55 protein-coding genes and 1 other RNA gene (2 of these 56 cut by a window edge) are annotated in these 55361 nt (G+C 62.3%); 20 read left to right on the top strand and 36 right to left on the bottom strand.

What is annotated here, in order from left to right; all coding sequences use genetic code 11:
• The 5 genes in view from NKI85_RS08555 to mraZ are tightly spaced (at most 54 nt apart) and all read right to left on the bottom strand, a layout consistent with a single transcriptional unit that may run on beyond the window.
• Window positions 1–734: the 5' portion of a UDP-N-acetylmuramoyl-L-alanyl-D-glutamate--2,6-diaminopimelate ligase gene (locus NKI85_RS08555; RefSeq protein ID WP_352524269.1), read on the bottom strand. It extends 721 nt beyond the left edge of the window; only the first 734 of its 1455 coding nucleotides appear in the window; it begins with the start codon at window positions 732–734; its stop codon lies off the left edge, out of view.
• Window positions 735–788: 54 nt separating this feature from the next.
• The gene (locus tag NKI85_RS08550; RefSeq protein ID WP_352524267.1) at window positions 789–2516 is read right to left on the bottom strand and encodes a peptidoglycan D,D-transpeptidase FtsI family protein; all 1728 of its coding nucleotides are present in this window, start codon (window positions 2514–2516) and stop codon (window positions 789–791) included.
• A gap of 14 nt (window positions 2517–2530) precedes the next feature.
• A complete protein-coding gene (gene ftsL / locus NKI85_RS08545) occupies window positions 2531–2908 on the bottom strand; it encodes a cell division protein FtsL (protein WP_352524265.1) in 378 nt (125 codons plus the stop codon).
• 4 nt (window positions 2909–2912) lie between these two features.
• The gene (gene rsmH, locus NKI85_RS08540) at window positions 2913–3944 is read right to left on the bottom strand and encodes a 16S rRNA (cytosine(1402)-N(4))-methyltransferase RsmH (RefSeq protein WP_352524264.1); all 1032 of its coding nucleotides are present in this window, start codon (window positions 3942–3944) and stop codon (window positions 2913–2915) included.
• The gene (mraZ, locus tag NKI85_RS08535; protein ID WP_254818997.1) at window positions 3941–4399 is read right to left on the bottom strand and encodes a division/cell wall cluster transcriptional repressor MraZ; all 459 of its coding nucleotides are present in this window, start codon (window positions 4397–4399) and stop codon (window positions 3941–3943) included. Before mraZ ends, rsmH begins: the two co-directional genes overlap by 4 nt.
• 406 nt (window positions 4400–4805) lie before the next feature.
• Between mraZ and NKI85_RS08530 the strand changes: the two genes are divergently transcribed.
• Window positions 4806–5921 carry a cystathionine gamma-lyase gene (locus tag NKI85_RS08530; protein ID WP_352776566.1) on the top strand — a complete coding sequence of 372 codons (1116 nt, stop codon included), beginning with the start codon at window positions 4806–4808 and terminating at the stop codon, window positions 5919–5921.
• A gap of 8 nt (window positions 5922–5929) precedes the next feature.
• Here the strand turns inward: NKI85_RS08530 and NKI85_RS08525 are convergent, their stop codons facing one another.
• The 7 genes from NKI85_RS08525 to NKI85_RS08495 all read right to left on the bottom strand — a co-directional run bounded on the left by NKI85_RS08525 (window position 5930) and on the right by NKI85_RS08495 (window position 10063).
• A complete protein-coding gene (locus NKI85_RS08525; RefSeq protein WP_352524261.1) occupies window positions 5930–6232 on the bottom strand; it encodes a type II toxin-antitoxin system RelE/ParE family toxin in 303 nt (100 codons plus the stop codon).
• The gene (locus tag NKI85_RS08520; RefSeq protein ID WP_352524260.1) at window positions 6229–6504 is read right to left on the bottom strand and encodes a type II toxin-antitoxin system ParD family antitoxin; all 276 of its coding nucleotides are present in this window, start codon (window positions 6502–6504) and stop codon (window positions 6229–6231) included. The genes NKI85_RS08525 and NKI85_RS08520 overlap by 4 nt, the downstream gene beginning before the upstream one ends.
• 153 nt (window positions 6505–6657) lie before the next feature.
• Window positions 6658–7055, bottom strand: an RNA gene (rnpB, locus tag NKI85_RS08515) — RNase P RNA component class A.
• Between the two features lie 60 nt (window positions 7056–7115).
• Window positions 7116–7865 (bottom strand): lytic transglycosylase domain-containing protein, encoded by a 750-nt coding sequence (locus tag NKI85_RS08510; protein ID WP_352524259.1) that lies wholly within the window; start codon window positions 7863–7865, stop codon window positions 7116–7118.
• A gap of 185 nt (window positions 7866–8050) precedes the next feature.
• Window positions 8051–8818, bottom strand: a complete 768-nt coding sequence (locus tag NKI85_RS08505; RefSeq protein WP_352776565.1) for an N-acetylmuramoyl-L-alanine amidase — start codon at window positions 8816–8818, stop codon at window positions 8051–8053.
• Window positions 8815–9534 (bottom strand): TerB family tellurite resistance protein, encoded by a 720-nt coding sequence (locus NKI85_RS08500; protein ID WP_352453144.1) that lies wholly within the window; start codon window positions 9532–9534, stop codon window positions 8815–8817. The genes NKI85_RS08505 and NKI85_RS08500 overlap by 4 nt, the downstream gene beginning before the upstream one ends.
• 322 nt (window positions 9535–9856) lie before the next feature.
• The gene (locus NKI85_RS08495; RefSeq protein WP_254819002.1) at window positions 9857–10063 is read right to left on the bottom strand and encodes a hypothetical protein; all 207 of its coding nucleotides are present in this window, start codon (window positions 10061–10063) and stop codon (window positions 9857–9859) included.
• Between the two features lie 177 nt (window positions 10064–10240).
• On the opposite strand from NKI85_RS08495, the gene NKI85_RS08490 reads away from it, so the two are divergent.
• From NKI85_RS08490 to NKI85_RS08480, 3 genes are read left to right on the top strand one after another with little or no spacing between them, the layout of a single operon-like run.
• Window positions 10241–14110 carry a hydantoinase B/oxoprolinase family protein gene (locus NKI85_RS08490; protein WP_352776564.1) on the top strand — a complete coding sequence of 1290 codons (3870 nt, stop codon included), beginning with the start codon at window positions 10241–10243 and terminating at the stop codon, window positions 14108–14110.
• 21 nt (window positions 14111–14131) lie between these two features.
• Entirely contained in the window at window positions 14132–15430 is a 1299-nt protein-coding gene (locus tag NKI85_RS08485; RefSeq protein WP_352524254.1) for a BtaA family protein, read from the top strand.
• Window positions 15427–16092, top strand: coding sequence for a class I SAM-dependent methyltransferase (locus NKI85_RS08480; RefSeq protein WP_352524253.1), 666 nt, complete (start codon window positions 15427–15429; stop codon window positions 16090–16092). Before NKI85_RS08485 ends, NKI85_RS08480 begins: the two co-directional genes overlap by 4 nt.
• A 43-nt stretch (window positions 16093–16135) precedes the next feature.
• On the opposite strand, the gene NKI85_RS08475 is transcribed toward NKI85_RS08480, so the two are convergent.
• Complete coding sequence (locus NKI85_RS08475; RefSeq protein WP_352776563.1) at window positions 16136–17515, bottom strand: serine hydrolase domain-containing protein; 1380 nt, start codon at window positions 17513–17515, stop codon at window positions 16136–16138.
• A 321-nt stretch (window positions 17516–17836) separates the two neighbouring features.
• On the opposite strand from NKI85_RS08475, the gene NKI85_RS08470 reads away from it, so the two are divergent.
• From NKI85_RS08470 to NKI85_RS08460, 3 genes are all read left to right on the top strand, one after another.
• Window positions 17837–18631 carry a glycoside hydrolase family 25 protein gene (locus NKI85_RS08470; protein WP_352776562.1) on the top strand — a complete coding sequence of 265 codons (795 nt, stop codon included), beginning with the start codon at window positions 17837–17839 and terminating at the stop codon, window positions 18629–18631.
• 80 nt (window positions 18632–18711) lie between these two features.
• Window positions 18712–19884, top strand: coding sequence for a lytic murein transglycosylase (locus NKI85_RS08465; protein WP_352524250.1), 1173 nt, complete (start codon window positions 18712–18714; stop codon window positions 19882–19884).
• Window positions 19885–19938: 54 nt separating this feature from the next.
• Window positions 19939–20322 (top strand): hypothetical protein, encoded by a 384-nt coding sequence (locus NKI85_RS08460; RefSeq protein WP_352776561.1) that lies wholly within the window; start codon window positions 19939–19941, stop codon window positions 20320–20322.
• 12 nt (window positions 20323–20334) lie between these two features.
• On the opposite strand, the gene NKI85_RS08455 is transcribed toward NKI85_RS08460, so the two are convergent.
• Window positions 20335–21228 carry a LysR family transcriptional regulator gene (locus NKI85_RS08455; protein ID WP_352776560.1) on the bottom strand — a complete coding sequence of 298 codons (894 nt, stop codon included), beginning with the start codon at window positions 21226–21228 and terminating at the stop codon, window positions 20335–20337.
• Window positions 21229–21351: 123 nt separating this feature from the next.
• Here NKI85_RS08455 and NKI85_RS08450 point away from each other — a divergent pair, with 123 nt between their 5' ends.
• Window positions 21352–22083 carry an SDR family oxidoreductase gene (locus NKI85_RS08450; protein WP_352776559.1) on the top strand — a complete coding sequence of 244 codons (732 nt, stop codon included), beginning with the start codon at window positions 21352–21354 and terminating at the stop codon, window positions 22081–22083.
• Between the two features lie 199 nt (window positions 22084–22282).
• Here the strand turns inward: NKI85_RS08450 and NKI85_RS08445 are convergent, their stop codons facing one another.
• Window positions 22283–23503 carry an alanine racemase gene (locus NKI85_RS08445; protein WP_352524246.1) on the bottom strand — a complete coding sequence of 407 codons (1221 nt, stop codon included), beginning with the start codon at window positions 23501–23503 and terminating at the stop codon, window positions 22283–22285.
• 224 nt (window positions 23504–23727) lie between these two features.
• Between NKI85_RS08445 and NKI85_RS08440 the strand changes: the two genes are divergently transcribed.
• Entirely contained in the window at window positions 23728–24648 is a 921-nt protein-coding gene (locus NKI85_RS08440) for a DMT family transporter (protein ID WP_352776558.1), read from the top strand.
• Between the two features lie 453 nt (window positions 24649–25101).
• Here the strand turns inward: NKI85_RS08440 and metF are convergent, their stop codons facing one another.
• Both metF and NKI85_RS08430 read right to left on the bottom strand, forming a co-directional pair.
• Window positions 25102–26019, bottom strand: a complete 918-nt coding sequence (gene metF / locus NKI85_RS08435; protein ID WP_352524242.1) for a methylenetetrahydrofolate reductase [NAD(P)H] — start codon at window positions 26017–26019, stop codon at window positions 25102–25104.
• Window positions 26019–27041, bottom strand: a complete 1023-nt coding sequence (locus NKI85_RS08430; RefSeq protein ID WP_352524240.1) for an ArsR/SmtB family transcription factor — start codon at window positions 27039–27041, stop codon at window positions 26019–26021. The genes metF and NKI85_RS08430 overlap by 1 nt, the downstream gene beginning before the upstream one ends.
• A 142-nt stretch (window positions 27042–27183) precedes the next feature.
• Here NKI85_RS08430 and tsaA point away from each other — a divergent pair, with 142 nt between their 5' ends.
• From tsaA to NKI85_RS08415, 3 genes are all read left to right on the top strand, one after another.
• Entirely contained in the window at window positions 27184–27702 is a 519-nt protein-coding gene (gene tsaA / locus NKI85_RS08425) for a tRNA (N6-threonylcarbamoyladenosine(37)-N6)-methyltransferase TrmO (protein ID WP_352776557.1), read from the top strand.
• A complete protein-coding gene (locus NKI85_RS08420; protein ID WP_352524237.1) occupies window positions 27702–28013 on the top strand; it encodes a DUF2293 domain-containing protein in 312 nt (103 codons plus the stop codon). Before tsaA ends, NKI85_RS08420 begins: the two co-directional genes overlap by 1 nt.
• A 108-nt stretch (window positions 28014–28121) precedes the next feature.
• The gene (locus NKI85_RS08415; protein ID WP_352776556.1) at window positions 28122–29081 is read left to right on the top strand and encodes an aminotransferase class IV; all 960 of its coding nucleotides are present in this window, start codon (window positions 28122–28124) and stop codon (window positions 29079–29081) included.
• Window positions 29082–29541: 460 nt separating this feature from the next.
• Here NKI85_RS08415 and NKI85_RS08410 read toward each other — a convergent pair whose 3' ends face one another.
• Window positions 29542–30159 carry an MOSC domain-containing protein gene (locus tag NKI85_RS08410; RefSeq protein ID WP_352776555.1) on the bottom strand — a complete coding sequence of 206 codons (618 nt, stop codon included), beginning with the start codon at window positions 30157–30159 and terminating at the stop codon, window positions 29542–29544.
• Window positions 30160–30371: 212 nt separating this feature from the next.
• On the opposite strand from NKI85_RS08410, the gene NKI85_RS08405 reads away from it, so the two are divergent.
• Window positions 30372–30986 (top strand): methyltransferase family protein, encoded by a 615-nt coding sequence (locus NKI85_RS08405; protein WP_352776554.1) that lies wholly within the window; start codon window positions 30372–30374, stop codon window positions 30984–30986.
• Window positions 30987–30995: 9 nt separating this feature from the next.
• On the opposite strand, the gene NKI85_RS08400 is transcribed toward NKI85_RS08405, so the two are convergent.
• The 3 genes from NKI85_RS08400 to tam form a co-directional block, all read right to left on the bottom strand.
• Window positions 30996–32066, bottom strand: coding sequence for a beta-ketoacyl-ACP synthase III (locus NKI85_RS08400; RefSeq protein ID WP_502900653.1), 1071 nt, complete (start codon window positions 32064–32066; stop codon window positions 30996–30998).
• A 172-nt stretch (window positions 32067–32238) separates the two neighbouring features.
• On the bottom strand, window positions 32239–32574 hold the full coding sequence (locus NKI85_RS08395) for a hypothetical protein (protein ID WP_352776553.1): 336 nt from the start codon (window positions 32572–32574) through the stop codon (window positions 32239–32241).
• Window positions 32575–32688: 114 nt separating this feature from the next.
• Complete coding sequence (gene tam / locus NKI85_RS08390) at window positions 32689–33465, bottom strand: trans-aconitate 2-methyltransferase (protein WP_352776552.1); 777 nt, start codon at window positions 33463–33465, stop codon at window positions 32689–32691.
• Between the two features lie 147 nt (window positions 33466–33612).
• Here tam and NKI85_RS08385 point away from each other — a divergent pair, with 147 nt between their 5' ends.
• Entirely contained in the window at window positions 33613–34257 is a 645-nt protein-coding gene (locus tag NKI85_RS08385) for an MT-A70 family methyltransferase (protein ID WP_352524229.1), read from the top strand.
• A gap of 3 nt (window positions 34258–34260) precedes the next feature.
• Here NKI85_RS08385 and NKI85_RS08380 read toward each other — a convergent pair whose 3' ends face one another.
• The gene (locus tag NKI85_RS08380) at window positions 34261–35073 is read right to left on the bottom strand and encodes a BglII/BstYI family type II restriction endonuclease (protein WP_352776551.1); all 813 of its coding nucleotides are present in this window, start codon (window positions 35071–35073) and stop codon (window positions 34261–34263) included.
• Window positions 35074–35076: 3 nt separating this feature from the next.
• Window positions 35077–36726 carry an energy-dependent translational throttle protein EttA gene (gene ettA / locus NKI85_RS08375; protein ID WP_352524226.1) on the bottom strand — a complete coding sequence of 550 codons (1650 nt, stop codon included), beginning with the start codon at window positions 36724–36726 and terminating at the stop codon, window positions 35077–35079.
• A gap of 239 nt (window positions 36727–36965) precedes the next feature.
• On the opposite strand from ettA, the gene NKI85_RS08370 reads away from it, so the two are divergent.
• Window positions 36966–38261, top strand: coding sequence for a GGDEF domain-containing protein (locus tag NKI85_RS08370; protein ID WP_352776550.1), 1296 nt, complete (start codon window positions 36966–36968; stop codon window positions 38259–38261).
• A 17-nt stretch (window positions 38262–38278) separates the two neighbouring features.
• Here NKI85_RS08370 and NKI85_RS08365 read toward each other — a convergent pair whose 3' ends face one another.
• Entirely contained in the window at window positions 38279–38893 is a 615-nt protein-coding gene (locus NKI85_RS08365; protein ID WP_352776549.1) for a hypothetical protein, read from the bottom strand.
• Window positions 38894–38966: 73 nt separating this feature from the next.
• Entirely contained in the window at window positions 38967–39980 is a 1014-nt protein-coding gene (locus NKI85_RS08360; RefSeq protein ID WP_352776548.1) for a ribonuclease T2 family protein, read from the bottom strand.
• Between the two features lie 179 nt (window positions 39981–40159).
• On the opposite strand from NKI85_RS08360, the gene NKI85_RS08355 reads away from it, so the two are divergent.
• The 3 genes from NKI85_RS08355 (at window position 40160) to NKI85_RS08345 (ending at window position 44057) form a co-directional block, all read left to right on the top strand.
• The gene (locus NKI85_RS08355) at window positions 40160–41095 is read left to right on the top strand and encodes an alpha/beta fold hydrolase (protein ID WP_352776547.1); all 936 of its coding nucleotides are present in this window, start codon (window positions 40160–40162) and stop codon (window positions 41093–41095) included.
• Window positions 41096–41235: 140 nt separating this feature from the next.
• The gene (locus NKI85_RS08350; protein WP_352776546.1) at window positions 41236–42411 is read left to right on the top strand and encodes a CaiB/BaiF CoA transferase family protein; all 1176 of its coding nucleotides are present in this window, start codon (window positions 41236–41238) and stop codon (window positions 42409–42411) included.
• Window positions 42408–44057: a thiamine pyrophosphate-binding protein gene (locus NKI85_RS08345; protein ID WP_352776545.1), complete on the top strand. Its 1650-nt coding sequence runs from the start codon at window positions 42408–42410 to the stop codon at window positions 44055–44057. The genes NKI85_RS08350 and NKI85_RS08345 overlap by 4 nt, the downstream gene beginning before the upstream one ends.
• An 81-nt stretch (window positions 44058–44138) precedes the next feature.
• Here NKI85_RS08345 and NKI85_RS08340 read toward each other — a convergent pair whose 3' ends face one another.
• The 5 genes from NKI85_RS08340 to NKI85_RS08320 form a co-directional block, all read right to left on the bottom strand.
• Complete coding sequence (locus tag NKI85_RS08340) at window positions 44139–44588, bottom strand: CHRD domain-containing protein (RefSeq protein WP_352776544.1); 450 nt, start codon at window positions 44586–44588, stop codon at window positions 44139–44141.
• A 153-nt stretch (window positions 44589–44741) separates the two neighbouring features.
• The gene (locus NKI85_RS08335) at window positions 44742–45713 is read right to left on the bottom strand and encodes an ABC transporter substrate-binding protein (RefSeq protein ID WP_352776543.1); all 972 of its coding nucleotides are present in this window, start codon (window positions 45711–45713) and stop codon (window positions 44742–44744) included.
• Between the two features lie 40 nt (window positions 45714–45753).
• The gene (locus NKI85_RS08330; protein ID WP_352776542.1) at window positions 45754–46890 is read right to left on the bottom strand and encodes an ABC transporter permease; all 1137 of its coding nucleotides are present in this window, start codon (window positions 46888–46890) and stop codon (window positions 45754–45756) included.
• Window positions 46887–47765, bottom strand: a complete 879-nt coding sequence (locus tag NKI85_RS08325; RefSeq protein ID WP_352776541.1) for an ABC transporter permease — start codon at window positions 47763–47765, stop codon at window positions 46887–46889. The genes NKI85_RS08330 and NKI85_RS08325 overlap by 4 nt, the downstream gene beginning before the upstream one ends.
• A 349-nt stretch (window positions 47766–48114) precedes the next feature.
• The gene (locus NKI85_RS08320) at window positions 48115–48906 is read right to left on the bottom strand and encodes an ABC transporter ATP-binding protein (protein WP_352529615.1); all 792 of its coding nucleotides are present in this window, start codon (window positions 48904–48906) and stop codon (window positions 48115–48117) included.
• Window positions 48907–49052: 146 nt separating this feature from the next.
• Here NKI85_RS08320 and NKI85_RS08315 point away from each other — a divergent pair, with 146 nt between their 5' ends.
• Window positions 49053–49457 carry a cupin domain-containing protein gene (locus tag NKI85_RS08315; RefSeq protein ID WP_352529613.1) on the top strand — a complete coding sequence of 135 codons (405 nt, stop codon included), beginning with the start codon at window positions 49053–49055 and terminating at the stop codon, window positions 49455–49457.
• 29 nt (window positions 49458–49486) lie between these two features.
• Here the strand turns inward: NKI85_RS08315 and NKI85_RS08310 are convergent, their stop codons facing one another.
• The 6 genes from NKI85_RS08310 to aptA form a co-directional block, all read right to left on the bottom strand.
• Window positions 49487–49879 (bottom strand): hypothetical protein, encoded by a 393-nt coding sequence (locus NKI85_RS08310; RefSeq protein WP_352529611.1) that lies wholly within the window; start codon window positions 49877–49879, stop codon window positions 49487–49489.
• Window positions 49870–50211 (bottom strand): hypothetical protein, encoded by a 342-nt coding sequence (locus tag NKI85_RS08305; RefSeq protein WP_352776540.1) that lies wholly within the window; start codon window positions 50209–50211, stop codon window positions 49870–49872. The genes NKI85_RS08310 and NKI85_RS08305 overlap by 10 nt, the downstream gene beginning before the upstream one ends.
• Before the next feature lie 29 nt (window positions 50212–50240).
• Window positions 50241–51692 (bottom strand): dihydropyrimidinase, encoded by a 1452-nt coding sequence (hydA, locus tag NKI85_RS08300; protein ID WP_352529607.1) that lies wholly within the window; start codon window positions 51690–51692, stop codon window positions 50241–50243.
• Between the two features lie 65 nt (window positions 51693–51757).
• The gene (locus NKI85_RS08295) at window positions 51758–53008 is read right to left on the bottom strand and encodes a Zn-dependent hydrolase (RefSeq protein WP_352776539.1); all 1251 of its coding nucleotides are present in this window, start codon (window positions 53006–53008) and stop codon (window positions 51758–51760) included.
• A gap of 3 nt (window positions 53009–53011) precedes the next feature.
• Window positions 53012–53458 (bottom strand): endonuclease domain-containing protein, encoded by a 447-nt coding sequence (locus tag NKI85_RS08290; protein ID WP_352776538.1) that lies wholly within the window; start codon window positions 53456–53458, stop codon window positions 53012–53014.
• Between the two features lie 109 nt (window positions 53459–53567).
• Window positions 53568–54896 carry an omega-aminotransferase AptA gene (gene aptA, locus NKI85_RS08285; RefSeq protein WP_352471500.1) on the bottom strand — a complete coding sequence of 443 codons (1329 nt, stop codon included), beginning with the start codon at window positions 54894–54896 and terminating at the stop codon, window positions 53568–53570.
• Between the two features lie 227 nt (window positions 54897–55123).
• On the opposite strand from aptA, the gene NKI85_RS08280 reads away from it, so the two are divergent.
• Window positions 55124–55361 carry the beginning of a TetR family transcriptional regulator C-terminal domain-containing protein gene (locus tag NKI85_RS08280; RefSeq protein WP_352529602.1) on the top strand. 404 nt of this gene lie beyond the right edge of the window, so 238 of the gene's 642 nt are visible here — the first part of the coding sequence; its start codon is at window positions 55124–55126; the stop codon falls past the right edge of the window.

Here is a 55361-nt window from a genome sequence, read left to right as displayed (position 1 = left end):
TGGATCGTCGGCTCCGACCACGGGTCGTCGGCAAAGATCACGGCCGGCGCGCCCTTCGGCAGCAGCGCGTCGAACAGACGCAATTTGGCGCGATGATAGTCCTCGACCGTCGGATGGTAGTCCATGTGGTCGCGGCCGAGATTGGTGAAGCCGCCGGCCGCAAGCTTGACGCCGTCGAGCCGGCGCTGGTCGAGGCCATGGCTGGACGCTTCCATCGAGGCGTGGGTGACGCCGGCCTCCGCCAATTCCTCGAGCAGCCTGTGCAGCGCCACCGGATCGGGCGTGGTCAGCGAGCCGTATTCGTTGCGGCCCGGCGCCACCACGCCGGTCGTGCCGATCGAGGCGGCGGCGAAGCCCGCCTGCTCCCATATTTGCCGGGTGAATGCGGCGACAGAGGTCTTGCCGCTGGTGCCGGTCACCGCGACCATGGTTTGCGGTTGCTTGCCGAAATAACGGGCAGCACTCAGCGCCAGCGCAAGGCGCGGATCGTCGACCGAGAGAACCGGCACTGGCAGCCCGGCGACCACACTGCCCTTGCCGACCACGATCGCTGCAGCGCCGCGGCTCGCGGCATCGGCGGCATAGGCTGCGCCATCCGCCTTGGAGCCGGTGAGCGCGAAAAAGACGACACCCGGTGTTACCTGGCGGGAATCCGACGAAATCCCTGTAACCTCCATGTCGAAGGAAGCTGTCCCCTCGACAGGCAGGATACCGGCTAGATCTTTCAGCTTCATCGAACCCCGTTCATCGCAACAAAATAGCGCGCAGTTGCCGGCGCGCCCCAAGAATCACTGATAGGAAACCAGCGTTGCACCATTTTCATGGCTGAAATCTGGCTTCACGCCAAGCATGGAAGCCGCACGTCGGATGATGTTTGCAGCCATGATGCCCGCATTCGAGGCGGCCGTCGCGCCCATACCGGGCTTTTCCGGCTTCGGTTCGTCGGCGATCGTCAGCACTATGTATTGCGGATCGTCCATCGGGAAAGCCGCAACGAAGGCGTTGAAATTCTTTTCCTTGGAGTAACGGCCGTTGACGACCTTCTCCGCCGTTCCCGTCTTGCCGCCCACCCGGTATCCTGGCACCCGTGCATTGCGGCCGGATCCCTTTTCGGCATTGAGTGCATAGAGGTAGCGCATGCCCTCGACGGTCTTGTCGCTGACCACTTTCTTGGCCACCGCCATCGCCTGCTCCTGCGTGCGCGGCAGGAAAGTCGGGTCCATCAGATAGCCGCCATTCATCAGCGCGGCGCAGCCGACCGCCGTCTGCAGCGGCGTCGTCGACACACCGTGGCCGAAGGCGATGGTGATCGAATTGACCTGCTTCCAGACCTTGGGCTCGGTCGGCCGGGCGACTTCTGGCAGTTCGGTCTGCATCTTCTCGAGGATTCCCAGGCGATGCAGGAATTCGCGGTGTCCGTCGATGCCAACCGCTTCGGCTTCCTTGGCAGAGCCGATGTTGGATGAGTAGATGAACACTTCCGGCACCGACAGTACCCGGCCCTTGCCATGGAAATCATGGATGGTCTGATGGCCGATCCTGATCGGGCGCGATGCGTCGAAACGGCTTTGCAGCGTTATCTTGCCGGAATCGAGCGCCATGGCGGTGGTGAAGCTCTTGAAGGTCGACCCCATTTCGTAGAGGCCGGCCGACATACGGTTGAGCCGGTCCTTGTCCTGCGCGTTATAGGGGTTGTTCGGATCGAAATCCGGAACCGAGGCCATCGCCAGCACCTCGCCGGTCTTGACATTGAGAACGACGGCGCCCGCCGCGATCGCGTGGTATTTCTCCATGCCCGTGGCGACCTCGTCGCGTACGATATGCTGGACGCGCAGGTCGATCGAGAGTTGCACCGGCTTCAGATCCTTGGCTACCGCCAGGCCCGACGCCTGAAGGTCGCTCAAGCCCTGTTCGTCGATGTATTTCTCCATGCCGGAGATGCCCTGATTATCGATGTTGGTGAGGCCGACAATGTAGGACGAGGTTTCGCCGGCCGGATAGAACCGGCGCTTTTCGGTGCGGAAGCCGAAGCCGGGGATGCCGAGTTGCATGATGTCGGCCTGCTGCTTCGGTGTCAGTTGGCGCTGCAGCCAGACGAAGCCGGCGCCGCTCTTCAACTTGTTGTATGTCTGCTCGTAGTCGATCTCGGGAAGCACCGTCGACAGTTTTTCGATCGCTTCGTCGGCGTCGACGATGCGGCGCGGTTCGGCAAACAGCGACGCCGTCTTGATGTCGGTCGCCAGCACTTCGCCGTTACGATCGACGATATCGGGTCGCGATGCCGTCACCCGGCTCTGCGGGCCGCCCGACAGGTCGGGATTCTGGAAACCCAGATAGACCAGCCGCCCGGCAATGGTCGAATAGATGCCGAAGAACACCGCCATCGTCATGACGATGCGGGTTCTGCCCTTGCCACCGGTCGCCTTGCGGGCACCTTCGACCACGATCGATCCGCCCGCGCCGGGCTTCGAACCGCGCTTCAGCAGCCTCCCAATCTTTGGAAATCTGGCGGCCATTGGAAATCCGGTGATCATTGGACGATGCCTCCAGTCACCACGGGATCCTTGCCGCCGATATCGGCCATGCCGCCCAGCCGCTGGGATGAAAGGTCCTCGATGTTGACGGGTTTCGCCGGCAGATCGTCCAGCCCGACGATCTGCCGCGCATTGACTGGCTCGAGTCCGAGTTGCGACTTGTAGAGCTCGGTCAGCTTCTGCAGGCGCGACGGCTGGGTAAGCAGGCTCCAGTCCGCCTTGAGCAGGTCGATCGTGTCCTCTTCATAGCGGATCTGCGCCTGGATCTTGTGCACTGCCGCTAGTTGCTCCTCGGCCTCGCGCTTGGTCTTGTAGGTCAGGGCAGCCGCCGAGACCATGACGGCGATCAGGACTATGTCGCTGGTACGAAACACGTGCTCACCTCTCTCCCGGTCGATCGACACCGGGAAGCTTTGGGCCAGGCAGTTTTGGCAGGCCGAAAATCGAAAAATCGCCAGGGCGCACCGGCGCCTCTGTACGGATCGCAGCGCGCAGCCTTGCCGAGCGCGCCCGCGGATTGGCCGATATCTCGGCATCGCCAGGCGTCACGCCGCTTCCCTTCTTCGTGAAGGTGGCGGTGCGCGCCTGCGCCTCGGGCAGATGCCGCGATCCGGTCGCTGAATCCGCACGGTCGGCGATGAAGCGCTTGACGATGCGGTCCTCCAAGGAATGGAACGTCACCACCGCAAGCCGCCCACCCGGTTTCAGCGCGCGCTCGGCGGCAAACAGCGCCTTGGCCAGTTCGCCGAGCTCGTCATTGACGAAGATGCGCAACGCCTGGAAAACGCGGGTGGCCGGATGGATCTTGTCTTTCGGCGCGCGGCCGATATGCGTCTCGATGGCATCGGCAAGGTCGAGCGTGCGCTCGAAGGGGCGTTTTTCGCGACGGCTCTCGATCATACGGGCGATGCGCCCAGCATGGCGTTCCTCGCCGAGAAAACCGAAGATGCGGGCAAGATCGCCCACCTTGAAGGTGTTGACGACGTCGGCGGCGCTCAGGCCCGCCTGCGCCATGCGCATGTCGAGCGGTCCATCGGCGCGGAATGAAAAGCCGCGCTCCGGCTGGTCGATCTGCATGGAGGAGATGCCGATGTCGAGCACGACGCCATCGGCACTTTCAACCTGCTCGTCAAGCGTCGAGAACGGTGCCTGGACAAGCCTGAGCCTGCCGCCCGACTGCTGTTCAAGGGCCCGCCCCGCTGCGATCGCATCCGGATCGCGGTCGATGGCGACGACCGAGGCTCCGCTTGCCAGAATGGCCTTCGTGTAGCCGCCGGCACCGAACGTGCCGTCGACGATCACCTCGCCTTCTGTCGGCGACAAAGCCTCCAGCACTTCGGCAAGGAGGACCGGAATATGACGGGCTGGTCCGCCAACAGCATGAACTTCATCGCCGTCGCCCGCCATCATTCCGGCCGCTCCCCAGGCTTCGTCCCCTGCCGAAGCTGCAAAAGCCGGGCGCGTGCTTCCGTCCCATAGGCACTGAGCCGTCCCGGCTCCCAGATCTGAAAGAAATTGCCGCGGCCAACGAAGGCCACTTCCGCTGAAATGCCGGTATGCTCGCGAATGAAATCGCTCATCGTGATACGGCCGTCCTGGTCGAGCTTCAGAAACGTTCCATCGCCATGGCAGAAGAACGACATGTCGTCCGCCGTCTGCAGGAACGGGTCTTCCTGCGCGATGCGCTGCTCGTAGCGATCGAGCAGGTCGAGCCCACCAACATCCATCGCCGGGCGATCCAGGCAGCGTAGCGCATAAAGTTCCGAATAGCCGCGTTTCTGCACAACGGCACGGAAATGCGCCGGCACGGACACCCGCCCCTTCGCATCGATCCTGTTCACCGCGTTCGACAGAAACCGGTCCATTACGCGTTACGGCCGCTTGCGCCGCCGCACCCCTCTGCATCTTCCCGTCCGCGCCGCCGCGGCCCGGTCGCTGCCCAAAACGCACTTCGTTATGACGGGCGAACGCAGGCAAACGCGCAGCCGCCGCGGCTGCCCGATTGGCGTACGCTTCACCCTGACACGGAACGAAGGCTTGAGTATCGGAATGGGATATCATGGGGTGTTATGGGCGTCAACGGGAACAGTCTTCAAAACGCGCCTGCCACGACTGGGGAGAGCAGCTTTGACGGCACTCAGGTCTTTATCCTCTATTAAGCCTAACGAAGAGTTTAGACCCGTGTGGTCCAACCGGAGGCGGCTTGCTGCGGCTCGCTGCCGCGCATAGCTTCGGCATCTCCATTTCCGGTCAGTAACGAGGTTTGAAATCATGTCCGAAACAGCCAAGTCACGCGCCGCGGCACTTCCCCATCTGCGTCGCGGCAGGCTTGCCAAGGGCGACCCAATCCCCTTGCCCCTGACCATGGCCGCCATTTTCCACGCGCCCGGCGATGCCACTGGCTTCGATCAATATGGCCGCTTCAGCAATCCGACCTGGGATGCGGTCGAGCACATGCTGGCGCATCTGGAGGACGCCCCATGCGTCGCCTTTCCCTCGGGAATGGCTGCAATCTCGGCGGTGTTTTTCGGCCTGCTCAAAGCCGGCGACCGTATCCTGCTGCCGTCCGACGGTTATCATACGACGAGAGCGCTGGCAGACCGCTTCCTGAAATCCTTTGGCGTCGCCTACGATGTCCGGCCGACATCGAGCTTCCTCGACGGCGGCTTTGACGGGTATCAGCTTGCCTTCGTCGAAACGCCCGCCAATCCAGGACTGGATATATGCGACATCGCAGCCGTCGCCGAAGCCGTGCACAAAGCGGGTGCGGTGCTTGTGGTCGACAACACGACGATGACGCCTTTCGGGCAACGACCGCTCGATCTCGGTGCCGATATCGTCATTGCTGCCGACACCAAGGCGCCTAACGGTCATTCCGATGTGCTGTTCGGCCATGTCGCCAGCCGCAACGCGGATATTATCTCGAGGGTGACCGACTGGCGCGAGACGTCGGGCGCCATCCCCGGGCCGTTCGAGACATGGCTGGTCCATCGCGGCCTCGAAACGCTGGACGTGCGTTTCGACCGCATGTGCGCTTCCGCCGAGATGATAGCGCGACGGCTGAAAAACCATCGCGCGGTCAACGGCTTGCGCTTTCCGGGACTGGAAAGCGACCCGTCGCACAATCTTGCCCGCGCACAGATGGAGCGTTTCGGTTTTCTCATCTCGTTCGCGCTTGCCTCGGAGGACAAAGCCGAGGATTTCATCAACAACTGCGCCTTGATGCAGGCAGCGACTTCGTTCGGCGGCGTGCACACTTCGGCCGAACGGCGCGCAAAAAGAGGAGACGCCGTTCCGCCCGGCTTCGTTCGCCTGTCGGTCGGCTGCGAACCTGTGGAAGAGCTTTGGCAGGCGATCGAGACGTCGCTAGACGCAGTCGCTAGCTGAATCGGCAATCACGAACTCAGATCGCCGGCCTCGATCTTGCGCCGGCCGTGCAGCACGCGAACGATTTCGATCGCCTCTTCACTGACGCGGTACAGGGTGAGGTATTCGCCGACGATCAGATGACGGATTCCAGTCGCGATGTCTTCGCGCGGCGCACCTGAGAAGGGATAAGTGGCCACTTGCTGCCAGCGGGCTTCGATCCGATCGAGCAATCGATCGGCTGCAGCCTCGTTGTCTTGCGCAACATGAATCCAGATCGCGATCAAATCCTCTTCCGCATTTGCGGTTCGGATGATGGGCAGCAAATTCATGCCGCGCTGTTGGGTTTCAATCGTCTCCGCGCTTCGGCCTTGATTTCGTTAATCGACGCAAACCGTCCCGGCCCGCTGTCGATCCCCTCCTGCACCAGCTTGCGCAATTCCTCGACCGTGTAGCCGAGCAGGTCGCGCCGGTCCTTCCATTGCCTCAGCGCGTCGCGGATCACCTCGCTCGCCGAGGCATATTCGCCGGCGGCGACCACGTCGTCGACCGCCGCCGCCAGTTCCGGCGACAGCGTGATGCTGCGTTTATCGACCTGGCCCATGACGCGCTCCTGAATACCGCCATCCAAATGGTACGATTTAATCGCACCATTTTCAAGGACTGTCACACTCGATTGCCGGGTCGAAAGTGAAACAACAGCTGCGCCCGAAGGGCGCAACCTGCTGATTTCAGACGACTTGCTTTTATCGGGGAAACTGCCAGCTGGCCTGTAAGCCGGGTTCTGTATGGCCCTCGCCCCTTGCGGGGCGAGAACGTGGCGGCCATTCATCTTGGGCGCATGTTGCCATGCGCCTCACGCAACCTACCCGGACGGTGAGCCGGAAACAGCCCTCGAGGGTTGCCCCTCGCACCGTCCCTATTCGGTCTTGCTCCCGGTGGGGTTTACCGTGCCGCTCCTGTTGCCAGTCGCGCGGTGGGCTCTTACCCCACCCTTTCACCCTTGCCACGAGAGATCGTGGCGGTTTGCTTTCTGTGGCACTTTCCCTGGGGTCGCCCCCGCCGGCCATTAACCGGCACCGTGTCTCCATGGAGCCCGGACTTTCCTCACCCGCAGCCTTTCGGCTTCGCGGGTGCGGCCGCCCGGCCAGCTGGCAAGGCGTATAAAGGGGTTCAGGCCGGAAAACGCAAACGAAAAAGCAAGTTTATCGCCCGTCAGGCGGGCGCTCCAAGTGCTGCCAGCTGCACCTTGACCTTGCCGCAATAGGCTGCGGACACCGGGTTCATCCGTGTGGCGCCATGGCCGGCATTGTATTTCAGGATCGTGCCGCAGGTCGTGCCGCCGCCGAGATCCCGCGCCATGGCGAGGTACTTCATGCCGTATTTGATGTTGGTGTCGGGATCGTAGAGACCCTGAACCGAACCGCTGTAGCCCATCATCCGCGCCGTCGCCGGCTTGATCTGCATCAGGCCGATCTCGCCGGCGCTGCCGACCTGGTTCGGCTGGTAATTGCTCTCGATCTTGATGACGGCATTGGCGAGCGACACCGGCACGCCATAGCTGACTGCATAACGCGCAATGATCGCCGAATACTGTCCGCTGCCGCCGACGACCGCCGCCTTGGGCGCCGCCCTGCTCTTCGGGCCGACCGATGCCGTTGCCATGTGGTCGATGCGTTTGCGGTTACGCTTCACATGCTGTTTGGAGATTGTCTTTCTTGCAGCGGCTGGCTTTTTCGCAGCGGCTGGCTTTTTCGTCTTTATCGCGGCCGCTTTTTCCACTTTTGCGGTGGCGGTCTTCTCCACTTTTGCACCACGGGTGGCTTTCGGCATGGCGGTTTTGCCGGCTGCGGCACTGAAGCCCTGATCGGCCCGCTGGCTCAGCGGCGCGCTGTTCGCCGCACTGAAGGCAAAAGTCATTACGCCGGCAGCAATGGCTGCCGTTAAAACGGTCAATTTCTGCATGTGATCCTGTTCTGTTTGATCTGCACAAAGAACTTCGCGCAGATACCCTCAATCAACATCGGAACATCTTGGGGGATAGAGGTCCGACAATCTGTACGGATCGCCTTTGACGACCGAATTGGCGTCAAAGAAGGCGAGGCAAGTCACTTTGAGTAACAGATTGTAACTTTTAAGCTTGGGAAAGACTATTTGGGAGAAGCTATCCTTACGGAAGCGAGCAGCCTTTCCAGTGTGCGGATCGTCGATCCGTCAGCCACGCCATCGACCAAGCGCTGCCGGAAATGCCGTTGAAATGCCGCAACCACGATTTCGGTCTGCCGGTCGAAGGCGCCGGTGATCTCGACGCCATAACCATAGAGTACCAGCATCGACTGCAGCGCCTCGACCTCGGCGCCGGTATCGCCTGGCTTCAGCACGGCGCCGCGCCGGATCGGTGCTGCCGGCACAACATGGCCGACACCGGCGGCAAACAAGGCTTTCCATGGAAATTTCTCGCCCGGATCGACCTTGCGCCCCGGTGCCACGTCGGAATGGGCGAGCACCCGCTTTGCTGGAATGGAATGGCGCTCGATGATGCCGGCGCACAGGCCGATCACCGCGCCGATCTGCCGTTTTGGAAAGTTGCGATAGCCGAGCGTATGCCCTGGATTGACGATCTCGATGCCGATCGAACAGGAGTTGACGTCGCTCAGCCGGAACCACGAACTCTTGCCGGCATGCCAGGCACGGTCGCTTTCCCTTACCATCTGAACGATGCGGCCGTCCTCATGGACCAGGTAATGCGACGACACCTCACTTGCCGGATCGCACAACCATGCCTCGGCACCGGCGCCGGTCGCCATGCCGGTGTAGTGCAGCACGATCATGTCGGGTCTGAGCGTCCCGCGCCGTGGTCCGAAATTCGGCGATACCCTGACCTCGGCGCTCGGCTCGTCGGGCAGGAAGCCGCTCATGCGTGCCGCAGGCCTCGCTCGATCATCTCATAGGCCGCGTTGATCGCCGCCAGCCTGGTCGTCGCGATCTTGATGAATTCCTGCGGCAGGCCGCGCGCGATCAGCCGGTCCGGATGATTGTCGGAGACCAGCTTGCGGTAACGCCTGCGGACCTCCTCGAACGGCTTCCCACGCTCGATGCCGAGCACAACATAAGGATCGGCGGCACCCAGATCGACATGCCGCGCCAGGATGCTCTGGTAATGCGCCTCGTCGATGCGGAAGATCTCGGCGATGCGATGCAGGAATTGGCCCTCGCGCTCATGCACCAGCCCGTCGGCCTTGGCGATGTGGAACAGCCCGTCGAGTATGTCCTCCAGCATCAGGCAATTCGAATGGCCCGAACCGCAAAGCTGTGCCATCCGCTCGGCATAGGTCTCGAAGCCGGCAATGTCGCGCTTGGCCAAATCGTAGAGCCGCGCCACATTGCGCCTCTGTTCCTTCGGCACCTCGAATATTTCCTGGAAGGCGCGCACCTCGTCTTGCGTGACGATGCCGTCGGCCTTGGCCATCTTGGCCGACAGCGCGATCATCGCCACCGAGAAGGCGACGCGCCGGCGCAAGTCGGCATCGCCGGAGAAAACCGTGCGCACGGCTTCGACCACTTCGGCGACGCCTGACGACGCTGAAGATGAAACGCGTGTGACGAAGTCGCCGAGGCGGTCCCAAATCGACATGACGGCTTCATAGGGCCAACCGCCCATCGCTATCAAGCCAAGACAGTGCCGCAGGGGCTGGCCCAATCGATTTGGCGGAATGCCTGAGGCGGCTGGCGCTAGTGCTCACCCATGGAAAATCCGCAAACGGCAGTTGCGGCGCGCAAACGATGAGCCCGGCGATTCGCCTTGGTATCGTCATTTCGGCGGCATGTGAGGGGGCGAGGCAGTACTTTTCGCGTTGCGGTTACCAGCGTCGTCGCGCTCGGCCGCAAGGCGCGGGTCTCGTAAGCAAAAGAAAGGCCGGCGTGTGAGGCCGGCCTTTCCTGGTTTGTGAGATTGACTACTGCGCCGGGGCAGCCGGCGCAGGAGCAGGTGCCGGAGCCGGCTCGGCAGGCTTGTTTGCGTCAGGAGCAGCCGGCTTCATCGTCTGGTCGGATGCCGGCGGGTTGGTGCTCTGCGTCGTGGTGGTATCGGTGCCGCTGTCGCTGCAGGCTGCAACGCCAAGCAAGGCAAGCGCCGAAACCGACGCAAGAATGAGTTTCTTCATGATATCTCTCCTCTAATCACGCCTCCGTTACCGGCGACGGTCCAGGACACAATGCATCAGGCCATGATGAGTTTCGTAACGTTGCGTTTCCGCATGTAACATCAAGCGCTTGGCCGTTGCCGGACAACGCGTTGAGCACTAACAGGATGCATGGATGAAAATGCCGGAGGCGCTGCCATGACCGCAAAATGGGATTTCTGGATCGACCGCGGCGGCACCTTCACCGACGTCATCGGTCGAGGCCCGGAAGGCGGACTGCATCCAAGGAAACTCCTTTCGGAAAATCCGGAAGCCTATGCCGACGCCGCCATCCAAGGCATTCGCGAACTGCTCGGCGTCCAGCCCGGCGCTCCAATCCCCTCCGCTCTGATCGGCGATGTCAAAATGGGCACCACGGTCGCCACCAATGCGCTCCTCGAGCGCAAGGGCGACCGGGTGCTGCTGCTCATCACCAAAGGCTTTCGCGACGCGCTGCGGATTGCCTATCAAGCCAGGCCCGATATCTTTGCCAAGCAGATCATCCTTCCCGAACAGCTCTACGAGCGTGTCATCGAAGTCGATGAGCGCGTGCGCGCCGACGGCTGTGTCGAACGCCTGCTCGACGTCGCTTCCGTGCGCCTGGCCATCAAACAGGCCAAGGCTGACGGCATCGATGCGGTCGCGATCGTCTTCATGCATGCCTGGAAACATCCCGATCACGAAAGAGCAGTTGCGAAGGTCTGCAGAAAACTCGGGTTTTCGCAGGTCTCGGTCAGTCACAAGGTTTCGCCGCTGATCAAGCTGGTCGGCCGCGGCGACACCACGGTGGTCGACGCCTATCTGTCGCCGATCCTGGCAAGGTATGTGCAAAGGGTTGGTCGAGAGCTCGGCGTTTTCTCCCCCCTCGAGGGGGAGATGTCGGCGAAGCCGACAGAGGGGGTCATCTCAGAAGGGACCGCCACAACGTCGAATCCGGTCGATCCGACGCCACCCGGCGGCTTCGCCGCCACCCTCCCCTCAAGGGGGAGGGAAACACCCCGCCTCATGTTCATGATGTCGTCGGGCGGCCTCACCGCCGCCGATATGTTCCAGGGTAAGGATGCGCTGTTGTCCGGGCCGGCCGGCGGCGTCGTCGGCATGGTCGAGACCGCAAAGCTCGCCGGTTTCGGCAAGGTCATCGGCTTCGATATGGGCGGTACTTCGACCGATGTCGCCCACTATGATGGCGATTACGAGCGCACCTTCGACACCGAGGTCGCCGGCGTGCGTATCCGCGCGCCGATGATGCGCATCCATACGGTCGCCGCCGGCGGCGGCTCGATCCTGCATTACGAGGCCGGCCGCTTTCGCGCCGGGCCGGATTCGGCCGGCGCCAATCCCGGCCCGGCCGCCTACCGGCGCGGCGGTCCGCTGGCCGTCACCGACGCCAACGTCATGCTGGGCAAACTGCAGCCCGAGTTCTTCCCGGCCATTTTTGGACCGGGCCAGGACGAACCGCTCGACGTGCAGACGGTTCGCGAAAAATTCACCGCACTTGCCGCCGAAATCGGCGACGGCCGCCCAGCGGAAGCCGTTGCCGAAGGGTTCGTCACCATCGCCGTCGAAAACATGGCCAATGCCATCAAGAAGATTTCCGTGCAGCGCGGCTACGACGTCACCGAATACCTCCTGAACTGTTTCGGCGGCGCCGGCGGCCAGCATGCTTGCCTGGTCGCCGATGCGCTCGGCATGGAGGCGGTGATGATCCATCCCTTCTCCGGCCTGCTTTCGGCCTATGGCATCGGCCTGTCCTCAGTGTTTGCGTCACGTCAGCAGGCGCTGCTGAAGCCGCTGGTGGACGACTCCAGGGCGACGATCGATGAGATCATCGCAACGCTGCGCAAAGCCGTCATCGACGAACTCGCCGCGCAAGGCATCACCGAAGACGCGGTCGCCGCGAAGCCGGTGCTGCAGATCCGCTATGACGGCACCGATACAGCACTGCCCGTGAATTTCGAGCACGGTTCGATCGCACAGGCCAAGGCGGACTTTGAAACAGCGCACAAGGCGCAGTTCGGTTTCGTCTATGACGACAAGCCGATGATCGTCGAATCGGTCGGCATAGAAGGCACCGATACCGGCGGCACCGGCCGCGACGAAAGCGATTCAGTTGTTGAAGACGTGGCCGCAAGTCCTTCCGGGACTCGGAAAATCTTCGTCGATGGCGCATGGCGCGATGCCGGCATCTTCCCTCGTCAAACGCTGAAGCCCGGTAACAAGACCGTCGGCCCCGCTTTGATCATCGAGCCGAACCAGACCATCGTCGTCGAGCCGGGCTGGCAGGCCGAGATCACCGCCAAGAACCACGTACTGATGCGCCGCATCGAGAAAAAGCGCCGGCAGGCTGCACTCGGCACCGAAGCCGATCCGGTGATGCTGGAGGTTTTCAACAACCTGTTCATGTCGATCGCCGAGCAGATGGGCGTGACGCTGCAGAACACCGCCTACTCGGTCAACATCAAGGAGCGGCTCGATTTCTCCTGTGCCGTTTTCGATCGGAATGGCGCGCTGGTCGCCAACGCGCCGCACATGCCGGTGCATCTCGGTTCCATGGACCGCTCGGTGGAAACCATCATCCGGCTGAACTCCGGCGATATTCACCCCGGCGACGTCTTTGCGCTGAATGCCCCTTACAATGGCGGCACGCATCTGCCTGATATCACAGTGGTAACGCCGGTGTTTTCCCTCCCCCTTGAGGGGAGGGTGGCCGCGGAGCGGCCGGGTGGGGTCGCTGGGGCAGTGCTCGACGTTCCGGCGGTGCCTTCTGAGGAGACCCCCACCGCCGCCTTCGGCGGCACCTCCCCCTCAAGGGGGGAGGAGATCCTCTTCTACGTCGCCTCGCGCGGCCACCATGCCGACATCGGCGGCACGGCGCCCGGCTCGATGACGCCGCTCGCCACCACCGTCGACGAGGAAGGCGTGCTGTTCGACAATTTCCGCATTGTCGATCGCGGCCGGTTCCGCGAAAAGGAACTGGAAACGCTGCTCACCGACCACCCCTACCCGGCACGCAATCCGCACCAGAACATCGCCGACCTCAAGGCGCAGATCGCCGCCAACGAAAAGGGCGTCGCCGAGCTGCGCAAGATGGTCGCGCATTTCGGCCTCGACGTGGTCGAAGCCTATATGGGGCATGTTCAGGACAACGCCGCCGAAAGCGTGCGCCGCGTGCTGGAGCGGCTGCCCGACCGTTCCGAATACGAATATCCGACCGACACCGGCCAGGTGATCAAGGTAAAAATCACTATCGACCGGCAGAAGCGCGAAGCCACCGTCGACTTCACCGGCACGTCGCCGGTCATGAAGAACAATTTCAACGCCCCCGAGCCGGTCGCCCGTGCCGCGGTGCTTTATGCCTTCCGCGTCATGGTCGAAGACAACATCCCGATGAATGCCGGATGTCTGCGGCCGATCAACATCATCGTCCCCGACGGCTCAATGCTGAAGCCCGTCTATCCCGCGGCAGTCGTCGCCGGTAATGTCGAGACTTCGCAGCACGTCACCAACGCGCTGTTCGGCGCGATGGGGGCGATGGCCAATGCGCAAGGCACGATGAACAATCTCACCTTCGGCAACAAGCAGTACCAGTATTACGAGACGATCTGCTCGGGCTCGCCGGCCGGCCGGATGAACAATGGCCGTGGTTTTGCCGGCACCTCCGGCGTCCACACCCATATGACCAATTCGCGCCTCACCGATCCGGAAGTGCTGGAACTGCGTTTCCCGGTATTGCTCGAGGATTTCCATATCCGCGAAGGCTCCGGCGGCAAAGGCAAATGGAGCGCCGGCGACGGCACCAAGCGCACCATCCGCTTCCTCGAAAAGATGGAATGCGCGATCCTGTCTTCGCATCGCAACCGCCCGCCGCAGGGACTGGACGGAGGCGGCGACGGCGAGGCCGGTTCGACCAAGGTCCGCCGCAAGGATGGCGCGATCGAGGCGCTGAAAGCTTGCGACCAGACGGTTCTCGACGCCGGCGACGCCGTCATCGTGACGACGCCCACCCCGGGCGGATTTGGCAAGGCATAAAGAGCCTGTCACCGGCCTGTCATGACCCTGCGCTACCCGCTTGCGGCAAAGCAAACGGGGATTCGCCTTGCCATGACGGACATTTCTGGGGAATTGGTTTTTCGCCGCGGCAAGGAAGTTGGCAAAGCCGTCTACCAGAACCGCCCGCTGTCGAAGGCCGGCCTTTCCGAACGGCTCTTTGCCTTTCTGTTCTCCGGGCTCGTCTATCCGCAGATATGGGAAGACCCCGAGGTCGACATGGATGCGATGCAGCTCGGCAAGGGCCACCGCATCGTCACCATCGCGTCGGGCGGCTGCAACATTCTTGCCTATCTCACCCGCTCGCCGGGAAGGATCGACGCCGTCGACCTCAACGCTGCCCATATCGCGCTGAACCGCATGAAGCTCGAAGCGGTGCGTCACCTGCCGTCGCAGGGCGACCTGTTCCGTTTCTTCGGAGCGACTGAGACCCGGCACAATTCGCAAGCCTACGACCGCTTCATCGCACCGCATCTCGACCCGGTCAGCCGTCATTATTGGGAGCGCCGCAACTGGCGCGGCCGTCGCCGCATCGCTGTCTTCGACCGCAATTTCTACCAGACCGGCCTGCTCGGCCTGTTCATCGCCATGGGCCACCGCACCGCCAAGTTCTTCGGCGTTGATCCGGCCGGCATCATGAATGCCAAAACCATCGCCGATCAGCGCCGCTTCTTCGAGGAGGAATTGGCGCCGGTCTTCGAAAAGCCGCTGCTGAAATGGGCGACCTCGCGAAAAGCCTCGCTGTTCGGCCTCGGCATTCCGCCTGCCCAGTACGATTCGCTGATCACCTCGGGTGACGGCACCATGGCCAGCGTTCTAAAAGCCCGGCTGGAAAAGCTCGCCTGCGATTTTCCGCTGAAGAGCAACTACTTCGCTTGGCAGGCCTTCGCCCGCCGCTATCCCAATCCGGGCGAGGCCGCCCTGCCCGCCTATCTCGAAAAGCGCAACTACAAGACGATCCGCAACAATGTCGACCGCGTCGCCGTCCACCACGCCAATCTGGTCGAGTTCCTTGCCGGCAAGGATGCCGGTTCGGTGGACCGCTTCGTGCTGCTCGACGCACAGGACTGGATGACTGACGACCAGCTTAACGGGTTGTGGGCCGAGATCACCCGAACCGCCTCCACTGGTGCCCGCGTCATCTTCCGCACCGCCGCTGAACCCAGCCTGCTGCCCGGCCGCGTCTCGAATTCGCTGCTCGACCAGTGGCGCTACGAGAACGACGCCTCGCGCGAGTTTTCGGCCCGCGACCGCTCGGCCATCTATGGCGGCTTCCATCTCTATGTGAAGCAGGGCGCATGAGCACGACCGAGGTGCCGGCCAGCCATGCCGAGCTGATGGACGGCGTCTACCGCTGGCAGCGTCATATCTACGACCTGACCCGCAAATACTACTTGCTCGGCCGCGACCGGCTTATCGCCGGGCTGGATGTGCCGGCCGGCGGCACGGTGCTCGAGCTTGGCTGCGGCACCGGTCGCAACATCATCCTCGCCGCCCGCCGCTATCCCGGCGCGCGCTTCTTCGGCTTGGATATTTCGGCCGAGATGCTGGAGACGGCCGCTTTCGCCCTTGCCCGCGAAGGCCTCTCCGGCCGCGTCATGCTGGCGCGCGGCGACGCCACTGATTTCGACGCCAAAGCGCTGTTCGGCGTCGAGAATTTCGACCGGATATTCGTGTCCTATTCGTTGTCGATGATCCCCGGTTGGGAGAAGACGGTGTCTGCAGCAGTTGCAGCCCTGTCACCTGGCGGCTCGCTGCACGTCGTCGATTTCGGCCAGCAGGAAACCCTGCCCGGCTGGTTCCGCGCGCTGCTGCGCGGCTGGTTGAGGAAATTCCATGTCGAGCCGCGTGAATCGCTGCGTGCGGTTCTGGATTCGGAATCTGCAAGAACCCGTGCAAGCCTCCGTTTCCAAACGCTTTATCGCGGCTATGCGTGGCTCGCTGTGGTCGGCCCCCGCAAATAGCGTGGGACCTGTTTGAGATGCGGCACCCTCGGTGCAGCGCCCCTCAGTGCAGCACCTTGACCAGCGCCGCTACCATCGCCTGCGGCCGGTAGCCGAGCCTGGCCGGCGTCAGGCCGAGCCGCACCACGACCAGTTGCTCCGAGGGGACGATGGCGACCGTTTGCCCGTCATGCCCCTCCATCCAGTAGGTGTCCTTGGGCAGACCCGCGGCAACGCCGGCGCCGGGGCTTTCCTCATCCCCCGGCCCTTCGATCCACAGCTGCCCCTTGCCATAGATTTTCGAGGCAGTTGCTGGTTCCCGCATCCAGTCGACGAAGCCGGCGGGCAGGATATCCTTGCCGTTCCAGACGCCGCCCTGCAGCAGGAACTGGCCGAAGCGCGCCCAGTCGCGTGCCGTGGCGTAGAGATAGGACGAGCCGACGAAGGTGCCGTGCGCGTCGGCCTCCATGACTGCGCTGCGCATGCCGAGCGGATCGAACAGCGCGGTCGTCGGCCAGGCCAGTGCCTTGTCCTTGTCGCCGATCGCGTCCTGCCAAAGCCTTGACAGCATCACCGCGGTGCCGCTCGAATAGGAAAACACCTTGCCGACCTCGCCGGTCAGCGGCTTGGATTCGGCAAAGCCCGCCATGTCCGGTTCGAGATAGAGCATCCGCGTCACATCGGCGACGTCGCCATAATCCTCGTTGAATTCCAGCGCGCTCGACATCGCCATCATGTCGGCGAGGCTGATCACGGCGCGGCCATCTGCTTGCCAGGGTCCGAACAGGCCCTGGTTGGTCATCGCCAATTTGCCGTCCTTCACCAGCGTGCCGACGATCGCCGCATTCACCGTCTTGGTCATCGACCAGCCCAATAGCGGCGTCTTTTCGGAAAAGCCGTCGCCATAGCGCTCTGCGACGATGCGGCCGTTCTTGACCACCACCACCGCACGCATGCCGGCGCCGGTCAACGCCGGATCGTCGAGGATTGCCGTGACCTCGGGATCCTGCGAGACATCGACCTTGTCGCCCTCCGGCCAGATCGCATCCGGCAGCGGCGCCGGCGTCGGTGCAGCTCCCGCGATGTGCTTGGCGGCGGCAATATCGCCGTCGGGAACCGAGGCGCAGCCGAGCCCGTCGCGGACGACCGCGACACTCTTGCCGAGCACGCCGAACAGACCCGCCGAAACCGTTCCCTTCTCCTTGTCCACCGACACTCTCATCAGCTTCAGCAGCGGATGACCCGGCGCCTGCACATCGACGGCGAGCACGTCGTCGGCGTCTCGTCTTGCGATGAAGACGTTCGAACAGACGATCTTGGCCGAATAGCCGGAACCGACGCGGATCAGTTCCGGCGGCGCGAAATACAGCCAGCCGGCGAGTGTCGCGGCGGCCAGCACAGCCAGGCCCAGCAGCCATTTGACGAACTTCAGAAGGATCTGCATTTTCGAACTCCCCCTGAGCGCTCGATCTATGTCATCGATTTGCCGCCATTGTTTCGGCAAAATCGCGGCTCTTGTCGAGCGTCGTCAACCGAATATCAACCATGATCGGCGATCACGAGAGAGAACCGGGCGATCCTGTGGGGTGACCGTCCGGCGGGGCTTGAATGCATGCGTCCCAAACTGCACAGCGGTTTTGGGAATGCATGAAACGAAGATCCAGGTGCGTGGCGTAAGTCGGTTTCAAACGCGCCGCACCCGGTCGAGGGGCCACCCGCAGAAAGACCCATCAGCGGCCGGCTGAAACCGGCTCAGGAAGTAGCGATGCGCCGTTTCGCGGTCCTCATCACGCTGACGCTGCTTGGCGCCTGCTCGACGGTCGAGGATCTGACGCCATCGCTGTCGTCCAGCGCCCCTACGGTTGCGGTACGCGCCCCCCGTTTCGCCGACTCCGACCCGCATGAATGGCACAGCGGCACACCGTGGAACTATGCCGTCCACGGCACGGACGTCTCCAAATACCAGACCTCGATCGACTGGCCGGCGGCCAGGGCCAGCGGCATCTCTTTCGCCTTCATCAAGGCAACCGAAGGCGGAGACCGGTTCGATGAAGCTTTCAACGAGCATTGGAGCCGCACGAAAGCCTCGGGGATTCCCCGCGCCGCCTATCATTTCTTCTATTTTTGTACGCCCGCCGCGACCCAGGCGCGCTGGTTCATCCAGAACGTCCCCAAAGACGGCTCGGCGATGCCGCCGGTCCTCGACATGGAATGGAACCCGAAATCGCCGACCTGCAAGCTGCGGCCCGATGCCGCCACGGTGCGCAGCGAGATGAGCACATTCCTCGAAATCGTTGAAAAACACTATGGCAAGAAGCCGATCATCTACACGTCGGTCGACTTCTTCGAAGATAATGGTTTGTCGGGTTTCCGCGGCTACCCCTACTGGCTGCGCTCCGTCGCCGGGCACCCGCGCCAGAGATACGGCAGCCATCCCTTCACCTTCTGGCAGTATACCGGAACGGGTGTCGTGCCGGGCATGGCCGGAAACGCCGACATCAACATCTTCAACGGCACCGAAGCCGCCTGGAAGAAGTGGTTGCGGCAGAACACCCGTTGACACCGGGCCTGCCGCCTGCTTTTCGACACGGCCAATGACGAATGCCTGCAACCGCCGGTAATCTTCTCGGAAGGATGGCGATGCGATTGCGCTTTGGAACTCTCGCGGCGCTGCTCCTGACCGCCTCGCCGGCCACGGCACAGCAATGTGGCGGCGATTTCGAGGCATGGAAGCAGGGCGTGGCGGCGGAGGCCCGGGCGGCCGGCGTCGGCACTGCCGGCCTCGATGCGCTGGAAAGCGCCACCCTCGATGAAAAGGCGTTGGCACGCGACCGCGCCCAGGGTGTCTTCACCCAGACCTTCATCGAATTCTCGAACCGCATGATCTCGTCCCATCGGCTGAAGCAAGGTGCGGCCAATCTGCAAAAATATGCCGAGATCTTTGCCCGCGCCGATCGCGAATTCGGCGTGCAGGCGCCGGTCATTGCCGCCTTCTGGGCTCTGGAAACCGATTTTGGCGCCGTGCAAGGCGATTTTCATACACTGAACGCGCTGGTGACGCTCTCGCATGACTGCCGCCGCCCCCAGCTGTTCCGGCCGCAGATCCTCCCGCTGCTGACCTTGATCGATCGCGGCGTCGTGCCGGCCGATGTGACCGGTGCCTGGGCCGGCGAGATTGGCCAGACGCAGATGTTGCCTTCCGACTATCTCGGTCACGGCGTCGACGGCGACGGCGACGGTCTGGTCGACCTGCGCGGCAGCGCGCCTGATGTGATCATGAGCACGGCCAGCAAGATCCAGTCGCGCGGCTGGAAGCGCGATCAGCCCTGGATCGAGGAAGTCCGTGTGCCCGACGACTTGCCGTGGGAGCAGACGGGGCGCACCAACAAGCTGCCGTTGACGCAATGGACCCAGTGGGGCGTTACTAGGCCAGACGGCACGCCGCTTCTCGACAACGGCCTGAAGGCCGGCCTGGCGCTGCCCATGGGTCGCAAGGGGCCAGCCTTCCTGACCTACGACAATTTCGACGTGTATCTCGAATGGAACCAGTCCTTCACCTATGCCCTGACCGCGGCAAATCTTGCCGCCCGGCTGGGGGGGGCGCCGCGATTCGATCCGCGCAACCCCGAACCCGGCCTCGACGGCGACCAGATGAAGGCGCTACAGACCAAGCTCGAAGCGAAAGGCTATGATGTCGGTACCGTCGACGGCATCCTGGGCACCAACACCCGCGAAGCCATCCGCAAGGAGCAGATGCGTCTGGGACTGCCGGTCGACGGCTGGCCGACTCCGGAGCTGCTGGCGAAGCTGTAAAATTGCAAGTATGACTTCTGCAGCTTGTTGGCAGCAAGCATGTGGAAGTCAGGTATGAGCCTCTACGACCCAAAGAATACCTACACGCCCAGCCTTACCTCGCCGCGACCGTGGGGTGGCATAGAGGCTTTCTACGTCTCACTCACCAAAGACGCCTTCGACCAACAACCGATGGTCGATCTCATTCGCCACATCCGGTCTGCTTATGCGGCGAACAGATTCTACGCATTTACGTCGATGCATACGCTAGTTGTCAGCGTCAACAATCCGATCGAATTCAATCGGGACAACCTGCGAATTGACTATCAAGCTTCCCGCGACACTTGGGAATTCAACTATTTATCAAACCCTTTCAAACCGGCTGAATTCGTCAGGCGTTACCCTGCCCCGCTTGGAATCGAGAAATTCGACGGTTTCGTAAAGATGATCGGGTGGTAGATCCGCATCACATCACCGCCTGGCAAGCAGGAAATCGATAAAGGCTCGCAGCGGGGCCGGAACCTGCCGGGAACTCGCGTGGTATAGATAAAAACCCGGAAATCTCGGCGACCAGGCTTCGAGAAAGCGAATTAGCTTTCCCGCTTCGATCCACGGCCGGACCTGGTATTCCAGCATGTACGCCACGCCGACCCCATCCAGAACCGCCCCGATCATCAGTTCCGTATCATTGACCGTCAGGCCGCCGCTGACAGCCACTTCCAAGGCACGTTGGCCCCGGGCGAACTCCCAGCGGTAGAGATTGCCGCCGCTCGGCCACTGGAAATTGATGCACTGGTGCTGATGCAGGTCCGCGGGGTGACGGGGTATCGGGTGATGCTCCAGATAGCTCGGCGCGGCCACTGCGGCCATCTCGAGCTCCTCGCTGAGCTTCACCGCTACCATGTCCTTGTGCAGCCGCTCGCCCAATCTGATTCCGGCATCGAAGCGGCCCTCGACGATGTCGGTGAGCATGTCTTCAACGATGATCGTGAGGGCGATGTCGGGATAGGCGCGGCGGAAATCGCCGAGGATCGGCGCGATGAAACGCGTGGCGGCGATGCGCGGAACATTGATGCGCAGCGAGCCTGCCGGCCGACCGCGGGATGCATGAGCGTCCGCAACAGCCCCTTCCAGTTCGCTGAACGCCGGTGCGATGCGGGCAAATAGCTTCTCGCCCTCAGCAGTCGGCGACATGCTGCGCGTGGTGCGGTTGAGCAAGCGGACACCGAGACGCTCTTCCAGCCCGCGTATCGTCTGGCTGAGCGCCGGAGGCGAAATCCTGAGCTTGGCCGCGGCGCGGACAAAGCTGCCCTCTTCGACGATTGTTGCAAATGCCCTGAGTTCGGAAAACTCGGTTCCTCGCATTATGTATCCCAGACTTAACAAGTCAGTTAGATAATAGGCTATTCTCTGAGCAATAGCATGTCCTTAGCTTTCCCTGGAACGCCGCTCGATCGAGGCGGCCGCAGCCAGACGGAAGGAACAGCCATGCATCGTCCACTTGAGGGCAAAACCGCACTTGTGACCGGCAGTTCGCGCGGCATCGGACGCGCCATCGCGGAGGGGCTCGCGGCCAAGGGTGCGGCCGTGGTCGTCAACTATGTCGGCAACGAGAAAGCCGCCTGGGAAGTGGTTGCCTCCATTGAAGGGAATGGCGGAAAAGCCGTCGCCGTCCAGGCGGATGTCTCCAGCATCCCCGACATTCGCAGGCTGTTCGATGAAAGCGAAAGGCAGGTGGGGGCGATCGACATCGTCGTCGCCAATGTCGGCGTCGCCGTCATAAAGCCGCTCGTCGAGGCCACCGAGGCGGACTTCGATCATGTCTTCGGCGCCAATGCCAAAGGCACCTTCTTCACGCTTCAGGAAGCGGCGCGCCGCGTGCGTGACGGTGGCCGCATCATCGCTGTCTCCACCGGCGGAACCAGAATGTTTTTCACGCAGACGGCGCTTTATCTCGGCAGCAAGGGAGCCGTCGAGCAGTTCGTTCGCGTCCTCCCGCGCGAACTTGGCCCGCGCGCCGTTACCGTCAATGCGCTTTCACCAGGCTTCACCGACACCGACCTACTGCCCGAGCGGGACCGCGCGATCGCCGCCGGCATGTCGCCCTTCGGCAGGATCGGAGCACCGCGCGACGTCGCCGATGTCGCGGTTTTCCTCGCCTCCGACGAGGCGCGCTGGCTGACCGGCGAGAATATCCAGGCCGGCGGCGGCGTGGCCTGAATGGTGAATGGTGAATGGTGAATGGTGAATGGTGAATGGTGAATGGTGAATGGTGAATGGTGAATGGTGAATGGTGAATGGTGAATGGTGAATGGTGACAATTCACCGAAGCCGGACGGAACGCAAGAACTACTTCTATTCACTATTCACTATTCACTATTCACTATTCACTATTCACTATTCACTACTCCACCATTAACTAATCCGCCATGGTCTCCAGGCTGGCAAACCCCTGCGGCGCATCGCCTTCGTCGAACGGCGTCGCCACCTCGACGAAGGTGTCGGGATAGAACCCGTTGAACCGTGTCCTGAGCGACAGCGAATAGGCGCCGATATGGCCGATCTCGATCCAGTCGCCGGTATCGACAGTTTCCGGCAACCAGAACGGCCGCGACAATATGTCGACGGAATCGCAAGTCGCGCCGCAGACCTTGAACGGCACGATGGTCTTCTCCACGCCATTGCGCGAGCGGATCGCCGGATCGGGGATGAAGCGTGCCGGCAGCGTGATCTTGCCGGTCCATGAATCCGACAGCGACGCCCAGATGCCGTCATTGATGTAGAGCCTTTTGCCCTTGCGCAGCAGCACGCGCACGATCAGCGACAGGCAGCGCGCCACGATCACCCGGCCGGGCTCGGCCACCAGCGGCATCTGGTCGAACTGGTATTCCCTAAGGTCGCCCGATAGCCGCGACATGATCTGACCGAGCGACGGCATTTCCGGCTTGCGGCTGTTCGGATCATGGCCGTATTCGGCCGGAAACCCGCCGCCGACATCCAGCCCGGCAATGTCGAAGCCGACGCGGTTGCGCACCCAGTCGGCGGAGGCCAGCGCCCGCTCATAGGTGTCGGGATCCTCGATCTGGCTGCCGACATGGAAGCACAGCCCGACCTTGTAGCCCGTCCGGTTCAGCCGCTCGGCCAGTTCGACCGCATTGGCCGGTCCGGCGCCGAACTTCTTCGACAGCTCGTACGCCGCCGATCCCTTCGTCTGGATGCGCACGAACACGGTGATGGCGCCCGGATCGATGTCGAGCGCCCGCACCACCCTGGTCAGCTTGGTGATCTCGTCCTCATGGTCGAGCGAAATGACGCGGATGGCGTATTTTTCCAGCGCCAGCCTGATGTCCGACTGCGCCTTCACGGGGTGCATGTAGAGCATCTCGGCGTCCGGCGAGACGGCACGCACGGCGGCGAATTCGCCGGGCGAGGCCACGTCGAAGGCAGTGACCCCGGCCTCGACCAGGGCGTTGAGCACGATGTGCTCGCCATTTGTCTTGACCGCATAAGCGGTCTTGCCGGGAAACATGCCCATGAACTGTTTGGCGTCCGCCTTCAGCACCTGCGGCCGGAAGCAGTAGACCGGATCGTCCGGGCGAAGTGCCAGCGCTGCCTCGCGGGCATTTTCGAATCGCTGCATGGACGAATCCCTTGACTGAGGCTGCGCACAATTAATCCAAGCTAGCGGCTAATGAAAACAATTCTATGTCTCGCAGCCCTGGCTTCGCGGCGCTACGCCGGTTCTGTACGCCGGTTACGAGAGAGCTCGGCCATCGCTCAGGTTTCGGGTGGCCCTTGCCGCCGGACCGGGTATGCGTGAACAGATGCCTGAAGAGCAAGGCATCTCGTCTGGGAGGACGACCAATGGCGATAACTGCCACCACCGCCACGGCACGCGGCCCGATGGTACTCAAAGACTGGGCGCAGCTTCTGCTGCTCGGCGCCATCTGGGGCGGTTCGTTCTTCTTTGCCCGTATTGCGGTATCGGAACTTCCTCCGCTGGTGCTGGTGCTGTTTCGCGTCACCATCGCGGCGATCGCGTTGCAGCTCTATCTTGCGGTTCACGGCCCGTCCTTTCGCCTCGCCTTGCCGCATGCCGGCCTGTTGTTCCTGCTGGCGCTCGCCAACAACGTCATCCCTTTCTCGCTGATCTTTGCCGGCCAGACCGAGCTTGGCGCCGGTGTCGCCTCGGTGCTTAATTCGACCACGCCGTTCTGGACGCTGATCCTCGCCAACGCGCTGACCAGTGACGAAAAACTGTCCTGGAACAAGCTTGCCGGCATCGCGCTCGGCATAGCCGGCACCGCGGTGATGATCGGTCCCGGGCTGATTGCCGGGCTCGGCGGGCCGGTCTGGGCGAAATTCGCGCTGATCGGAGCGTCGGTATCCTATGCGGTTGCCCTGATGATTGCCCGCCGCTTCAAGGGTGTGCCGTCACCGGTCATTGCCGCCGGACAATTGACCTGCTCGACCATCATCATGATCCCGGTCGTTCTGTTCACCTATGACGCTGCCAATCTGTTTTCGGCTTCGCCGCCGGTATGGGCGGCGGTGCTGGCGCTGGCGCTGCTGTCGACCGCCTTCGCCTATATCCTGTATTTCAACCTCGTCGCCTCGGCCGGCGCCACCAACGCCTCGCTGGTCACGCTCATCGTGCCGGCCAGTGCCATCCTGCTCGGCTTCCTGTTCCTGGGCGAGCGGCTCGAACTGTTCGAACTCGGCGGCATGGCGCTGATCGCGTTCGGCCTCGTCACCATTGATGGGCGCCTGTTCGGCCGACGCTAGAACGCCGCGCCTGATTGCGTCGCCCCGAAAAGCGATTCCAATTCGGGGCTGGGTAGCGCTGCCATGCCACGGCTTCGCCACAAATTATTCACAGGTCCAAGGCCGGCTTTTGACCAAGAGTTTCAATACCTAACGGCAAACAGCAGGTCGAAAATTCCACAATTTCGTCGCATTGCAGCAAAGTTTCTGCTTGCCTGTGGCACAAATGACCCTAGACTCTCGCCATAGCTCTTAAGAGGAGGCTATGACATGGGACTGACGAGGCCAATCAACGCTTTGATGATTTGTGCTGCGTTTGCATTCATCGGCGCCCTCATTATGGGCGTCCTTCCATAAGGCCGCTGAGCGGCGGAAGACCAGCACCGAATATTACAAACCATTGAAAAGGCCGGGCATTTTGCCCGGCCTTTTGCATTTCCCCAACCTTTTGCATTTCAGAGGACTCGCCTGCCCCTAGGCCGCGGCAGATCCCGCTGCCTCGACTTCGTGCGATCTGATGCCGATCATGTGGCAGATGGCAAAGACCAGATCGGCCCGGTTCATCGTATAGAAGTGGAAATCGCCAACGCCACGCTCGACAAGGTCGAGCACCTGCTCGGCGGCCACGGCCGACGCCACCAGCGCATGCGTTTGCGGGTCGTTCTGCAGCCCATCGAAGCGCTCGGCCAGCCATGCCGGCACCAAAGCGCCGCAACGCGCCGAGAAGTTGGCGACCTGGGTGAAGTTGTGCACCGGCAATATGCCCGGTACGATCGGTATATAGATGCCGGCCCGCCGTGCCCGTTCGACATAGCGCTCATAGAGATCGTTGTCGAAGAAGAACTGGGTGATCGCCCGCGTCGCGCCATTGTCGGCCTTGCGCTTCAGCATGTCGAAGTCGGTTGCGAAATCCGGGCTTTCCGGATGCTTTTCCGGGTAGGCCGAGACCGATATGTCGAAATCGCCGGCGCCCTTCAGCGCATCAACCAGCTCGGCGCCATTGGCATAGCCGTCCGGATGCGGCCGGTAGGCCGCGCCGACGCCCTCGGCCGGATCGCCGCGCAGCGCGACGAAACGCTTGACGCCCATATCGGCGAATTCCCGGATCACCGCGTCGACCTCGTGACGCGCCGCGTCGACACAAGTCATATGCGCCGCCGGCGTCAGTGTCGTTTCGTTGAGGATGCGCTTGACGGTGCGGGCCGTGCGCTCGCGGGTCGAACCACCGGCACCATAAGTGACCGAAACGAATTTCGGCTTGAGCGGCTCCAGCCGGGTGACTGTGTCCCACAGCCTTGCCTCCATCTCGTCGTTCTTCGGCGGAAAGAACTCGAATGAAACCCTGACCTTGTCGCCAATGTCGGGGCGGCGGGAGAAGCGGAACTGGTTCATCAGGCGGTTTCCCCTATCGGATACGCAGTGGCCGGTTGTCTGTCGTTGGAAGGCTCGGCGATCAGCATGCGTCGATCGCGGCCGAGCCAGAGTTTTACGGTGAGCTTGGCCTCGTTGCCGCCGCGCGGCTCGAATTCCTGGCTGTCCTCGAGGTCGAGGCCGGCTTCGGAAAACCAGTCGGCAATTTGCCGGTCGGAAAAGCCGAGGCGCATATGCGCGTGCTCGTCGCGTAAAAACTCCAGCGTGTGCGGCGCGAAATCGACGATCACCAGCCGGCCGGCCGGGCGCAACAGCCGCGCCGCCTCGCGAATGGCGCGAGCTGGATCGTCGAGATAATGCAGCACTTGGTGGATGGTGACGAGATCGAAGGCGTCGCGCTCGACCGGCGGCGCGAAAATATCGCCCTGCCGCACCTGCGCATTCGAAACGCCGGCCTTGTCGAGATTGGCGCGCGCCACCGTCAGCATTTCGCGCGACATGTCGATGCCGACACCGCGCCGATAGAGCGGCGAAAAGATCTCGAGCAGCCGTCCGGTGCCGGTGCCGAGATCGAGCATCGACTGGAACGGTCGCTTGCCGACGAGCTTGACGAGTGCTGCTTCGACGGCGCGGTCCGGCACATGCAGCGACCGGATATGGTCCCAGCTTGCGGCGTTTACCGAGAAATATTCGGCAGCCCGGTCCTGCCGCTTGCGCTTGACCGCGGCCAGCCGTTCGAGATCACGCTCGACCTGCGGATCGGCGCCGCGGATGCCGGAGACCAGCCTGAGTACGAAATCGCGCGACGCGTCGGAATCCGAAAGCCGGAAGAAGGCCCACGACCCCTCCTGATAGCGGCCGATCAGCCCGGCCTCCAGCAGCAATTTCAAATGCCGCGAGACGCGCGGCTGCGACTGGCCGAGGATTTCGGTGAGATCGGAAACGGTAAGATCGCCGCGCGACAGCAGCGCCAATATGCGCAGCCGGCTGGATTCGGCCGCCGCCTTCAATGTATCTACCATCGTGTCGAGAGCGACATGCATGCGAGCATTCTCTTTGAAAAGATATAAACATATGTTTATGTCGATTTTGATAGCCTTGCAAGCGCTATGTCGCTTCCGGACAAGAAAATGACGCATGCGTGGCGGATCGCGCAAAGCCGGAAGCATGATCGGGGCGAGAACCATGTTCGAAACGCGTAGCGGCGAAAAGCTTCTGAAGACCGACCCGGCAACGATGCCGCCGGATGGCCATGTCGTCTTCATCGGCCGCATCGCCTCGCCGTGGACGACGCGGGAAACTTGCCCCAAGAACATGAAAGCCGCGCGGGAGACGGGACGGCCGGCGGCTCTCACGATCGACCCGCTTTATCGTGATGGCCTGCTTGACTTGGAACGCGCCAGCCACGTGATCATCCTGTCCTGGCTGCACCATGCACCGCGGCAACTGATTGTGCAGAAACCCCGCCATGCCACCGAGCCGAAAGGCGTTTTTTCGCTGCGCTCCCCTGCCCGGCCGAACCCGATCGGACTGCATGTCGCAAAGCTCGTCGCCCTCGACATCGATACCGGCCGCATCGATCTCGACGCCATCGACGTGCTCGACGGCACGCCGGTCATTGACCTCAAGCCTTATTTCGCCTCGACCGATGCCTTTGCCGAGGCAACCATGGCCGGGCGGGACGAGCCAGGACGGGTCGAGTGATGAGCGCGCCGACCGGCCGCCGCCGCGCCATCGCCAAGGCGCTGACAGCGCTTCTGCCGCTGGCGCCCTATGCCGACATGGAAAAGATCCGTGCCGATGCCGGCGCCGTGCATATGAAGACGCTGCCGCCGACGATTGCCGTGTGGCTGGCGACCATCGCCCATATCCGCCATATGCACACCGACTACGAAAAGCTGCTGGCCGAAGGCTATGACCGCGATTCCGCGCGCTTCTTCGTCATCGAACAGACCAACAATGTGCTGACCCGCTGGCGCGCCACCCGTCTGCTCGATGATGAGGACGAGGAGTGACAGGCTAGCAATGGCCTATCCGGCAAGTCCGGCCTGTGTCTTGTCCGGCCGGCCGTGCTGTTCTACCCGGATGCAGCGGCCACCGCGCGAGGGCATGAAGGAGGCGAGATGGACAACGCTGGGGATCCGCTGACCAAACCGCTGCCTTTGCTCTCGGTACAGCATGTCGACCCGCACTCCTATCCGGACGGCGTCGCCTTTCTGGACGACCAGTATCTGCCAATGTCGCAGGCCAGGATCCCGGTGCTTGATTGGGGGTTCCTGCACTCGGATGCCACTTACGATACGGTGCATGTCTGGAACGGTCGCTTCTTCCGTCTCGACCTGCATCTCGACCGCTTCTTCGGCGGGCTGGAAAAGCTGCGCATGACGATTCCGTTCGACCACGAAGGCGTGGCCGAAATCCTTCAAAACTGCGTGGCGCTGTCTGGCCATCGGGCTGCCTATGTCGAGATGCTCTGTACGCGCGGCACCTCTCCGACCTTCAGCCGCGACCCGCGCCAGGCGGTCAACCGCTTCATGGCCTTCGCCGTTCCCTTCGGCTCGGTCGCCAATGCCGAGCAATTGCAGCGCGGCCTCAACGTCGCGATTAGCGATAAGGTGCGCATCCCGCCGACCTCGGTCGATCCGGCAATCAAGAACTATCATTGGCTCGACCTGGTGCGCGGTCTTTACGACGCCTATGACCGCGGCGCCGAGACCGCGCTGATCCTCGATTTCAACGGCAATGTCGCCGAAGGCCCGGGCTTCAACGTCTTTTGCGTGAAGGACGGAAAACTGTCGACACCAGCGGTCGGCGTGCTGCCCGGCATCACGCGGCGCACCGTCTTCGATCTCTGCGCCGAGGCCGGGCTTGCCGCCGCAGCAACTGACGTCGGCATCGCCGCGCTTAAGGCGGCCGACGAAGTCTTCATCACCTCAACCGCTGGCGGCATCATGCCGGTGACAACGATCGACGGCGCTCCGGTCGCCAACGGCAAGGTCGGTGCGATCACCAGCCGGCTGATGGCGCTTTATTGGCAAAAGCACGAAGAACCGGCATGGTCGACCCCGGTGCGCTATCCCTGACCCTCGCTGGCCGGGCGCGGCGCTGTCCCGCCAACGTCAAGGTCGGCAACATCGGAACCTTCAAAGCCTGAAACAAAAAAAACCCGCCTCAATAGGCGGGTCGGCGGCGCGGATCAGCACCATATCTAAATTAGTAGCATAGCTGCCGGCACAAAGCAAGAACAAAATACGCTGTGCCTCCGCGAAATCACTTCAGGTTGGTATTGGGGCTTCATTCCAGCTTGGGTTCATCGCCCCCACGAAAGTGGGGGAGAGGTGGCTCGGCGAAGCCGAGACGGAGAGGGGGAACCGCTCTCTACGAAAGACCCCTCTCCGGCCGCTTCGCGGCCACCTCTCCCCCGCTTCGCGGTGGGCGAGGAACCCAGGTCTTGAGAGTTCGAGGGACAGTGCCCCTCTGCCCTGCCGGACAGAGGGGGGGCGACGGAACGCGGCTTCGGCTGGCAATGCCGCCCTGCCTGGACTAGGCCCGATAGATCCACTGCTCCGGCACGCGCACCGAAATCTCCTCGCCGGCCGTGATGGTGCCGGGCTTCTCGACCCAGGCGACGAGCCCGCGCAGCCGCTTCGCCGCTTTTGGGAACAGCAGCGCGCCGGCGTCATGGTCGGCCATCCCGGCATGTTCGGCGACCGACCGCCCGGCGATGCGGCAAGGTCCGTTCTGCGCGTCGACCTTGACGGTCGCGCCGCCTTTGAAGAACAGCAGCGTCCCGGACGGCAGCATGGAGAGGTGCGGCAGGCCTTCGATCACGAGATTGGCGCCGATCCATTCCGGCTTGATCTCGGCGATGCCCATTCGTTCGGCGACGATGGCCAGTTCGTCCGCCGCCACGATCGACAATTGCCGCTCGTTGCGCATCTCGGTGCCGCGCGGATACCAGGGCTCGCGCCCACCGGAGCGCCGCGTCGTGCCGGCGTGGAAATCGCCATCGATGCCATCGAAGCCGAGTTGCAACGCATCCACGACTCGTGTCTCGAAATGATCGAACGGCGCGACGTAAAGCGCGGCCACCTTGGCGGCGAGTTTTCGCGCCGGGACAATCTCGACCGGATTCTCGGCTGCGGGAAACATATCCAGCATTGGTTTCATTCCTTGCGACGGGGCGCAGTTAGCCGAAGTCGATTTACAGCGTCCAGTCGAAAGCGTTGATGCTCCAATCAAGGCGGCTGATACGGTTCGGCGCCGACAACCCCCTGCCAGGCTGGACCAGCTCCATTCCGCGCCCGTGCCGCATTGCTGCCGCGCTGTATCGATTGGATAACAGGGTCAGACGAAGGCCTGCGGAGGTTATCATGCATCCCGCATCGGCGATCGTGCAGCTTTGGCTGCTCTGGGTCGTCACATGGGCCGCGGCCGCCTTCTGGGCCGACCGGGCCGAAAAACGCGCCGGTTTCGACGCGGAACTTCCCTACCGGGCGGTGCTGGTGCTCGGCACGATCCTGCTCTTCATCCCGGCGCACGGCTATGCCGGCCCGCTGAGACTTTGGATGCCAAACCTTGCCGACGCGTGGATATGCTTCGCGCTGATCGCTGCCGGTCTGGCATTCGCCTGGTGGGCGCGGCTGCACCTCGGCCGCCTGTGGTCGGGCACGGTCACCGCCAAGGCTGAGCACCGCGTCGTCGACACCGGTCCCTACCGGCTGGTCCGCCACCCGATCTACACCGGGCTGCTTCTGGCGATCCTCGCCACCACGGCGGCGAAGGGCACGGTCTGGGGCGTTGCCGGGGCCATCCTCCTCATCGTCGGCATCGTCATGAAAGCAAGGCTGGAGGAGCGCTTTCTCCGCGGCGAACTGGGTAGCGCTACGACGACTATGCCAGGCGCGTTCCCATGCTGGTGCCGTTCGCGCCGAGCTAATGCATGTCGCCCAAAAGTGTGCAGCGTTTTGGGACAACGACATGCATAAAACAAAAATCTAAAGCATGCGCAACAGCGCGCCGCCGATCGAATAGCCGGCGCCGAAGGCGCAGAGCAGGCCATAGTCGCCGGCCTTCATGTCGGCATGGTTCTCCGACAGGGCGATGATGGCGCCGGCGGCGGCGGTGTTGCCGAGGCGCTCCAGCACCATCGGCGCGCGGTCATGGTCGACCTCATGGCCGAAGGACAGTTTCAGGATCATGGCGTTCATCCGCGCATTCGCCTGATGCAGCCAGAAGCGCCGGATCGCTTGCGGCGTCAGCCCGTGCTCGGCCAGGAATTCGACGATGAATTTGTGGCCGGCGACGGTAACTTCCTTGAACACCTTGTTACCGATCTGCTTGATCAGATTGCCTTCCAGATCGATCATGTACGGATCGTCCTGGGTTGCGCGGGTATAGTAACCGAGATTGGTGCGGATGCTGTTGGACATCTGCGTCCAGGTGCGCGTATCCAGCACCTCGAAGCGCCCCGGCCGCTTCTCGCCCTGGGCGAGCCCTTCGACGATCATCGACACGGAAGCGTCGCCGAAGATGAAATGCGTCTGCCGGTCGCGAAAATTGAGATGGCCGGTGATGATCTCCGGCGTCGACACCAGCACGCGTTTGTGCGCCCCTGCCCGCACCAGATTGACGGCGATGTGCAATGCGGCCGCCGCCGACGAGCAGCCAAGCCCCATGTCGAAGCCGGCGCCCTTCGTCCCCAACGCCTGCTGCATTTCGATGGCGATCGCCGGATAGGGCCGCTGATGGTGCGAAGCCGAGCAGATCACCAGGTCGATATCCTCAGGCTTCAGCCCGGCATGATCGAGCGCCTTCCTGGCCGAGGCGATACCGAACTCGGCCTCCAGCGACAGCGCATCGTCGGGCCGCGCCGGGAAGCGCGGCGCCATGCGGGTCGGGTCGAGGATGCCTTCCCGTTCGATGACATGGCGGGTCTGGACGCCCGAGGCATGGACGATGAAGGCACTGTCCGATTTCTGCAGCAGCGTCTCGCCCGAGGCCTCGCGGCGGACATTCTCTGTGTCCACCCAGGTGTTGAAGCTGGCGACGAGCTCCTCATTGGTGATCGAAGCTTCGGGGATTTCAACGCCGATGCCGCTGATGATGACGCGATGCATTTCCAGTTCGTCCCATGCGCAGACGTTGCGGCCTCATGTCGACGCCGCAAAAAGCTCGGCGCAACCTCTTTTGCACCTAGCCAGTTTATGCCGGCTTAAATCAAGCCCCTGGAACGGGTCTTTACCAGGCGCAGAGCTTGGTATTGGTCTGCGGATTGTTCCAGCAGGCGCCGTCATCGTTTCTGCGCACGAATTGCCCGGGCAGCGAGACATTGCGCCGGCCGAGATTGACGTAGCCGTAAGCAAAACCGGGCCCGTCGACCTCCAGGACATAAGTCGGATAGCCTGGCGCAGAGATGCGAAAGCTGCCGTCACCGTCCAGCGCCCGGTAGTTGCAGGAGAAATAGCCGTCGTCGCTGGTAAAGCAGCGCGCCCGCTTCGCCTCCGCCGACATCGACAAGGCGAGCACGGCGGCCGCGCAAACGCTGCCGCCGAAAACCATCTTTTTCAGTGTCATCATCCACCCCATGGCCGCTGACGGGCCGTTGCCCTTGCGCCGCTGAAATGCGCATGGAGGTGAAATCGGGTCAAGCGGCCGCTGCGCACTACCCTTTGCCGTGGCTAAAAGTTCCTAAGCAGCGCGCCGCGCCACGATGAAGAGACGGGGGAAGCGCAGCAACACCTTGCCGTTCGACATCGCTGGATAGGCTTCTTCTATTCTGGCCGTATAGCGCTTCAGGAAAAGCTGCCGCTCGTCTTCGTCGAGCGGATCGAGGAACGGCTTCAACCCTGTCGACTTCACCCACTCGACGATCGCCTCGGCATCCGCCATCGGATGGTTGTAGATCGTGTGCCAGATATCGAGCCGGTCCGACAAAGGCGACAGCAGGTCGTAATAGAACGCGACAGGCGGCAGCGGCGCGCGGGCCGCGTCGCTGAGCTTTTCGGTGAACGGCATCTCGGCCGCAGTCTCCCGCATCAGCCGGTGCGACGGCTCGGCCATATTATCCGGCATCTGCACGGCAAGCGCGCCGCCGGGCGCCAAAAATCCCATCAGTCGCTGGAAAATCGCCGGATGCTCCGGCAGCCACTGAAACACCGCATTGGCGAAGATCACGTCGACGGGTTCCGTCGGCTGCCACGCCGCCGCATCCGCCAGCGCAAAGGTGACGCCGGGCAGACGCGCCTTGGCCTTCTCGATCATATCAGGCGAGGTATCGAAGCCGCTGATCTGCGCCTTTGGCCAGCGCTCGACCAGCAATTCGGTCGAATTGCCCGGCCCGCAGCCAATGTCGACCACCCGACGTGGCTCCCGCATCGGCACCTGCGCAACGAGATCGCGCGCGGGGCGGGTGCGCTCGTCCTCGAACTTCAGGTAGAGGGCGGCGGACCAGTCGGGTCTAGACATGCTGTTCTCGCGAAGATTGTCTTCTGTGTCGGTTCAATAGGCATCTGTCGACAGACACACAATGTGCCAGACATGTCGGTGCGAATCGTGCAGTCTTGACACGGGCAGAAAGTTCTGTCTTTGTTCTTATTTTCTTAGGGGGCCATTGTGAACGCCGAAGCGATGAATGCAGCCATCGACTTGGCGAAGAAAACAGGTGGCAAGCGCTTTCACACGGTGCTCGCCGATCCTCCTTGGCGCTTCACAAATCGTACCGGCAAAGTTGCGCCCGAACATCGCCGTCTGTCACGCTATGAAACGCTGACGACCGATGACATCTGCGCGCTGCCGATATCAGAACTGACTTTGCAACCGGCACATCTCTACCTCTGGGTTCCGAATGCGCTGCTGCCGGATGCTCTGCGAGTCATGCGAGCCTGGGGATTCGAATACAAGTCGAACATCGTCTGGCACAAAGTGCGAAAGGACGGCGGCTCTGATGGCCGCGGCGTCGGCTTCTATTTTCGCAACGTGACCGAGCTGCTTCTGTTCGGCGTGCGCGGAAAAAATGCTCGTACGGAATCTCCCGGCCGCAGCCAGGTCAACTACATGTCATCGCGAAAGCGGGAACATTCCCGCAAACCCGATGAGCAATATGAACTGATCGAAAGCTGCTCCAAAGGTCCGTATCTGGAGCTTTTTGCACGTGGCACCAGACCCCGATGGACGTATTGGGGCAATCAGGCAGATGAGGACTATAAGCCTACTTGGAAAACATATGCCTACAATTCGGCAGTAGAGCCTGCCGAATAGCGATTATTCGTCGCCTCCTACTGCATCAATTATTGGCTGGAGACCCGAAGGATCCTCACCAAAGCTGACGATTGAATCTGGCAGCCCAATTGTAACCAGAGGGCATGGGTTGCCAACACCGCGAGAGATTCGATCGTCTAATTTTCGCCAATGGGTGGTAGCTTCACCGAACTTGTCTGCTACAAATTTGCTCGAGAATGCTTCTCTGAAGGTAACCGGATCTTTCGAGCGCTCGATACGTTTCATGATCGCAGCGCGCTGACGTGTTGTGGGATCGTATCCCCAGCGCAACAAGTCATCGAACGATTGAATTTGCCGCTCGTCGAAAAATCGCTGCACAAGACTGAGCATATTGTCGTGAAGCGATTTTCCTCGCGTGACAATAATTCCGACTGAAATAGCTCCCTCGGCATGAAGACGTTTGAAATTCTCAAGGTCGCGATCAAAGAATGGGTCTTTGTTATTCCATTCGATTTCTAGTGCGACCACCGCATCGGAATCATTCCGCTGCCGAAGATGCCGTACATGATCCATTTTGTGGGAAATCGCTTCTCTCGCGATTCCATTAATTACTTTTTCGATCGTGAAAGTTGTCGTCAACCAATCCGCAGCAACCAACCCTCGCCGTAAGCGCTGCGTGTTCTTTGTTTCACCACCACCGCCAGCGATTATTTCTTCGATCGGAATTGATGCAGCTAGAAGAACAGCCTCCAGCTCCGATACCGCGTCTGGGAAGTCGACAGAGAGAATCGCTTCAGCGTGCGAATGAAACTCGACCTGAAAGCCTTTTGCCGAAAGACGATCGAAGAGTGCCATGCCCTACCTGGTCAGCCGCTTATACGTCATCCTGTGCGGGTTGACCGCGTCCGGGCCGAGGCGGCGGATCTTGTCCTGCTCGTAATCCTCGAAATTGCCCTCGAACCATTCGACATGGCTGTCGCCCTCGAAGGCGAGGATGTGCGTCGCCAGCCGGTCGAGGAACATGCGGTCGTGCGAGATGATGACGGCGCAGCCGGCGAAGTTTTCCAGCGCGTCTTCGAGTGCGGCAAGCGTTTCCGTATCGAGATCGTTGGTCGGTTCGTCGAGCAGCAGCACATTGCCGCCGGTCTTCAGCATCTTGGCCAGATGCACGCGGTTGCGCTGGCCACCGGACAGATTGCCGACCTTCTGCTGCTGATCGCCGCCACGAAAGTTGAACGACGCGCAATAGGCGCGGGTGTTGGCCTCGAACTTGCCGAGCTTGACCACTTCGGCGCCGCCCGAGATCTCTTCCCAGACGGTCTTGGTTGGGTCGAGTGCGTCACGGCTCTGATCGACATAACCGAGCTTGACCGTCTCGCCGACGCGGATCGTGCCGGCATCGGGCTTTTCCTGCCCGGTGATCATGCGGAACAGCGTCGTCTTGCCGGCGCCGTTCGGGCCGATGACGCCGACGATGCCGCCGGGCGGCAGCTTGAATTCGAGATCGTCGATCAGCAGCGTGTCGCCGAACCCCTTCGACAGACCCTCGACCTCGATCACCACATTGCCGAGCCGCTCGCCATGCGGAATGACGATCTGGGTGTCGCTCGGACGCCGCTTGTCGGCCGCATCCAGCAGATCCTGGAACGCCTGGATGCGGGCTTTCGACTTGGTCTGCCGGGCTTTCGGGCTGGACTGGATCCACTCGCGCTCTCGGCCGATCGCCCGCTGGCGCGCATCGTCCTCGCGGCCTTCCTGCTTGAGGCGCTTGGCCTTGGCTTCGAGATATTTGGTGTAGTTGCCTTCGTACGGGATGCCACGGCCGCGGTCGAGCTCGAGGATCCAGCCGGTGACGTTGTCGAGGAAGTAGCGGTCGTGGGTGATGATCATCACCGCGCCCGGATAGGCGCGCAGATGCTTTTCCAGCCACGCCGTCGTCTCGGCGTCGAGATGGTTGGTCGGCTCGTCGAGCAGCAGCAAATCGGGCTGGCGCAGCAGCAGCTGGCAGAGCGCGACGCGACGGCGTTCGCCGCCCGACAGCTTGGTGACGTCGGCTTCCTTGGGCGGACAGCCGAGCGCCTCCATCGCCATCTCGACCTGCTGCTCGAGATCCCACAAATTGAGCCGGTCCATCTCGTCCTGGAGCTTGGCCGACTCGTCGGCCGTCTCGTCGGAATAGTTCATCATCAATTCGTTATAGCGCTCGATGATGGCGGTCTTGGCGACGACGCCTTCCATGATGTTCTCGAACACATTCTTGTTCGGATCGAGTGCCGGCTCCTGCGCCAGGTAACCGACGGTCGCGCCTTCGGCCAGCCAGGCTTCGCCGCTCCACTCCTTGTCGATCCCGGCCATGATCTTGAGGATCGTCGACTTGCCGGCGCCGTTGGGGCCGAGGATGCCGATCTTGGCGTCCGGGTAGAAGGACAGATGAACGTTCTCGAGCACCTTCTTGGTGCCGTAGGCCTTGTTGAGGCCGGCCATGTGATAGATGAACTGGCGTGCCACGCGCGCTTTCCCTGAAAAATCGACTGATGTCGGATTGAATGGAAGTTGCGCGCTATGTAAGCGATGCGGCCCCGAACGGCAAACAGTTTTGGCCCTAGGCGAATTTGGTCGCACCGCAAACGCTTAGCCGTTCATTTCGTGCCGACGCCCAAGGCGAAAGCTCCGGTTAACCATTCCGCGTCAAAACAGTGTTGGGTGGGAATCGCCGGCAGCCGCGATTTCGGAAGAGAGATCGGGTCGTGCTGAACAGTTTCCTGCTGCTTGCCGAAGCGGTTTTCTATTTCGGCACAATGGTCACGCTTTTCTGGTTCAGCAACCGCATCGGCCTCGGCGTCTTTGTCTGCGCGCTTGGCGCCATGCATTTTCTGGAAACCTATCTGGCCAGCGTGTTCTATGTCGCGCTGCCGTTCGGCATGGTATCGCCCGGCTCGGCTGTGCTGTTTTCCGGCAAACTGGTGATGCTTCTCCTGCTCTACATCAAGGAGGACGCGGCAACCGTGCGGCAGCCCATCTACGGCCTGCTGCTCGGCAATGCCTTGATGATCGGGCTCGTGCTGATCCTGCGCTTGCACGACATCGCACCGCTGCCCGACGGCAAGCTTCCCGACATCGCCTTCATCGATAAGATGGGTTGGCTGATGGCATGGGGCACTTCGCTGCTGTTCATCGATGCCATCCTCATCATCCTGCTCTATGAAAAACTCGGCAAATACCTGCGCAATGCGCTTTTCACCCGCATCCTGGTCTCGGTAGCCTGTGTACTCACATTCGACCAGGCGGGGTTCTTCACGGCGCTGCATTTCATCGCCGGGGCGCCGGTCGCGGTTTTCCTTGGCGGCTGGTTTGCCAAGATGGGGGCGGCCCTTGCTTTTAGCATCATGCTTGTCGCCTATCTCAGATGGTTCGAGGCACGGCAGATCCCGGCGCCGCGTGGGCTTTCAGACATTTTCGACACGCTGACCTATCGCGAGCGCTATGAAGCGCTGGTCGAGCAGGCAGGGCGCGACGGCCTCACCGGCCTGCTGAACAGGGGCCGCTTCGACAGCGACGGCGAAGCCGCCGTCGCCGCCAGCCTGCGGACGGCCAAGCCGCTCAGCCTGCTGATCATCGATGTCGACCATTTCAAGTCGATCAACGACCGCTTCGGCCATGCCGAGGGCGACAAGGTGCTGAAATCCATCGCAGCCCTGCTTGGCGAGATTGTCAGTCCCGAGGACCAGGTTTTCAGGATCGGCGGCGAGGAATTCGCAATCCTCTGTTCGCGCCCGCATCCGGCGGCCAGGCTGCTGGGCGAGAGCATCAGGCACGCGGTCAAGACATCAACGAGCACCAGCCGGTTCGACATCGCCATCAGCGCCGGCATCTCGACCGTCGGCGAGACGACCCGCTGCCTTGCCGATCTTTTCGCGCTCGCTGACCAGCGTCTCTACAAGGCCAAATCGACCGGACGCGACCGCGTTGTCGGCGAGCCGGGCGGCAACGAGGCTGACGGCCGCAACACATGGACCAGGCCGGAGCGCAGCGTCGGCGCATAACGCTGCAATTGGCGCAATCAGGATTGTTTGCGCCGCTGCCATGCGCCGATCGCGACCGAAACCGCCATCAGTGCGATCGCCAGCCATTTCATTGCCGCGATGATCGGGCTGGCATCGATATCATAGGCGATGAACAGAAGAATGCCCGGCACCAGCAAGCCGCAGAGCACCAGCATGATCCGGTTGATCTGCCACGACACCTTTGCCGCGAGCGCCTGATCGCCGGCCACGGCGACAAGGTTGGTATGCAGCGACTTCGGCGCGACCAGCGCGGTCGAAAGGCGCAGCGAAATCGGCAGGCCGATCCCGATGATCAGGAAGGCGCATGCCGCCAACAGCAGCGAAAACTTGAGCGCACTGGTTTCGGCCGGTACCGGGAACAGCAGCGTCGCCAGCGGCAGGAAGATACCGAAGATACCGAGCGCAGCGATGGCGATGAAGATCGCCGCGTTGACCAGTGTGAACAATTGGTAGGTGCCGGCGCCGATCGGTTTGGCGAGCGTGCTCATGCGCGCCCACTCCGCTTCGGTGTAGGAAAAACCCGGCCACTCCATATGGCCGTCCCGAATCGCCGTCATGCCCCTGGCCCAGAACGCCAGCCGCGCCAACGCGCCGCTCGTCATGCCACTCATCGCTACCCCCGCCGAATGATGCCCCTGGGATCATACCATCCCCGATGCAAAGCGACAGCCGCGTTCGGCCTATTTACTGGAACCCGACGGAGTCGACCGTGCCCTTCGGGCAGCCGGCCTTGGCTGTCGGCGCCGAGGCAAGCAGCAGGGCACCGAGCGAAGAGTTCGAAGCAATCGGGCCGGTGAGGCCGAGCGTCAGCTCGCCGATCAGCCGCCTGCCGCTCGAAGGATCGACCACGCAGGATACGCGGACCCGGTCGCCCGCGCCTGTGCCGAAGGCGCTGTCGAAGGCGCTGCGGATCCGATCGGACGTCAGCTGCTTGCCGATGTTCTTGGTGAAGAGATCGCGTACCGGCGACGCGTTCACCGCGCGCATCAGGTTCAAAGCGTCGGAGAAATACTCCTGCTGGCTCTTGCCGTAGCAGGTGCCGTGCTTGATCCACTCATGCCTTTCGAGGGCGGATGCGGTGCCCGGCATCACCTGGTCGAGTTCCGATCGCGTTTTCGGGTCAAGCGTGACCGGCGGCAGGTCCCGCCAGTGCGCCGGATCGTCGTTCGCCTTGTCGCTTGCCGCGACCTGGCAATAGAAATTTCCGTTCGGTTGCGGCCACAGCCCATGCAAGGTGAAATGGGTCGCATCGAAACCGGCCGCGGTCTGCGCCCGGCATTCGGTCTTGCTGGACTTGGTCTCGCAGAAAGCCGGCTGCCAGCTCAGCGCGAAGACATATTCCGGTTTTCCGGACGCCGATGGCTTGTTCGAATCGGCAGGCGCCGGTGCAGCCGGCATCGTCGACGCATTGCCGCTGGAAACATGGCCGCAGCTGATCTTGACCCAGCGACGCTCCGGATCGGCGCCCGGCACGCGAATGAGATAGTGGGTGGGCGCATCCTTGTTGCCGGCCAGGAGATCATAGCTCTGGCCAGCCGCGGTCGAGACATTGCCCGGGTTCTTGCCGCTCTTGATCGCCTGCGTCGCCGGACAGGCGGCATCGGCGACGAATGAGCCGGTCATCTTCACATCGGCCTGCGCCGCGCCGACCAACAGCACGGCCGCAAGCGCCAATCCGAAAACAAAACCTGTCCGCATAAGAGTCCCTCGGCTGAAAAAACTGCGGCAACAGACTGCCGTTGTCACCATGTCAGAATTGCGAACGTGCGATAAAGCTCACCGCGCAAATCGGCCACGCCGGATTGACGCAAAACCAGCGCCGGCGCAAACAAAACTCGCGTCCGGTATCGTGTCGAGGCATTGGAGACGAAGCGGCGATGTCATTCGACCAACAGCTTGTGCTTCGATCGCCAACCGGCGCCGAGCTCAACCTTTATGTGAAACACGCCACCGGCCAACCACGCGCAATTGTCCAGATTAACCACGGGCTGGCCGAACATGCCGCGCGCTATGCCCGCTTCGCCGATTTCCTCGGCGAGCGCGGCTACCAGGTTTATGCGCATGACCACCGTGGCCACGGCGCGACCAGGGCGCCTGATGCCCCCCTTGGCAGATTCGCCGACACGGATGGCGGTGCCAAGGTCATCGCCGATGTCGCTGCCGTCCACGACCTCATCGCCAAGGAAAAGCCGGGCCTGCCGGTCATCGTCTTCGGCCACTCCTTGGGCGCGTCGGTCGCGCTGAATTTCGTCTTGCGCCACTCTGCGCGCATCCAGGGCGCGGCGATCTGGAACGGCAATTTCTCGGCCGGCCTGCTCGGCCAAATCGCGCTCGGCATGCTTGCCTGGGAAAAATTCCGGCTTGGTTCCGACGTGCCGTCGCGCCTGCTGCCCCGGCTGACGTTCGGGGCCTGGGGCAAGGCCGTGGCCAATCACCGGACGCCGTTCGACTGGCTGTCGCGCGATGCCGTCGAAGTGGAGAAATACATCGCCGACCCGCTCTGCGGCTGGGACGCATCGGTGTCGATGTGGCAGGACGTCGTCAAGATGGCGCTCGATTGCGGCAGCGACCGCAGTTTTTCCGGCGTGCGGCGCGACCTGTTCGTCAATCTCGTCGGAGGGGAGAAGGATCCGGCCTCGGATGGCGGCAAGGCTGTCAGCCATCTTGCCGGCCGGATGCACATGATGGGCTTTTCGAATCTCGTTTCAAAGGTTTACGCCGAAACCCGCCACGAAAGCCTGAACGAGGTAAACCGAGATATCATCATGGAGGATTTTGCCGCCTGGGCCGACCGCGTGCTGAGGGCGCCGTGATACTTGGCCCATCGCAAGGGCCGTGACAGCGGCACGCGGGATTGATAGTGGGATGTCGCCCAAAAGTGCGCAGCGGTTTTGGGATAACGACATGCACAAAAAAGATCTAAGGCTGCGCTTTCGACCAATCACGGTGATCCATGACTGAGCCTCCGCTCAAAGGCATCCGCGTCATCGAACTCGCACGCATCCTTGCCGGGCCATGGGCCGGGCAGCTGCTTGCCGACCTCGGCGCCGATGTGATCAAGGTCGAAAGCCCGGACGGCGGCGACGACACGCGCAAATGGGGGCCGCCCTTCGTCATCGGCCATGACGGCGAGAACCTTTCGGCCGCCTATTACCATTCCTGCAACCGCGGCAAGCGCTCCATCGCCATCGACTTTTCGACGCCCGAGGGCGCCGAGACGGTGCGCCGGTTGGCCGCGACATCGGACGTGCTGATCGAAAACTTCAAAGTCGGCGGACTGAAGAAGTACGGCCTCGATTATGACAGCCTGAGAAAAATCAACCCGCGGCTGATCTATTGCTCGATCACCGGTTTTGGCCAGTCGGGACCGTATGCGCCGCGCGCCGGTTATGATTTCATCATCCAGGGCATGGCCGGCATGATGTCGATCACCGGCGAAGCCGGCCGCGAACCGCAAAAGGCCGGCGTCGCTATTTCAGATGTTTTCACCGGGCTTTATTCGGTCATCGCCATCCAGGCGGCGCTTCGTCATGCCGAGAAGACAGGCGAAGGCCAGCATATCGACATGGCGCTCTACGACACCCAGATCTCGACGCTCGGCAACCAGAACCTCAACTATCTCGTCTCCGGACAATCGCCGGTGCAGATGGGCAATGCGCATATGAACATCGCGCCCTACGAGGTGGTGCCGGTGAAAAATGGCCACATCATCCTGGCGGTCGGCAATGACGGCCAGTTCGCAAAGTTCTGCGCTGCCGTCGGCCTCGACGAGCTGGCGTCTAACCCTGACTTCGCCACCAATCCCGCCCGCGTTGCCAACCGGGCGAAGCTGCGCGAGCAGATGATCGAGGCGCTGAAAGTCTTCGATCGCGACCCGCTGCTGGCCAAGCTCGAGGCCGCCGGCGTGCCGGCCAGCCCGATCAACAATATCGGCCAGATGTTTGCGGACCCGCAGACCATCGCGCGCGGCATGCGGCTCGACCTCGACGACGGCCATGGCAATCTCTTGCCCTCGGTGCGTGCGCCGATGGTCATGTCCGGCACGCCGCTGGTCTATGAACGGCCCTCGCCGCGTCTCGGCGAACACACCAAAGAAATCCTTGCCGAACTGGAGAGGTCTGGAAAATGAAGACCGGCGGACAACTCATCGTCGATGCGCTCGAAGCCAACGGAACGGACCGTATCTATTGCGTGCCCGGCGAATCCTATCTCGCGGTGCTCGACGCGCTGCATGATTCACCGATCCGCACCATCGTCTGTCGCCAGGAGGGCGGTGCCGCAATGATGGCCGACTGCCATGGCCGCCTGACCGGCAGGCCCGGCATCTGCTTCGTCACCCGCGGCCCCGGCGCCACCAATGCCTCGGCCGGCATCCACATCGCCATGCAGGATTCGGTGCCGCTGATCCTGTTCATCGGCCAGGTCGCCAGCCACGCCAAGGGGCGCGAGGCCTTCCAGGAGGTCGACTATGTCAGGTTCTTCGGTGATATCGCCAAATGGGTGGTCGAGATCGACGACGCCGCACGCATCCCCGAATTTGTCACACGCGCCTTTGCGGTCGCGACGTCCGGCCGGCCCGGCCCGGTCGTCATTTCGCTGCCCGAGGATATGCTGACCAGCCTCGCCGAGGCACCGGAAGCCCGGCATTACACACCGGTCGAAACACGGCCCGGCGAAGCCGAGCTCGACGCGCTGGAAGAGCTGCTTAACAAGGCAAAGCGGCCCTTCGTCATTCTCGGCGGTACGCGCTGGGACGCGCAAGCCGTCGCGCAAATACGGACGATCGCCGAGGCCTGGTCGCTGCCGGTCGGCTGCTCCTTCCGCCGCCAGATGCTGTTCGACCATCTTCACCCGAACTATGCCGGCGATGTCGGCATCGGCATCAACCCCAAGCTGGCAACCGCCATCAAGCAGGCCGACCTTGTGCTGCTCATCGGCGGCCGCATGGGCGAGATGCCGTCGTCCGACTACACGCTGCTGAAGAGCCCCTACCCGGACCAGATGCTGGTCCATATCCATGCCGACGCCGGCGAGCTCGGCCGCGTCTACCGGCCGGCGCTGGCGATCAATGCCTCGCCCGCGGCCTTCGTCGAAGCCTTTGCCAAACACAAGCCGGGCGCAGCGCCGGTGTGGGCGGCTGAGACAGCGAAGCTGCATGCGGCCTATCTCGACTGGTCGACGCCTCCGGAGAGCGGCCCTGGCGCCGTCCAGATGGGGCCGATCATGAATTATCTCGAAACGATGCTGCCCGACGATGCCATTCTCACCAACGGCGCCGGCAACTACGCCACCTGGGTGCATCGCTATCACCGCTTCCGGCGTTTTGGCACACAGGCAGCACCCACATCCGGCTCGATGGGCTACGGCACGCCGGCGGCGGTCGCAGCCAAGGAATTGTTCCCCGAGCGCGACGTGATCGCCTTTGCCGGCGACGGCTGTTTCCTGATGAATGGGCAGGAATTCGCCACCGCCGTGCAATACGGACTGCCGATCATTGTCGTTGTCGTCAACAACGGCATCTACGGCACCATCCGCATGCATCAGGAACGCGAATATCCGGGCCGTGTCGTCGCCACGGATCTGAAAAACCCCGACTTCGCGGCGCTCGCGCGTGCCTATGGCGGTCATGGCGAAACAGTCGAGAAGACCGCCGACTTCGCGCCGGCTTTCCAGCGTGCGCGCGCCAGCGGCAAGCCGGCGATCGTCGAGATCAGGCTTGATCCCGAAGCGATCACGCCGACCCGGACGATGACGCAGATACGCGACAGGGCCTGAGCGCCAACGGGATAGGTCGAATCCCTTCGCAAACTTCGACAGGTTGATGCAGCGCTATGGTCGCTCTCGGGCGACGTTGCGCTACATCGACGCTGGCGCCTTTTCGATCTGCCCGCGGATCTCGCCGTCCGCGTGGGCCGCAGTGTGGATGTTGACGTAGTATTTGCCGGCCTCCAGATCGGTGGCCTGCTTGTCGGTCAATGTCGCCGAGCCCTTGATCGGGCTCTTCAGTTTTTTGAACGGCACCACAGGGTCGGCGTTTTCACCCTTTGCCGCCGGGCCGTGAATGTGTGCGGCGGTCGCCGGCCCGCTGAGGCCGGAATACCTCACGGTCCAGCTGAGTTTCTTGGTGGCGGTGTTGAACCTGAGCGTGGCGGTGCCCTTGCCCTTCGTGGTGACGGGCGGGTTCTGCTCAGCGCCATTGAGCGTTGCCGTCATCTTTACGGTTTCGGCCAGAGCTGGTGACACCGAGAAGATGGCTGCAGAAATGGCCAGCGCCGAAAGCATCGGCGTGAAGGACTGGATGCGCATGGAAACCTCCGTTGTGGCACCCTTGAAGCGGATGCATCGGCACAACGATTTTGCGAGCGGATGTTTCCGCCGGTAACGTTCATTTTACATCCCACTAAAAAGGGGCGGTCGCCCGCCCCCTTTTTGTCTTCCAACAGAGCTTGCTTGACAGCCCTATTTGATCGCCTTGTCTGTGATCGCGGTCGTGTAGGCGCCGGTCGGCTCCTTGGTGATGATCTTCTGGTCGAGCAGCGCCTTGGCGGTGCGCTCGTAGGTCGCCGGATCGAGCTTGCCATCGGCATTGTCGATCAGCTTGGCGACCTCGCCCATCATCCGCTTCTGGTGATTCTCGTCCTGGCCGCCATTGTCCATGACGATGCCGGCCGCCTCGTCGGCATTGTCGACGGCGTATTTCCAGCCCTTCATCGAAGCACGCACGAAACGCACCATCTTGTCCTCGAAGGCCGGATCCTTGAGCTTGTCTTCCAGGGCATAAAGCCCGTCCTCAAGCAGATCGTTGCCCATGGCGGAATAGTTGAAGACGGTCAGCTCTTCCGGCTTGTAGCCGGCGTCGATGAGCTGCCAGTACTCGTTGTAGGTCATGACCGAGATGCAATCCGCCTGCTTCTGGATCAGCGGCTGCACGTCGAAGCTCTGCTTGAGCACGGTAACGCCGTCCGGGCCGCCTTCGGTCTTGAGGCCAAGCTTGTTCATCCAGGCATAGAACGGATACTCGTTGCCGAAGAACCAGACGCCGAGCGTATGGCCTTTGAAGTCGGCTTCGGTCTTGACCGGGCCGTCCTTCGGACAGACCAGCTCCATGCCGGCCTTCTTGAACGGCTGGGCGATGTTGACCAGCGGCACGCCCTTTTCGCGCGCAGCCAGTGCACCGCCCATCCAGTCGACGATGACGTCGGCGCCGCCGCCGGCGATCACCTGCTCCGGCGCAATGTCGGGGCCGCCAGGCTTGATATCGACATCGAGGCCCTCGGCTTCATAAAAGCCCTTGGCCTTGGCAACATAGTAGCCGGCGAACTGGGCCTGGGTGACCCATTTCAGCTGCAGCGTCACCTTGTCCGCGGCCATCGCCTGGAACGCGGCCAGCGACATCGCGCCGGCCAGCATCGAAACAACAAGTCTTTTCATGTTTTTACCCTCTGAAGTTAGCGCCCTAAACCCACCGCCCCTATCCACCACGGACAGAGGGATGCCAAAACGTGATTGCTCTCTCGAAAAGAGCGACCACGCCATAAAAGACCGAACCCGCAAGTGCCGCAACTGCGATTTCGGCCCACACCATGTCGATGTTCATCCGCCCGACTTCCGTCGAAATGCGGAATCCCATGCCGACCACCGGTGTGCCGAAGAACTCGGCGACGATGGCGCCGATCAGCGCCAGCGTCGAATTGATCTTCAGCGCGTTGAAGATGAAGGGTGCCGCCGCCGGCAATCGCAGCTTGAATAGTGTCTGCCAGTAGCCCGAGGCATAGGTGCGCATCAGGTCGCGCTCCATATGGCCGGAGGCTGCAAGCCCGGCGACGGTGTTCACCAGCATCGGGAAGAAGGTCATGATGATGACCACCGCCGCCTTGGACTGCCAGTCGAAGCCGAACCACATGACCATGATCGGCGCGACGCCGATGATCGGCAGCGCCGACACCATATTGCCGATCGGCAGCAGTCCGCGCCGCAGGAACGGTACGCGGTCGGCCATGATGGCGGCAATGAAACCTGCCCCGCTTCCAACGACGTAACCGAAGATCACCGCCTTGAAGATCGTCTGGCGCACGTCGGCGGCCAGGATTGGCAGCGAAGTGGCAATGCGTGCGCCGATGGCGCTTGGCGGCGGCAAAAGGATGAAGGGGATACCGGCACCACGGGTCACCGCCTCCCAGATGATCAGGATCCAGGCGCCGAAGATCGCCGGGATGATCAGGCGCAATGCGGTTGACGCCCAGCGCGACCCCGGGCGAAGCGTCGACAAGACCGTTACGCAGCGCCAGGCCAGAAGCCATGCAGCGGCAAGCAGCAGATAGAAGGACGCGCGAGCGGTCCCCTCATTGCCGGTTATGCCGGCGAGCAGCATCCACGCCGCGCCATGCGCGCCAAGGAAGAGCAACGCCACTCCAATCATCGGTGGAAAATTATCGGCCTCAATTGCCACGAGCAGCAAAATGAAGATCAAAGCCGTGGTCGCCATACCGTAGCCGGGCGTGGCACTGACAAGTGGCCAAAGAAGGAGCGCGCCGGCAAGAAGAGCAAGCGCGGCATACCCTTGCCAGGATCGAGGGGTGATTGAGGAAAGGCTCAGGAGCGAGCTCATGCCGGCCTCCCGCCCATGGCGCGGTCGACCAGGCGCCCAGCAATGCCGACCAGCATAACCAGCAGCGCCGCCACGACCGACCCGGCAACCAGCGCCGACCAGATGTCGATGGTCTGGCTGTAATAGGCGCCGGCGAGAAGTTTGGCGCCGATGCCGGCGACGGCGCCGGTCGGCAGCTCGCCGACGATGGCGCCGACCAGGCTGGCGGCCACCGCCACCTTCATCGAGGTGAACAGGAACGGCACCGAGGCCGGCACCCGCAATTTCCAGAAGGTTTGCGAGGGACTGGCATTATAGGTATGCATCAGGTCGAGATGGGTGAGCTCGGGCGAGCGCAGCCCCTTCACCATGCCGACCGCCACCGGGAAGAACGACAGATAGGTCGAGATCAGCGCCTTCGGGATCAGCCCGGTGACGCCGATCGCCGCCAGCACGACGATGATCATCGGCGCCACGGCCAGGATCGGGATGGTCTGCGAGGCGATGATCCACGGCATCAGGCTGCGGTCGAGCGTCGCCACATGCACGATGCCGACGGCAATGACGATGCCGAGCGCCGTGCCGAAAGCAAAACCGAGCAGCGTCGACGACAGCGTCACCCAGGCATTGTAGACCAGGCTGCGGTTCGAGGTGACGCTGCGCAGAAACGTGTTCTCGAAGAAATTTACCGCCACCTGATGCGGCGCCGGCAGCGTCGGTTTTGGCTGCGCCAGCGTCTTGCCGATGAACTCGACGACACCCGGTGTCTGATTGGCGCGGCGGTCGAGATCGCGCTGGAACGGTGCGTTGAGGACAACGGCCATGACGTACCAGACGACGACCACGCCCAAGAGGATCGAGGTCACAGGAACGATCTTGTCGCGAAAGGTATCCATCTAGCGGACGTCAGGCGACTGGCGCCCTCCTCTCCCCAGCACGCGAGAGCGGCCATACCCGTTCTTCGTCATCCTAGGGCGAAGCAAGGAGCGAAGCGACGCGGCGCAGACCCTAGGATCCATGCCGTTACCTATCCGCTCCGCACCGGTGCCGAACATTGCTCCCGAGCTAACGGCGGCCGAGGCTCGCCTCGCACACATTCTAAACCGCTTGCACCTTTCGGCCGAAGTCACGGCATGGATCCTAGGGTCTACGCACGCCGCTTCGCGGCTGCTTCGCCCTAGGATGACGAAGGTGTGGTTAGCCATGTCCCCGTCGGGGGGAGGAGGGAGCTCATCTTCCGCCGCCTCAATCATCATAGCTGTGCCCCGCCCGGAGCCCGTCGCGCACGCGTGCCGCGATGGCCAGAAACTCCGGCGTCTCGCGGATGTCGAGCGGCCGCTTCTTAGGCAGCGTGGATTCGATGACGTCGCTGACGCGGCCCGGGCGCGGCGACATGACAACGATGCGAGTCGACAGATAGACCGCCTCGGGGATCGAATGGGTGACGAAGCAGATGGTCTTGTTGGTCCGTTCCCAAAGCTCCAGCAGCTGTTCGTTGAGATGGTCGCGCACGATCTCGTCGAGCGCGCCGAACGGCTCGTCCATCAACAAAAGGTCGGCATCGAAGGCCAGCGCCCGTGCGATCGAGGCGCGCTGCTGCATGCCGCCCGAAAGCTGCCAGGGGTATTTCTTCTCGAAGCCGCCGAGATTGACGAGGTCGAGAGTGCGCTTGATGCGCGCCGCCTGCTCCGCCCTGGACAGGCCCATGATCTCCAGCGGCAGCGCCACATTGCGCTCGATCGTGCGCCACGGATAAAGCGCGGCCGCCTGGAAGACATAGCCATAGGCGCGGCTCTGGCGCGCCTGCTCGGGCGTCATGTCGTTGACCGAGATGGTCCCCGAGGTCGGCTTCTCCAGATCGGCGATGACCCGCAGCAAGGTCGTCTTGCCGCAACCGGACGGCCCGATGAAGGACACGAATTCGCCCTTGCCGATGGTGAGATCGACATTCGACAGCGCCTGCACCGGACCGTCATTGGTCTGGAAGGTGAGGCCAAGCTTGCTTGCCGACACGACGGCTGGCGATGCTCCCGTCATAGGCCGCGGCCTGCCTTCTCGCGCGGCTGCCGTGCCAGCGTGAATTCGGTTGATTTTGCCTCGATGTTGCTTTCCACTCGCCCCGTCCTGTCCGACTGAGAGTTCCCGTCCGGCTGAGAGTTCCCGCTCGATCGAGAGTTGCCCCGATGTCGCCCAAACCCACTTGCCATCTTATCCGCCCTGAAAGCTCTTATGAAGGCAAGCAGGGCCTGAGTTATTTCGCCGGTATCGCCGCCGAAAGCGTCGGCTCTTCCGGCATCTGCATGCATCTGCTGACCATGCCGCCGGGCGCCCGCGCCAAGGCGCATATGCATGAAAGCCATGAAACCGCGATCTATGTGCTCTCCGGCGAAGTCCATACCTGGTACGGCGACCGGCTTGAACAGCATATCGTGGTCAAGGCCGGCGATCTTTTCTACATTCCGGCCGGTGTGCCGCATCTGCCGTCCAATCTGAGCGACAGTCCTGCCTCGGCCGTTATCGCCCGTACCGACCCCAGCGAACAGGAAAGCGTCGTCCTGCTGCCGGAACTGGAAGGGATGGTCGCCTGAGGACTGAGCCGAGACCGGAAAGTTGGCCGTCATCGGCACCGGGAGACTTCGCCCATGACCATGCCGTCCTCATCGGCGATCACCAGTTTCTTGGCATTCTTGGGGCTGCGCTTGACGGTGAATGTGATTGGCGACTGGCCTTCCTCGCCCTCAGCCTCGCACAATGTTTTCAGCACCACCGAGCCGTCGGCTTGCGGCTGCTTTTCGGTGAACGTGCAGGCGCTGGTCGCCGTGATGAATTCGGTGTCGTTGAGCAGCAGCATGTCCTCGGCATAGACCTGCTGGCCGTTCTTGTTGATGCAGCCCGACTTGTTGCCATAAGGCTTGGACAGGTCGACGGCCGCCGCCGCGGAGGCGTGGCCGGCCGCGAGCACAGCAGCCGCGGCAAACAACATGCGAAACCCGCTTTTGGTCACGAACATGATTTCAACGGCCCTATCTCATCAAGGCCGGGGATGGTCACGAAGAACCCGTCCTCTCCTCTGTTGATAATCTTGACGACGTCTGTGGTCGTCCCCTCCTCGCCCTCGGCGAAACAGGTGGAGCTCAACAACTGGGTCGCAGGCGTCGTCGTCAATCGCTGTGCGAACTGGCAGCCACTGCCATAGGTTTCGACGCCGTCGGCGGTCAGCACGACATAATCGTCGCTGTCCTGATAACCGAGCCGTACACCAGCGCAACCGACCTCATTGCCAAAGGAGCCGGCAAGGACGTCAGCCGCCGCCGGCCCGGCGGCAAGGATCACCGCGGCCATTGAGATAATCGCTCCGTGGCTCGCCAAGCTCAAACGCCCGTCGCCGGGATGCCCGTCCGTTCCACCTTGCGCGGCGCGGAAATTTCCTTCCACGTCGACAGCGCCCGGTTGACCGCCGCGTTCGGCTCGCGGCCGACGAACTCGCCATGGCCGGGCTTCGCCTTGACCTCGTTTTCCTCGATCGACAGTTCGCCGCGCGAGAAGACGAAGCGCGGCAGGCCGGTTACCTCAAAACCTTCGAAGACATTGTAGTCGATCACCGACTGCTGCTTCTTGGCCGTGATCTTCTTCTTGCGCTTCGGGTCCCAGACGAGGATGTCGGCGTCCGCGCCTTCGACGATGGCGCCCTTCTTCGGGTACATGTTGAGTATCTTGGCGATGTTGGTCGAGGTCACCGCGACGAACTCGTTCATCGTCAGCCGGCCAGTGTTGACGCCGGTCGTCCACAGCACCGGCAAACGATCCTCGAGCCCGCCGGTGCCATTCGGAATCTTGGTGAAGTCGCCGACGCCGTTGCGCTTCTGTTTGGTGGTGAAGGCACAATGGTCGGTCGCCACCACTTGCAGCGACCCGGCCTGCAGGCCGGCCCACAGCGAATCCTGGTGCCATTTGTTGCGGAAGGGCGGGCTCATGACGCGGCGCGCCGCATGGTCCCAGTCCTTGTTGAAATACTCGCTCTCGTCCAGCGTCAGATGCTGGATCAGCGGCTCGCCGAACACCCGCATGCCTTTCTGCCGCGCGCGGCGGATGGCCTCGTGGGCCTGCTCGCAGGAGACGTGCACGACATAGAGCGGCACGCCGGCCATGTCGGCGATCATGATGGCGCGATTGGTCGCCTCGCCTTCTACTTCCGGCGGACGCGAATAGGCGTGCCCTTCGGGGCCGTTATTGCCCGCCGCCAGCAGCTTCTGCGACAGGGCGGCAACCACGTCGCCATTCTCGGCATGAACCAGCGGCAGCGCGCCGAGATCGGCGCAGCGCTGGAACGACGAATACATCTCGTCGTCATCGACCATCAGCGCGCCCTTGTAGGCCATGAAGTGCTTGAACGAGGTGATGCCCTTGTCGACGACATCAGCCATCTCGTCGAACACCTGCTTGCCCCACCAGGTGATCGCCATGTGGAAAGAATAATCGCAGGACGCTTTCGAAGTCTTGTTATCCCACATCTGCAGGGCCTCGAGCAGCGATTGCTGCGGCGCCGGCAGACAGAAATCGACGACCATCGTCGTGCCGCCAGCAAGCGCGGCCCGCGTGCCGCTCTCGAAATCGTCGGCCGAATAGGTGCCCATGAACGGCATTTCGAGATGGGTGTGCGGGTCGATACCGCCCGGCATCACATAACAGCCGCTGGCGTCGAATTCGTGGTCGCCATGCAGGTCCGGACCGATGGCGACGATCTTGCCTTGCTTGAACAGCACGTCGGCCTTCCACGTGCGGTCGGCGGTGACGACGGTTCCGTTCTTGATGACTTTGGACATTTTCTTGTTCCCTTGTTCTTGTCGCGCTTCTTGCGAGCGGCGTTACGAGGCAGCAGCCTATTGCTTCATTCGACAATCACCGCCGTCTCGACCACCGCATGAAACAGCACATCGGCGCCAGCCGCCGCCCATTCCTTGGAGATCTCCTCGGCCTCGTTATGGCTGAGCCCGTCGACGCAGGGGCACATCACCATAGCCGTCGGTGCGACGCGGTTGATCCAGCAGGCGTCATGGCCGGCGCCGGAGACGATGTTGCGATGCGAGTAGCCGAGCCGTTCGGCGGCGTCGCGAATCGCCTTGACGCAGCCCGGGTCGAAGGTGACAGGGTCGAAATGGCCGACCTGATCGATGGCATATTTGATGTCGAGCGCGTCGCAGATCGTGTCGATGCCTTCGCGGACGCGCCCGTCCATGGCATCCAGCACTTCTTTTTCCGGCGAGCGGATGTCGATGGTGAAGACCGTACGGCCGGCGATGATGTTGCGCGAGTTCGGATAGACCTCCATATGGCCGACCGCGCCCACCGCGTCCGGCTGATAGTCCATGGCAATCTCGTGCACCAGCTCGATCACCCGCGCCATGCCGAGCCCGGCATTGCGCCGCTTCGGCATCGGCGTCGAGCCGGTATGCGCCTCCTTGCCGGTCAGCGTCACCTGCAGCCATTTCAGTCCCTGGCCATGGGTAACGACGCCGATGTCGATGCCCTCGTCCTCGAGGATCGGGCCTTGCTCGATATGCAGTTCGAAGAAAGCGTGGATCTTGCGCTCGCCGACCTTTTCGGTGCCCTTCCAGCCGATGCGTTCGAGTTCCTCGCCGAATTTCTTGCCGTCCTTGTCGACATGCGAGTAGACGTCGGCCTGGTCGAGGACGCCGGCGAACACGCCGGACGCCATCATTGCCGGCGCAAAGCGCGCGCCCTCCTCATTGGTCCAGTTGGTGACGACGATCGGATGCTTTGTCTTGATGCCGAGATCGTTGAGCGAGCGCACGATCTCCAGCCCGCCGAGCACGCCGAGCACACCGTCATATTTGCCGCCGGTCGGCTGGGTATCGAGATGGCTGCCAACGTAAACCGGCGGCAGATTGGGGTCGGTGCCTTCGCGGCGGGCAAACATCGTACCCATCTCGTCGACGCCCATTTCGAGCCCCGCCTCATCGCACCAGCGCTTGAACAGATGCCGACCTTCGCCGTCCTCATCGGTAACAGTCTGGCGATTGTTGCCGCCGGCAATGCCGGGGCCGATCTTCGCCATCTCCATTATCGAATCCCACAAACGGTCTGAATTGATTCGCAGATTCTCGCCAGGAGCGGCCATATTCTAAAACCTCATCGGTTGCGGCACGCCAGCGTCCCCCTCCCCCTCGAGGGGAGGGTGGCCGCGAAGCGGCCGGGTGGGGTCGCCGAACATGCGCGCGACCTTATCCTTGACCACTTGTGCGACATGCCAAGCGCTGTTTATGACATCGGGCTCATCGACGCGAAAGATCTCGAACCCGAGCGATCGCAGATAGGCATCACGGACGGCGTCGTGCCGTTTGCCTCTCTCGTGTTCGTGCAGATCACCATCCACTTCCACGACCAGCTTTGCGGCAAGGCAGGCAAAGTCAACGATATAGGGCCCAATAGGACACTGGCGGCGGAACTTGATGCCGGACGATTTCAGCTCGCGCAGTTCATACCACAGCAGCGATTCGCCCTTGGTCCCATGAACTCGAAGCGCGCGCGCCTTTTGGCGCATTTCGAAACTCACGCGGGTACGGGGCATCAGAGACACCTATGCGGCCGAAAGTCAGGTTGGCGCACTGCCGCACCGACCCCACCCGGCCGCTTCGCGGCCACCCTCCCCTCAAGGGGGAGGGAAAGCTGCACCTGGTTCAATCCACCGCCCTCAGCACTTCGCGCACATGGTCGATCAACTCGTTGATCTGACCCTTGGTGATGATCAGCGGCGGCGACAGCGCGATGATGTCGCCGGTGGTGCGGATCAGCGCACCGCGCTCGAACGCCTTCACAAAAGCCGAGAAGGCGCGTTTCGTCGGCTGGCCGGCGATCGGCGCCAGTTCGATCGCACCGATCAGGCCGATATTGCGGATGTCGATGACGTTCGGCTCGCCCTTCAGCGAATGCAGTGCGTCCTCCCAGTACGGCGCCAGTTCCTCGCCGCGGGTCAAGAGCCCCTCTTCCTTGTAGGTGTCGAGCGTGCCGAGTGCGGCTGCACAGGCGATCGGATTGCCAGAGTAAGTGTAGCCGTGAAAGAACTCGATCATATGCTCGGGGCCGGTCATGAAGGCGTCGTGGATTTCCTTCTTCACGAACACCGCGCCCATTGGGATGACACCGTTGGAGACGCCCTTGGCGGTGGTCATGATATCGGGCGTGACGCCGAAATAGTCGGCGGCAAACGGCGTGCCGAGGCGGCCGAAGCCGGTAATGACCTCGTCGAAGATCAGCAAGATGCCGTGCTTGGTGCAGATCTCGCGCAGCTTCTGCAGATAGCCCTTCGGCGGCAGGATGACGCCGGTGGAACCGGCTACCGGTTCGACGATGACGGCCGCAATAGTCGAGGCGTCATGCAGCGCGACGATGCGCTCCAGCTCGTTGGCCAATTCCGCGCCATGCTCGGGCACGCCCTTGGTGAAGGAGTTCTTTTCCGGCAAATGCGTATGCGGCATGTGGTCGACGCCGCCGAGCAGCGTGCCGAACATCTTGCGGTTGGTGACGATGCCGCCGACCGAGATGCCACCGAAATTGACGCCGTGATAGCCGCGCTCGCGGCCGATCAGACGGGTGCGCGAGCCCTCGCCTTTTGCGCGGTGATAAGCGATCGCCATCTTCAGCGCCGTCTCGACCGATTCCGATCCGGAATTGGTGAAGAACACATGGTCCATGCCCTTCGGCGCGATATCGACCAGGCGGTTGGCCAGTTCGAACACGATCGGATGGCCCATCTGGAACGCGGGTGCGTAGTCGAGTTCGGCCGCTTGGCTCTGGATCGCCTCGGTGATCTTCGGGCGGCAGTGGCCGGCATTGACGCACCACAGGCCGGCAGTGCCGTCGAGAACCTTGCGCCCGTCGCTGGTCGTGTAGTGCATGTCCTTGGCCGACACCATCATGCGCGGCGCCTGCTTGAACTGCCGGTTTGCCGTGAACGGCATCCAGAATGCGCTGAGATCGTTCGGCGTGACTTTCAGCCGGTTGGACATGACCAAGACTTCCCCTTGTAACCTGTTTCGGTGCGGCCAACGCTTGGTCTTTGCTGCGTTTTCGTGCTACGCAAATTTTTGACCGGTTGGACAAACGTTAGCACCGCCTTATCAGCGGTCAAGGGATTACTAGCGGAAATGCGGCTTTCGAAGTGCGCTCCACAGGGCGGAGAAAAACTGGTCCAGAGAATTGGTCCAGGCGCCCGTCACAGTGAAAGCTTTTCGGGGTGACGGGGGCGGTCGAAGGCTCCGCTCCTCGCCGCACCCGCATCCAGCTGGAAAAGCGCGAGCTCATCCTGGAGGCGGCGCTCGAAGTCTTCTCCACCAACGGTTTTCGCGGCTCGACCATCGACCAGATCGCCGAAGCGGCCGGCATGTCGAAGCCGAACCTGCTCTATTATTTCCGTCGCAAGGAGGACATCCACGAGACGCTGATGCAGCGGCTTCTCGACACCTGGCTGGCGC

This window comes from Mesorhizobium sp. M0571 (genome assembly GCF_040320985.1).
GTDB lineage: Bacteria > Pseudomonadota > Alphaproteobacteria > Rhizobiales > Rhizobiaceae > Mesorhizobium.
Note: the sequence above shows the minus strand (reverse complement) of the source record. Positions and strands in the feature narration are given on the sequence as shown.

Bases quoted from the DNA above. Each gene is read 5' to 3' on its own strand.
- NKI85_RS08550 (WP_352524267.1), bottom strand. From the start codon at position 2,516: ATGGCCGCCAGATTTCCAAAGATTGGGAGGCTGCTGAAGCGCGGTTCG.
- rsmH (WP_352524264.1), bottom strand. From the start codon at position 3,944: ATGATGGCGGGCGACGGCGATGAAGTTCATGCTGTTGGCGGACCAGCC.
- mraZ (WP_254818997.1), bottom strand. From the start codon at position 4,399: ATGGACCGGTTTCTGTCGAACGCGGTGAACAGGATCGATGCGAAGGGG.
- NKI85_RS08530 (WP_352776566.1), top strand. From the start codon at position 4,806: ATGTCCGAAACAGCCAAGTCACGCGCCGCGGCACTTCCCCATCTGCGT.
- NKI85_RS08525 (WP_352524261.1), bottom strand. From the start codon at position 6,232: ATGAATTTGCTGCCCATCATCCGAACCGCAAATGCGGAAGAGGATTTG.
- NKI85_RS08520 (WP_352524260.1), bottom strand. From the start codon at position 6,504: ATGGGCCAGGTCGATAAACGCAGCATCACGCTGTCGCCGGAACTGGCG.
- NKI85_RS08510 (WP_352524259.1), bottom strand. From the start codon at position 7,865: ATGCAGAAATTGACCGTTTTAACGGCAGCCATTGCTGCCGGCGTAATG.
- NKI85_RS08505 (WP_352776565.1), bottom strand. From the start codon at position 8,818: ATGAGCGGCTTCCTGCCCGACGAGCCGAGCGCCGAGGTCAGGGTATCG.
- NKI85_RS08500 (WP_352453144.1), bottom strand. From the start codon at position 9,534: ATGTCGATTTGGGACCGCCTCGGCGACTTCGTCACACGCGTTTCATCT.
- NKI85_RS08495 (WP_254819002.1), bottom strand. From the start codon at position 10,063: ATGAAGAAACTCATTCTTGCGTCGGTTTCGGCGCTTGCCTTGCTTGGC.
- NKI85_RS08490 (WP_352776564.1), top strand. From the start codon at position 10,241: ATGACCGCAAAATGGGATTTCTGGATCGACCGCGGCGGCACCTTCACC.
- NKI85_RS08485 (WP_352524254.1), top strand. From the start codon at position 14,132: ATGACCCTGCGCTACCCGCTTGCGGCAAAGCAAACGGGGATTCGCCTT.
- NKI85_RS08480 (WP_352524253.1), top strand. From the start codon at position 15,427: ATGAGCACGACCGAGGTGCCGGCCAGCCATGCCGAGCTGATGGACGGC.
- NKI85_RS08475 (WP_352776563.1), bottom strand. From the start codon at position 17,515: ATGCAGATCCTTCTGAAGTTCGTCAAATGGCTGCTGGGCCTGGCTGTG.
- NKI85_RS08470 (WP_352776562.1), top strand. From the start codon at position 17,837: ATGCGCCGTTTCGCGGTCCTCATCACGCTGACGCTGCTTGGCGCCTGC.
- NKI85_RS08465 (WP_352524250.1), top strand. From the start codon at position 18,712: ATGCGATTGCGCTTTGGAACTCTCGCGGCGCTGCTCCTGACCGCCTCG.
- NKI85_RS08460 (WP_352776561.1), top strand. From the start codon at position 19,939: ATGAGCCTCTACGACCCAAAGAATACCTACACGCCCAGCCTTACCTCG.
- NKI85_RS08455 (WP_352776560.1), bottom strand. From the start codon at position 21,228: ATGCGAGGAACCGAGTTTTCCGAACTCAGGGCATTTGCAACAATCGTC.
- NKI85_RS08450 (WP_352776559.1), top strand. From the start codon at position 21,352: ATGCATCGTCCACTTGAGGGCAAAACCGCACTTGTGACCGGCAGTTCG.
- NKI85_RS08445 (WP_352524246.1), bottom strand. From the start codon at position 23,503: ATGCAGCGATTCGAAAATGCCCGCGAGGCAGCGCTGGCACTTCGCCCG.
- NKI85_RS08440 (WP_352776558.1), top strand. From the start codon at position 23,728: ATGGCGATAACTGCCACCACCGCCACGGCACGCGGCCCGATGGTACTC.
- metF (WP_352524242.1), bottom strand. From the start codon at position 26,019: ATGAACCAGTTCCGCTTCTCCCGCCGCCCCGACATTGGCGACAAGGTC.
- NKI85_RS08430 (WP_352524240.1), bottom strand. From the start codon at position 27,041: ATGCATGTCGCTCTCGACACGATGGTAGATACATTGAAGGCGGCGGCC.
- tsaA (WP_352776557.1), top strand. From the start codon at position 27,184: ATGTTCGAAACGCGTAGCGGCGAAAAGCTTCTGAAGACCGACCCGGCA.
- NKI85_RS08420 (WP_352524237.1), top strand. From the start codon at position 27,702: ATGAGCGCGCCGACCGGCCGCCGCCGCGCCATCGCCAAGGCGCTGACA.
- NKI85_RS08415 (WP_352776556.1), top strand. From the start codon at position 28,122: ATGGACAACGCTGGGGATCCGCTGACCAAACCGCTGCCTTTGCTCTCG.
- NKI85_RS08410 (WP_352776555.1), bottom strand. From the start codon at position 30,159: ATGCTGGATATGTTTCCCGCAGCCGAGAATCCGGTCGAGATTGTCCCG.
- NKI85_RS08405 (WP_352776554.1), top strand. From the start codon at position 30,372: ATGCATCCCGCATCGGCGATCGTGCAGCTTTGGCTGCTCTGGGTCGTC.
- NKI85_RS08395 (WP_352776553.1), bottom strand. From the start codon at position 32,574: ATGACACTGAAAAAGATGGTTTTCGGCGGCAGCGTTTGCGCGGCCGCC.
- tam (WP_352776552.1), bottom strand. From the start codon at position 33,465: ATGTCTAGACCCGACTGGTCCGCCGCCCTCTACCTGAAGTTCGAGGAC.
- NKI85_RS08380 (WP_352776551.1), bottom strand. From the start codon at position 35,073: ATGGCACTCTTCGATCGTCTTTCGGCAAAAGGCTTTCAGGTCGAGTTT.
- NKI85_RS08365 (WP_352776549.1), bottom strand. From the start codon at position 38,893: ATGAGTGGCATGACGAGCGGCGCGTTGGCGCGGCTGGCGTTCTGGGCC.
- NKI85_RS08360 (WP_352776548.1), bottom strand. From the start codon at position 39,980: ATGCGGACAGGTTTTGTTTTCGGATTGGCGCTTGCGGCCGTGCTGTTG.
- NKI85_RS08355 (WP_352776547.1), top strand. From the start codon at position 40,160: ATGTCATTCGACCAACAGCTTGTGCTTCGATCGCCAACCGGCGCCGAG.
- NKI85_RS08350 (WP_352776546.1), top strand. From the start codon at position 41,236: ATGACTGAGCCTCCGCTCAAAGGCATCCGCGTCATCGAACTCGCACGC.
- NKI85_RS08345 (WP_352776545.1), top strand. From the start codon at position 42,408: ATGAAGACCGGCGGACAACTCATCGTCGATGCGCTCGAAGCCAACGGA.
- NKI85_RS08340 (WP_352776544.1), bottom strand. From the start codon at position 44,588: ATGCGCATCCAGTCCTTCACGCCGATGCTTTCGGCGCTGGCCATTTCT.
- NKI85_RS08335 (WP_352776543.1), bottom strand. From the start codon at position 45,713: ATGAAAAGACTTGTTGTTTCGATGCTGGCCGGCGCGATGTCGCTGGCC.
- NKI85_RS08330 (WP_352776542.1), bottom strand. From the start codon at position 46,890: ATGAGCTCGCTCCTGAGCCTTTCCTCAATCACCCCTCGATCCTGGCAA.
- NKI85_RS08325 (WP_352776541.1), bottom strand. From the start codon at position 47,765: ATGGATACCTTTCGCGACAAGATCGTTCCTGTGACCTCGATCCTCTTG.
- NKI85_RS08320 (WP_352529615.1), bottom strand. From the start codon at position 48,906: ATGACGGGAGCATCGCCAGCCGTCGTGTCGGCAAGCAAGCTTGGCCTC.
- NKI85_RS08315 (WP_352529613.1), top strand. From the start codon at position 49,053: ATGTCGCCCAAACCCACTTGCCATCTTATCCGCCCTGAAAGCTCTTAT.
- NKI85_RS08310 (WP_352529611.1), bottom strand. From the start codon at position 49,879: ATGTTCGTGACCAAAAGCGGGTTTCGCATGTTGTTTGCCGCGGCTGCT.
- NKI85_RS08305 (WP_352776540.1), bottom strand. From the start codon at position 50,211: ATGGCCGCGGTGATCCTTGCCGCCGGGCCGGCGGCGGCTGACGTCCTT.
- hydA (WP_352529607.1), bottom strand. From the start codon at position 51,692: ATGTCCAAAGTCATCAAGAACGGAACCGTCGTCACCGCCGACCGCACG.
- NKI85_RS08295 (WP_352776539.1), bottom strand. From the start codon at position 53,008: ATGGCCGCTCCTGGCGAGAATCTGCGAATCAATTCAGACCGTTTGTGG.
- NKI85_RS08290 (WP_352776538.1), bottom strand. From the start codon at position 53,458: ATGCCCCGTACCCGCGTGAGTTTCGAAATGCGCCAAAAGGCGCGCGCG.
- aptA (WP_352471500.1), bottom strand. From the start codon at position 54,896: ATGTCCAACCGGCTGAAAGTCACGCCGAACGATCTCAGCGCATTCTGG.